The 55,543-nt window shown below is 61.1% G+C and carries 58 protein-coding genes and 1 pseudogene; 16 read left to right on the forward strand and 43 right to left on the reverse strand.

The features are described 5' to 3' along the window. Nucleotides 1-93: 93 nt before the first annotated feature. Nucleotides 94-231, forward strand: a pseudogene (locus tag G7044_RS16600) (transposase); the annotation flags it as partial. On the opposite strand, the gene G7044_RS16605 reads toward G7044_RS16600, so the two are convergent. From G7044_RS16605 to G7044_RS16610, 3 genes are all read right to left on the reverse strand, one after another. Further along, nucleotides 192-599 carry an ATP-dependent nuclease gene (locus G7044_RS16605; RefSeq protein ID WP_235931370.1) on the reverse strand — a complete coding sequence of 136 codons (408 nt, stop codon included), beginning with the start codon at nt 597-599 and terminating at the stop codon, nt 192-194. The pseudogene G7044_RS16600 and the gene G7044_RS16605 sit on opposite strands and share 40 nt — an antisense overlap. A 342-nt stretch (nt 600-941) precedes the next feature. Next, nucleotides 942-1,085 carry a tyrosine-type recombinase/integrase gene (locus tag G7044_RS18260; RefSeq protein ID WP_407947420.1) on the reverse strand — a complete coding sequence of 48 codons (144 nt, stop codon included), beginning with the start codon at nt 1,083-1,085 and terminating at the stop codon, nt 942-944. Then, entirely contained in the window at nt 1,028-1,528 is a 501-nt protein-coding gene (locus G7044_RS16610) for a tyrosine-type recombinase/integrase (protein ID WP_207630346.1), read from the reverse strand. Before G7044_RS16610 ends, G7044_RS18260 begins: the two co-directional genes overlap by 58 nt. A 523-nt stretch (nt 1,529-2,051) precedes the next feature. Here G7044_RS16610 and G7044_RS16615 point away from each other — a divergent pair. The 3 genes from G7044_RS16615 to G7044_RS16625 all read left to right on the forward strand — a co-directional run bounded on the left by G7044_RS16615 (nt 2,052) and on the right by G7044_RS16625 (nt 3,682). Continuing rightward, nucleotides 2,052-2,549 (forward strand): hypothetical protein, encoded by a 498-nt coding sequence (locus G7044_RS16615; protein WP_166330924.1) that lies wholly within the window; start codon nt 2,052-2,054, stop codon nt 2,547-2,549. Between the two features lies 1 nt (nt 2,550). After that, nucleotides 2,551-2,919 carry a hypothetical protein gene (locus G7044_RS16620; protein ID WP_166330926.1) on the forward strand — a complete coding sequence of 123 codons (369 nt, stop codon included), beginning with the start codon at nt 2,551-2,553 and terminating at the stop codon, nt 2,917-2,919. Between the two features lie 436 nt (nt 2,920-3,355). Continuing rightward, nucleotides 3,356-3,682, forward strand: coding sequence for a hypothetical protein (locus tag G7044_RS16625; protein ID WP_166330928.1), 327 nt, complete (start codon nt 3,356-3,358; stop codon nt 3,680-3,682). 656 nt (nt 3,683-4,338) lie between these two features. On the opposite strand, the gene G7044_RS16630 is transcribed toward G7044_RS16625, so the two are convergent. Next, nucleotides 4,339-4,533 (reverse strand): hypothetical protein, encoded by a 195-nt coding sequence (locus G7044_RS16630; RefSeq protein WP_166330930.1) that lies wholly within the window; start codon nt 4,531-4,533, stop codon nt 4,339-4,341. A 47-nt stretch (nt 4,534-4,580) separates the two neighbouring features. Beyond that, nucleotides 4,581-5,231: a hypothetical protein gene (locus G7044_RS16635; RefSeq protein WP_166330932.1), complete on the reverse strand. Its 651-nt coding sequence runs from the start codon at nt 5,229-5,231 to the stop codon at nt 4,581-4,583. A gap of 215 nt (nt 5,232-5,446) precedes the next feature. Between G7044_RS16635 and G7044_RS16640 the strand changes: the two genes are divergently transcribed. The 8 genes from G7044_RS16640 to G7044_RS16675 all read left to right on the forward strand — a co-directional run bounded on the left by G7044_RS16640 (nt 5,447) and on the right by G7044_RS16675 (nt 14,532). Next, a complete protein-coding gene (locus tag G7044_RS16640; RefSeq protein ID WP_166330934.1) occupies nt 5,447-5,701 on the forward strand; it encodes a helix-turn-helix domain-containing protein in 255 nt (84 codons plus the stop codon). A gap of 300 nt (nt 5,702-6,001) precedes the next feature. Further along, nucleotides 6,002-6,328: a hypothetical protein gene (locus G7044_RS16645; protein WP_166330936.1), complete on the forward strand. Its 327-nt coding sequence runs from the start codon at nt 6,002-6,004 to the stop codon at nt 6,326-6,328. Further along, complete coding sequence (locus G7044_RS16650; protein ID WP_166330938.1) at nt 6,325-8,469, forward strand: DDE-type integrase/transposase/recombinase; 2,145 nt, start codon at nt 6,325-6,327, stop codon at nt 8,467-8,469. The genes G7044_RS16645 and G7044_RS16650 overlap by 4 nt, the downstream gene beginning before the upstream one ends. Continuing rightward, entirely contained in the window at nt 8,456-9,412 is a 957-nt protein-coding gene (locus tag G7044_RS16655; RefSeq protein ID WP_166330939.1) for an ATP-binding protein, read from the forward strand. Before G7044_RS16650 ends, G7044_RS16655 begins: the two co-directional genes overlap by 14 nt. Further along, the gene (locus G7044_RS16660; protein ID WP_166330940.1) at nt 9,409-11,202 is read left to right on the forward strand and encodes a TniQ family protein; all 1,794 of its coding nucleotides are present in this window, start codon (nt 9,409-9,411) and stop codon (nt 11,200-11,202) included. Before G7044_RS16655 ends, G7044_RS16660 begins: the two co-directional genes overlap by 4 nt. A gap of 531 nt (nt 11,203-11,733) precedes the next feature. Further along, complete coding sequence (locus G7044_RS16665; RefSeq protein ID WP_166330941.1) at nt 11,734-12,012, forward strand: SH3 domain-containing protein; 279 nt, start codon at nt 11,734-11,736, stop codon at nt 12,010-12,012. A gap of 707 nt (nt 12,013-12,719) precedes the next feature. Further along, nucleotides 12,720-13,529 (forward strand): transporter, encoded by an 810-nt coding sequence (locus G7044_RS16670; RefSeq protein ID WP_235931371.1) that lies wholly within the window; start codon nt 12,720-12,722, stop codon nt 13,527-13,529. 10 nt (nt 13,530-13,539) lie between these two features. Beyond that, nucleotides 13,540-14,532, forward strand: a complete 993-nt coding sequence (locus tag G7044_RS16675; RefSeq protein ID WP_166330942.1) for a SphA family protein — start codon at nt 13,540-13,542, stop codon at nt 14,530-14,532. A gap of 31 nt (nt 14,533-14,563) precedes the next feature. Here G7044_RS16675 and G7044_RS16680 read toward each other — a convergent pair whose 3' ends face one another. Then, nucleotides 14,564-15,631 carry a helix-turn-helix transcriptional regulator gene (locus tag G7044_RS16680; RefSeq protein ID WP_166330943.1) on the reverse strand — a complete coding sequence of 356 codons (1,068 nt, stop codon included), beginning with the start codon at nt 15,629-15,631 and terminating at the stop codon, nt 14,564-14,566. Between the two features lie 135 nt (nt 15,632-15,766). Here G7044_RS16680 and G7044_RS16685 point away from each other — a divergent pair, with 135 nt between their 5' ends. Continuing rightward, a complete protein-coding gene (locus G7044_RS16685; RefSeq protein WP_166330944.1) occupies nt 15,767-16,513 on the forward strand; it encodes an outer membrane protein in 747 nt (248 codons plus the stop codon). A gap of 193 nt (nt 16,514-16,706) precedes the next feature. Here the strand turns inward: G7044_RS16685 and G7044_RS16690 are convergent, their stop codons facing one another. The 10 genes from G7044_RS16690 to G7044_RS16735 form a co-directional block, all read right to left on the reverse strand. Next, complete coding sequence (locus tag G7044_RS16690) at nt 16,707-18,392, reverse strand: DUF1254 domain-containing protein (RefSeq protein ID WP_235931372.1); 1,686 nt, start codon at nt 18,390-18,392, stop codon at nt 16,707-16,709. Between the two features lie 213 nt (nt 18,393-18,605). After that, complete coding sequence (pcaD, locus tag G7044_RS16695) at nt 18,606-19,385, reverse strand: 3-oxoadipate enol-lactonase (protein ID WP_166330945.1); 780 nt, start codon at nt 19,383-19,385, stop codon at nt 18,606-18,608. Between the two features lie 2 nt (nt 19,386-19,387). Continuing rightward, complete coding sequence (locus G7044_RS16700; protein ID WP_166330946.1) at nt 19,388-20,746, reverse strand: MFS transporter; 1,359 nt, start codon at nt 20,744-20,746, stop codon at nt 19,388-19,390. A 38-nt stretch (nt 20,747-20,784) separates the two neighbouring features. Continuing rightward, nucleotides 20,785-21,570, reverse strand: coding sequence for a benzoate diol dehydrogenase BenD (benD, locus tag G7044_RS16705; protein WP_166330947.1), 786 nt, complete (start codon nt 21,568-21,570; stop codon nt 20,785-20,787). Further along, entirely contained in the window at nt 21,567-22,595 is a 1,029-nt protein-coding gene (gene benC, locus G7044_RS16710) for a benzoate 1,2-dioxygenase electron transfer component BenC (protein ID WP_166330948.1), read from the reverse strand. Before benC ends, benD begins: the two co-directional genes overlap by 4 nt. A gap of 32 nt (nt 22,596-22,627) precedes the next feature. Beyond that, the gene (gene benB, locus G7044_RS16715; RefSeq protein ID WP_166330949.1) at nt 22,628-23,137 is read right to left on the reverse strand and encodes a benzoate 1,2-dioxygenase small subunit; all 510 of its coding nucleotides are present in this window, start codon (nt 23,135-23,137) and stop codon (nt 22,628-22,630) included. Nucleotides 23,138-23,190: 53 nt separating this feature from the next. Continuing rightward, a complete protein-coding gene (locus G7044_RS16720) occupies nt 23,191-24,486 on the reverse strand; it encodes a Rieske 2Fe-2S domain-containing protein (protein ID WP_166330950.1) in 1,296 nt (431 codons plus the stop codon). Nucleotides 24,487-24,604: 118 nt separating this feature from the next. Next, a complete protein-coding gene (gene catA, locus G7044_RS16725) occupies nt 24,605-25,543 on the reverse strand; it encodes a catechol 1,2-dioxygenase (protein ID WP_166330951.1) in 939 nt (312 codons plus the stop codon). Nucleotides 25,544-25,607: 64 nt separating this feature from the next. Further along, a complete protein-coding gene (gene catC / locus G7044_RS16730; protein ID WP_166330952.1) occupies nt 25,608-25,898 on the reverse strand; it encodes a muconolactone Delta-isomerase in 291 nt (96 codons plus the stop codon). Nucleotides 25,899-25,900: 2 nt separating this feature from the next. Beyond that, nucleotides 25,901-27,088, reverse strand: coding sequence for a muconate/chloromuconate family cycloisomerase (locus tag G7044_RS16735; RefSeq protein WP_166330953.1), 1,188 nt, complete (start codon nt 27,086-27,088; stop codon nt 25,901-25,903). A gap of 166 nt (nt 27,089-27,254) precedes the next feature. Between G7044_RS16735 and G7044_RS16740 the strand changes: the two genes are divergently transcribed. Beyond that, entirely contained in the window at nt 27,255-28,187 is a 933-nt protein-coding gene (locus G7044_RS16740; protein ID WP_166330954.1) for a LysR family transcriptional regulator, read from the forward strand. Nucleotides 28,188-28,196: 9 nt separating this feature from the next. Here G7044_RS16740 and pcaF read toward each other — a convergent pair whose 3' ends face one another. The 3 genes from pcaF to G7044_RS16755 are packed head-to-tail and all read right to left on the reverse strand — an operon-like array spanning nt 28,197 to nt 30,794. After that, nucleotides 28,197-29,390 (reverse strand): 3-oxoadipyl-CoA thiolase, encoded by a 1,194-nt coding sequence (gene pcaF / locus G7044_RS16745; protein WP_166330955.1) that lies wholly within the window; start codon nt 29,388-29,390, stop codon nt 28,197-28,199. Nucleotide 29,391: 1 nt separating this feature from the next. Further along, on the reverse strand, nt 29,392-30,063 hold the full coding sequence (locus G7044_RS16750; protein ID WP_166330956.1) for a CoA transferase subunit B: 672 nt from the start codon (nt 30,061-30,063) through the stop codon (nt 29,392-29,394). Next, nucleotides 30,060-30,794 (reverse strand): 3-oxoacid CoA-transferase subunit A, encoded by a 735-nt coding sequence (locus G7044_RS16755; RefSeq protein ID WP_166330957.1) that lies wholly within the window; start codon nt 30,792-30,794, stop codon nt 30,060-30,062. The genes G7044_RS16750 and G7044_RS16755 overlap by 4 nt, the downstream gene beginning before the upstream one ends. A 106-nt stretch (nt 30,795-30,900) precedes the next feature. Here G7044_RS16755 and G7044_RS16760 point away from each other — a divergent pair, with 106 nt between their 5' ends. Then, nucleotides 30,901-31,659 carry an IclR family transcriptional regulator domain-containing protein gene (locus G7044_RS16760; protein ID WP_166331061.1) on the forward strand — a complete coding sequence of 253 codons (759 nt, stop codon included), beginning with the start codon at nt 30,901-30,903 and terminating at the stop codon, nt 31,657-31,659. A gap of 353 nt (nt 31,660-32,012) precedes the next feature. Continuing rightward, nucleotides 32,013-32,525, forward strand: coding sequence for a MarR family winged helix-turn-helix transcriptional regulator (locus G7044_RS16765; protein ID WP_166330958.1), 513 nt, complete (start codon nt 32,013-32,015; stop codon nt 32,523-32,525). Nucleotides 32,526-32,531: 6 nt separating this feature from the next. Here the strand turns inward: G7044_RS16765 and pdeM are convergent, their stop codons facing one another. The 24 genes from pdeM to G7044_RS16885 all read right to left on the reverse strand — a co-directional run bounded on the left by pdeM (nt 32,532) and on the right by G7044_RS16885 (nt 55,457). Then, on the reverse strand, nt 32,532-33,167 hold the full coding sequence (gene pdeM / locus G7044_RS16770; protein ID WP_166330959.1) for a ligase-associated DNA damage response endonuclease PdeM: 636 nt from the start codon (nt 33,165-33,167) through the stop codon (nt 32,532-32,534). Continuing rightward, nucleotides 33,167-35,557, reverse strand: coding sequence for a ligase-associated DNA damage response DEXH box helicase (locus G7044_RS16775; RefSeq protein ID WP_166330960.1), 2,391 nt, complete (start codon nt 35,555-35,557; stop codon nt 33,167-33,169). Before G7044_RS16775 ends, pdeM begins: the two co-directional genes overlap by 1 nt. Next, on the reverse strand, nt 35,554-37,134 hold the full coding sequence (locus G7044_RS16780) for a cisplatin damage response ATP-dependent DNA ligase (RefSeq protein WP_166330961.1): 1,581 nt from the start codon (nt 37,132-37,134) through the stop codon (nt 35,554-35,556). The genes G7044_RS16775 and G7044_RS16780 overlap by 4 nt, the downstream gene beginning before the upstream one ends. After that, entirely contained in the window at nt 37,131-38,132 is a 1,002-nt protein-coding gene (locus G7044_RS16785) for a ligase-associated DNA damage response exonuclease (protein WP_166330962.1), read from the reverse strand. Before G7044_RS16785 ends, G7044_RS16780 begins: the two co-directional genes overlap by 4 nt. After that, nucleotides 38,133-38,606: a pyridoxamine 5'-phosphate oxidase family protein gene (locus G7044_RS16790; RefSeq protein ID WP_166330963.1), complete on the reverse strand. Its 474-nt coding sequence runs from the start codon at nt 38,604-38,606 to the stop codon at nt 38,133-38,135. 57 nt (nt 38,607-38,663) lie between these two features. Continuing rightward, on the reverse strand, nt 38,664-39,446 hold the full coding sequence (locus G7044_RS16795) for an amino acid ABC transporter ATP-binding protein (RefSeq protein WP_207630349.1): 783 nt from the start codon (nt 39,444-39,446) through the stop codon (nt 38,664-38,666). Nucleotides 39,447-39,452: 6 nt separating this feature from the next. Then, nucleotides 39,453-40,895 carry an amino acid ABC transporter permease gene (locus G7044_RS16800; RefSeq protein WP_166330965.1) on the reverse strand — a complete coding sequence of 481 codons (1,443 nt, stop codon included), beginning with the start codon at nt 40,893-40,895 and terminating at the stop codon, nt 39,453-39,455. Between the two features lies 1 nt (nt 40,896). Next, the gene (locus G7044_RS16805) at nt 40,897-42,150 is read right to left on the reverse strand and encodes an amino acid ABC transporter permease (protein ID WP_235931373.1); all 1,254 of its coding nucleotides are present in this window, start codon (nt 42,148-42,150) and stop codon (nt 40,897-40,899) included. Between the two features lie 97 nt (nt 42,151-42,247). Next, nucleotides 42,248-43,273 (reverse strand): amino acid ABC transporter substrate-binding protein, encoded by a 1,026-nt coding sequence (locus G7044_RS16810; RefSeq protein ID WP_166330992.1) that lies wholly within the window; start codon nt 43,271-43,273, stop codon nt 42,248-42,250. 121 nt (nt 43,274-43,394) lie between these two features. Further along, entirely contained in the window at nt 43,395-44,105 is a 711-nt protein-coding gene (locus tag G7044_RS16815; RefSeq protein WP_166330994.1) for an ATP12 family chaperone protein, read from the reverse strand. Then, nucleotides 44,102-44,755 carry an HAD-IA family hydrolase gene (locus G7044_RS16820; protein WP_166330996.1) on the reverse strand — a complete coding sequence of 218 codons (654 nt, stop codon included), beginning with the start codon at nt 44,753-44,755 and terminating at the stop codon, nt 44,102-44,104. Before G7044_RS16820 ends, G7044_RS16815 begins: the two co-directional genes overlap by 4 nt. Further along, nucleotides 44,752-45,798, reverse strand: coding sequence for an RluA family pseudouridine synthase (locus G7044_RS16825; RefSeq protein ID WP_166330998.1), 1,047 nt, complete (start codon nt 45,796-45,798; stop codon nt 44,752-44,754). The genes G7044_RS16820 and G7044_RS16825 overlap by 4 nt, the downstream gene beginning before the upstream one ends. Next, nucleotides 45,795-46,169 carry a fluoride efflux transporter CrcB gene (gene crcB, locus G7044_RS16830; RefSeq protein ID WP_166331000.1) on the reverse strand — a complete coding sequence of 125 codons (375 nt, stop codon included), beginning with the start codon at nt 46,167-46,169 and terminating at the stop codon, nt 45,795-45,797. Before crcB ends, G7044_RS16825 begins: the two co-directional genes overlap by 4 nt. 31 nt (nt 46,170-46,200) lie before the next feature. Beyond that, entirely contained in the window at nt 46,201-47,529 is a 1,329-nt protein-coding gene (locus G7044_RS16835) for a replication-associated recombination protein A (RefSeq protein ID WP_166331002.1), read from the reverse strand. Nucleotides 47,530-47,570: 41 nt separating this feature from the next. Then, entirely contained in the window at nt 47,571-48,161 is a 591-nt protein-coding gene (locus tag G7044_RS16840) for an acyl-homoserine-lactone synthase (RefSeq protein WP_166331004.1), read from the reverse strand. A gap of 63 nt (nt 48,162-48,224) precedes the next feature. Next, nucleotides 48,225-48,836: a helix-turn-helix transcriptional regulator gene (locus G7044_RS16845; protein ID WP_166331006.1), complete on the reverse strand. Its 612-nt coding sequence runs from the start codon at nt 48,834-48,836 to the stop codon at nt 48,225-48,227. A gap of 307 nt (nt 48,837-49,143) precedes the next feature. Continuing rightward, nucleotides 49,144-49,563, reverse strand: a complete 420-nt coding sequence (rplQ, locus tag G7044_RS16850) for a 50S ribosomal protein L17 (protein ID WP_166331008.1) — start codon at nt 49,561-49,563, stop codon at nt 49,144-49,146. A 151-nt stretch (nt 49,564-49,714) separates the two neighbouring features. Continuing rightward, nucleotides 49,715-50,731: a DNA-directed RNA polymerase subunit alpha gene (locus G7044_RS16855; protein ID WP_166331010.1), complete on the reverse strand. Its 1,017-nt coding sequence runs from the start codon at nt 50,729-50,731 to the stop codon at nt 49,715-49,717. Nucleotides 50,732-50,849: 118 nt separating this feature from the next. Beyond that, entirely contained in the window at nt 50,850-51,239 is a 390-nt protein-coding gene (gene rpsK / locus G7044_RS16860) for a 30S ribosomal protein S11 (RefSeq protein WP_166331012.1), read from the reverse strand. A 12-nt stretch (nt 51,240-51,251) separates the two neighbouring features. Then, nucleotides 51,252-51,620, reverse strand: coding sequence for a 30S ribosomal protein S13 (rpsM, locus tag G7044_RS16865; RefSeq protein ID WP_166331014.1), 369 nt, complete (start codon nt 51,618-51,620; stop codon nt 51,252-51,254). Between the two features lie 279 nt (nt 51,621-51,899). After that, nucleotides 51,900-52,553: an adenylate kinase gene (locus G7044_RS16870; RefSeq protein ID WP_166331016.1), complete on the reverse strand. Its 654-nt coding sequence runs from the start codon at nt 52,551-52,553 to the stop codon at nt 51,900-51,902. Between the two features lie 37 nt (nt 52,554-52,590). After that, nucleotides 52,591-53,961 (reverse strand): preprotein translocase subunit SecY, encoded by a 1,371-nt coding sequence (secY, locus tag G7044_RS16875; RefSeq protein WP_166331018.1) that lies wholly within the window; start codon nt 53,959-53,961, stop codon nt 52,591-52,593. Between the two features lie 120 nt (nt 53,962-54,081). Then, nucleotides 54,082-54,567: a 50S ribosomal protein L15 gene (gene rplO, locus G7044_RS16880; protein WP_166331020.1), complete on the reverse strand. Its 486-nt coding sequence runs from the start codon at nt 54,565-54,567 to the stop codon at nt 54,082-54,084. A gap of 149 nt (nt 54,568-54,716) precedes the next feature. After that, nucleotides 54,717-55,457, reverse strand: a complete 741-nt coding sequence (locus tag G7044_RS16885; RefSeq protein WP_328803871.1) for a hypothetical protein — start codon at nt 55,455-55,457, stop codon at nt 54,717-54,719. Nucleotides 55,458-55,543 lie beyond the last annotated feature (86 nt).

The raw sequence follows: 55,543 nt of genomic DNA on the forward strand, positions 1-55,543 counted from the left end.
TGATGCTCCTTCAGAATGCCAATGATCTGCTCTTCGCTGAAACGGCTTCTCTTCATCGTCTGTCTCCTCAATTGGAGAACAGGCTAACCGTAAATCGAGGACACTTCAGGGGAGCAGGTCAAGGTTCTGATGGGGCAAGGGATGTCCCGTCTGGACGCGATCAGGAAGATCGGGGTTGTTGAACAGACCTATTACCGCTGGCGCAAGCAGTATGGTGGCATGGGTGTAGATTCGGATCGGATTGCGACGAAGTCGGGGACTTGGGGGACTACACCATGATATCGCCCGCTTGCGGCGCTACCGTCAAAAATCCGGGTTACGACCAGCTTTCCGTCGCGAACACGGCCCTCAAACGAAGCGGCTTCCTGTTCGCTTAGCTGATGAAAGGCGAGTTGTATCTCGATCGGCTGCTCTTGATCGCGCCCGAAGAAGTCGTCGGCATCGCAGCTTTTTGACGTTGAGTAAAATTTCTCAATGGCTTTCAGGATAGAAGACTTGCCCGCGCCGTTGCCACCGATGAACGCTGTATGGGCGCCGAAGCTGACTTCGACATCTCGAAGCGACCTAAAGTTTTTTATGCGCGCGCGCTCTAGCTGCATCGCTCCTCCAAACCACCCGATCTTCGTTTTTTTTTCGAAACGAATGCATAGTAAATACAAGCATCTGGACCGCCACAACGCAAGGTGGCGTGGCCGCTAAAGATTAAGCAACCGAAGCTATTCCGGACTTGGCGGAACGCCCACTTCCGGGTTCGATGTATAATCACCTTGTCTAAACCAATCAGGCGGCGGCGTGCACAATACCTTCGATGCCATTGATGGTATCAGCGACAGTCACGGCAGCCGGACCAAGCTCCTCTGTACGCATCGCGGACGCTCGTGCATGATGCCGCACAACCGGCTATCCTGCACTTTTCCCTCTGCAACCGCTCCGGCACCCGGCTACCACAGATCGTCGAACCGGTGCGCCGCCGTCCGCGTGTAATGCGCTGTGTGCCGTGGGTCTCGATGGCCGAGGTAATCCTGAATCACCCGCAGATCGCGGCCCTTGTTTGCCAAGGCGAAACCGCAGGAGTGGCGAAGCATATGTGGATAAACACCTCGAGTCCGGCACGGGTGCCGGCGGTCCCGACAATGTAGTTCACGGCCTGCCGTGTGAGCGGCAGCTTACGTTCGGAGACGAAGAGCCAGGGCAGTGCATCGTCCCTGCGCGCGAGCCAGCGCTTGATAGCCCGCAGCTCGTCGCCAGCGACTGGCTGCTCGACACTGAGCCCGTTCTTCAGCCGTGTGATCCAGATCCGCGACTGCGCGAGATCCACATCTCGCCGTCGAAGTGCGATCACTTCGGAGACGCGCAGGCCGTGCCGGAACATAATCAGGATCAAGAGGTGATCACGAACCCCTTGGCGGCTCTTCTTGGCGGCAGCGAGAAGCCGGTCAATATCCGGCTGACCAAGGTAGTCCCGCCTCCGGATATGGGCATCGGTCGCGCGGTAATCGTCACTCTTGACACTTCGCCGGGTGGACATGGTTCTGATGCCTCTCACAAGTCTCCGCTTGGCAAGGCTTGGCCTTGACCAACTCTTAACAAAACACACGAAGTGTAAAGAGTCGCGCTTTAAAAAGCGTGGAGCATGTTCATCGTGACGCCGCAAACATTTCGAGGGTAGCAAAGGCTCGCCACCAGGACATAGCCGACCAGGCAAATCAAGCGCCGAATGCGACCCGTAGCGCATAGCCCAGCCCAAGCTGCAGCGCTAACCAGACCGAACTGAGCGGGGGCGGAATTTCATCACAGTGAGTGCTTATTTTCGGAAAATGGCCGCATACCACGTTTCGAGCTCCGACGCTGAGCTGGTTCGACTGCCCCTCAATAATGTCAGAAGCTCGGGGTAGAGCCGTCGATGCGGCGGTCAGGCCGCAGGGCTGGCTACTTCCGACATCGCCGCCTCTACGGCTCTGCACAAAAGCGAAATGAACATCTCTATCTAGCCCCTGCTTGCAATGTGGAGTAGTCACCTACCTGTAGCGCACCTTGAGGCACTGGATAGAATGAGCTTGGATTCGATTACCCATCCTATTTTGTATTCCACTCTTACAACTCTCGCATACAACGTGAACATGAAGTACTATGGTGGATTGCACTATATGTGGTGCACCCCCTATTTTGGATCGAATTTCCAATCACCACATTTTACTGTTCCACCGAGCTCTTCGCCGCTCGAGATTTACGATACACTTCGCAAAGAAATCGAAGGATCTGATCTGCACGGCACAAAGATCAAACTTAACCGCATGGGAGTTCGGCGTGGTGCAGACATCATGGCCAAGCGCGGCCGAATAACCGAAGAACAAAAGCGAGAGATACACGCAATTGGAAAGGGGGCGTTGCCACAACAGTTTCGTCCACTGCTGTGTGTCATCTCTCGAATTGAAGCGGTGCCCTATTATCAGAAAGTCGATGTAAAGGATCGCGCAAACCCCTTGTCGCACGAGTATATCGTCGCTGACCTACCCCAATCAGCCTTCGATGTAATTAGGATTGGATAACATGACTATCGCAAGAATACTTGTCAACTCATCGCCAGAAGATGCCAGGTCAAGCCTCTACTACGCTGCTCGCTACATCAAGCAGGCAGGCAGCTTCGATAGTTATGAGAAGGATATCTTTGAGGACGAGCAGCACAATGCTCCTTCCGATTTGGTACGAAAATTGACGCTTCGCCTCATTGAGGCGATTGAGCTGTCTGAAGGCAAAAGCGCGGGGCAATTTGATGACGAGACCGTCATTCGCCTCTTAGATGAAATTACATCTCTGGAAGCAAGCATCCCTTCAGACCTGTCTGACGCTGAACTCGAGCGCGGTGTGTCACTTGCCGCTGGTATGCTTCCGCCAACGAGTATGCTGCCTGACGACTGACCGCCCGCACGACAGATAAACGCGAACGGGCAACCGGAAAGTTAATAGGCTCGGAAGTTGTAACCTGATCAGCACAAATCGGCGATAACGACAGCTGAGATGAATACCTTTGAATACTTGTCATAGCGGGTCGCCGCAGCCCGCCAGCCTTTGGGGTCGGCGAAAGTCGATTTTTATGCGTTTGCGACGTTTGCAAGGGCAGCTTATATTATTTACTTGATGCAGACGCATGTCTTGCGATCAGGACCGCAGGCCCTGATCACACCTTCCCGTAGGCGTTTGCGAAGTCATCCTACATCATAGCCTTGGCCAGCGGTTGGTGACCGATGCTCGTAGAGCACATTGCATTAGCCCAGTGGTGGGTACTTAATACGGCGTGGACTTTCCGGTCGCGAAAACAGAATGTTGCACAGTAAACTGAGAGGAGCTTCTGACTATGATCAGCACAGTCTGGATTTCGTACGATCTTGGCGTTCGAGGTGACTATGAGGGCCTCTATGCCTGGCTTGATGATCATGGAGCGAAGGAATGTGGAGATTCCATCGCCCTACTGAAGTATCCCCATAGCGATGATCTAATCGAACGACTCAAATCTGATCTAAAGGCCGCGGTGGAGATTAACGCGAAGACCCGAATTTACGTGATCTACCGAGATCGTTCGACGAACAAAAATAAGGGAAAATTTCTCTTCGGCAATAGGAAGGCTGCAGCCTGGGTTGGGTTCGGTGCGTCCAATGGTGAAAATGTGGACGAAGAGGATTAGTCATTGCCGCGAGTTCTCATAGACACCGGCGTTTGGTACTCCCGCTACGATTCGCGAGATACAGCTGCATCTCAAGCCGAGGTGGAGACTGTTTTTGAGCTCATTCACCCCTTCGATATAATAGTTCCTTGGCTAGTCGCATATGAAACACTCAGGACAAGGTTTACCCGAAAAAGGATCGGTATGGTATTGTTCGAGGAGAAGCTAAAGTCATCAAGGATTCAGTTCTTAGATGACGCGCCGTACAGAGACGATGCTATTGATCTTGCATTCCGTTCGTCTCGCAACGGGCGCCCCTTATCAATGGTGGACTGCGTGCTCCGCCTCATTATGGATGACAGAAACATAAAGATCGATTATTTTGCGACTTGGAATACCATGGATTTTCTTGACATCTGTGAAAGAAGAAGAATCGAAATTTTGTCAGATTAGATCCTGCGATAGCAGGCATTTCACATCCTATATCTTGACATGACCAGCTGACAGCTTCCTTCTTCGTTCGCGCACTCGGAATTATGGTGACCCTAGTTGACCGCCGAAAATACTCACTTAAAAGTCTGCGATGGACAAAAAAATTCAGCGAACATTACAGGTATAATCTACCGTGATTAACGCTACTAAATGAAAAGCCCCACAAACCGAAAAATTGAGACACTTTAATCTCCGCTTACGTGCTCGGCTTCTCGGAGCTTGCCCTGCAAAGTCAACAGTATGACCTCCTCAATGTCACGAACGCGCATCCCATGATCGTAAGCAAGCCGCTCCACCATGTTTGCGATTTCCGGGTTCTTCGGGCCGTACATTGGCCAATCGTGCAACTCATGCTGATCCGGATGTGTCGGCTTGACCATGCTGCCCTCGTTGATGGTAGGTCCCTTTGGTGGTTGGTACGAAGCGGTTATTTTTCCCACATTCCCCGCTTCCGCAGGATGTTCCGCGCTTTTTCCCATGAAATTCCTGCCACCAAGGCGCATCGGTTTGCGGATCGTGTCTCTAAATACGTCTCGACGATCAGCGCTTCATCGCACTGACGGTTGGCGTTTCGCGGTTGGACTTCGCGGCCCGTGCTCTTGATCCACCTCGAAATCGTATCGCATCCTGGACCATGCCGCTTGCGCAGCTCACGCAGGAAACTGCCCGAGTCCCACTGTTTCGCAATATCTTCTTTTATGTCGATCCCTGCGGCGGCCAGAGCTTTGACCGCCGCACGGCGGTCTCGTCCCAAAGCCTGCGCCACTTGGTCCAGTGACGGCATTTCCTCATATATCCGCTTGACCTCAGCCGACTCCGGCAACCGAGGCTTTTCTCCGACCCGAAGCACCTTGCGCACAGGGTCATGTGGCTCTGCCCCAACATCGCTGACATCTACCGCCTGGGCTTGTGCACTCGCCGCTTCTGACTGTGTAGCTTTTTGGCGCGCAAGCTTTCTGCGGGACACGCGCAGCCGAAGGCGTGGGCCTTCCAGTTCAGCAATGACGCTCTTGGCAGCCTTGAGTTGTTCTCGAGCCTCCCGAAGTCGTCGCTCGTCTTCACTTTGTTGCGTTGTCACTGGAGCCGCTCCTTCAGTGACAACTTTGGCGCGGTAACCCGGCAGTGCAAAGTCATCAGGTCAGAAGCTTGCCGGTATTCTCGGTTTGATCGGCAAAACAGCCCAACAAAATCTGAGAAAACACCCCCACAGCCGAAGAAAACTTGCGCGACGAATCAATCTCCGAATCACTGTCGGTGTGGGTAAGAACGGAGTCTAAGGACTTGCATCAGGCCATGAAGGTAGATTTGCACAATCACGAGCAGCTGAAGTGCCGGCTTCGGCAAGCCGGGTCGAGCATGGCGGAAATCGCCCGCACGCTCGGCATCAAGCAGAGCAGCGTGACGGTAGTTAGCCAAGGCTATCGCCGTTCGCATCGTGTGCAGTCCGCCATCGCCAGCCAGCTTGGTACAACTCCTCAGGAGCTTTTCCCCGATCGTTACGCAGCAGAGGAGGGCAGCGCGGCAAACAAACCTGACATCGGGAAATAAAAAGACCCTCCTGCGCTAACAGGAAGGCCTTTTGAATAAGCGTCGTTTGGTTCCAACCCCTTATTCATCCCCTGAGTCTCACGAAAAGTCAACCTGCCGAGGCGTCTCTCGGCAGGGCAGTCAAACTCATCTCAAACATAGGGGGATGTCGCCCCGCGCCTGCTCCGATCCACATGGGTCGGCGCCCAGGTGAGGTGCGCTCCAATCATCATGTACAACACCTTGTTCCACCGCGGGCCGGAGCCGAGCCACGCGACCCGAGTTCCTGCGCGCCGTTCAAAAGGGAGCCTTCGTGGCTCGATGGTCGCATCGTTGCCCGGCTTCGAGCGCCCGCGCATCATACACTTCGAGAGTGCGCTCGAATACGCCTTCCTCTGCCTGATGTTGGTACGCCCCGACGTGCACAACATCCGCGAACAACCCCCGGCAATATCCTATAAACCTATGCAGCGTGTGCTGAAGCTGAACTTTGCATCCGAGCTCGAAGCTGTTGCAGCCGCAGTTTCCAAATCCTTTGCAGACCGCGTGCTGCTGGTCACCGACCAGCACATCGATCGGGCTGCCGCTGCCGAAGCGGCTCGGACACTCGCCTGGTCGCGCCGCTCTCTAACGGAGGTAGCGGCATGACCCTGCGTTTTCGCTTCTCGAACTCCGACATGATCACCACGGCAGGCGTCGCCATGCGCCCGCTAGAAATCGATGACAAAGGCGGCACCTTCGAGCGCGTCGGCCAGCCGGGAATTACTGAGGCGTTTTCCCACCAAGAGCTCGCCGAGATGATGCGTCGGCCGGACACGACCTACTTTGCCGGGTATTTTGATCGAGCCACCCAAGAGGCCCATCGCGATAAACCTGTGCAGGTCATCAGCGAACTGTCGGAAAAGACCGCACGGCTGGTGATCTGGCGGAAGGCCGCCTGTGACGCCTTCCTGGCTCTCGAAGCTGCGGGCCTCGTCAAACGCACTCAGCGGGCCTATGAGCAGGCCAAAGCGCAGCTCGCATCAGTGACGGCCAGGCTCGTTGGTGAAGGCGCAGCGGCCTTTGCTAAGATACGACCGGGTAAGGAAATAAAAACTCGCAAGCTGCCGGGAAGCCGGACAGTCTTGCAGTGGGTCCGCTCCTATCAGGCTGCAGGCTACTCTGCACTTTCGCTCACTCCGGCCACTCACCTATCCGGCAATCGGAGTCGGCGCTGGTGTCCAAAGGCGGAAGCCCTGATGAACCAGGTCATCGAGATTTACGCCGACACGCAGCAACCAACCAAAGTCCAGTCTATTCAGGAGACTCGGGCACTGTTCTCCGAAGAGAACGCGCGCAGAGCCAGCGCGGGGGCAACGCCGCTCACGATCCCCTCTGCCTCCAGCGTTAAACGCCGATTGGACTCGGCCGACCCATTCTACGTCTGCGCAAAACGACATGGCGCGTCTGCGGCCGCCAGGAAATTTGCCATGAGCAGCAACGGTCCCGATGTCGTGCGCCCCATGGAGCGGGTCGAGATGGATGAAAACAAGCTCGACGTCATATCGTTACTGACGCTGACAGGCATCTGGGAGCACCTGCCGCCGGATCGGCAGAAGAAATTCGAGACAGGGCGGCGCTGGATGTATCTTGCGATCGACTGCGCCACGAAATGTGTCGTCTCGATGCGACTGGCTGACAATCCGAACTCGGAAGATGCGATCCGTGCGCTGCGGCAGATTTTCGAGGACAAGACCCCACTGGCCCAGGCAGCCGAATGCGAAAGCACATGGCATCATCGTGGCGGGATCGGAACACTTGTGACCGACATGGGGCCTGCCTTCGTCTCGGATGCCTTCCAGGCCACGGTAGCGTCGCTTGGGGTCACGTCGCATTTGCCGCCAGCTGGAATTCCCTGGATGCGGGGGCACGTCGAGTCCTTCTTCCGCACTCTCGGGCATCAGCTCATGCCGCTGCTGGCAGGCCGGACTTTCTTCGACACTGTTGATCGCGGCGACTACCCTTCAGAAATGCTCGCCTGTCTTTGCGACGACGATCTGATCAAGGTCCTGCTGACCTATGTCGTTGATATCTATCACAACCAGCCACACGGCTCGCTGAAAGGGGAAACCCCGAATGCCGCTTGGAAGCGGCTGGTGGCTGAACACGGGACGCCCCCGGTGCCGGATGGTTTGACCCTCAGGAAGGCATTCGGCAGGCCGATGCCCCGGAAGCTCAACGACGAGGGCGTACTGTTCTCGGGGCTTAGCTATAGCTGCGAGGCGCTGCGGGAAGCCTATCTGCACTCCCCCATACGGGAGGTGGAAATCAGGGTCGATCTGCAGGACATCGGGTGGATCGCCGTCAAGGTCGGAGCCACTTGGTATCCTGCCCTCGCCAATCAACCCGGCTTTGAGGGCGTGAGCTTCGATGAGCTGCGCGAGGGCATCCGGGCCGTTCGTCACGCACATGCGCGTGCTGCGAAGTTGGACGCGCCCAAGGTCCAGCGGGCTATCGCGCGGATATCGGACGCGAACCGCCACGCATTCGCGCTGCGCGCCCTGACACCTTTCCATGTGACCGACGTGGACGTCGCCCGCGCAGATGCTGCACTGCACTATCCGCTCCGCTCTGATGAGCAGCGGTTGGGATACATGCCGCCGAGCAACGACCTGCTCAATGACGCAATCTCCATTACTCCGCCAACGGACACATCTCGGAAGCCGGACAGCGACGATAACGGGCCGATCTCCGAGCGTCGAACGAGACGCAAGAACCGCAGACGCTGGGGGTTCAATGATGGGAAATGATCTGATCACCCAAGCGGCACAACGGGTCGCTGAATTGAAGGCATATTTCGTCGATCACGAGCGCTTCGTTCCACTGGCAGAAGGGTTCTCCATCCTTGCGGAGAAAAGGCTCGTAGACATCCAGACCGACCGTATCAGCGAGGCGCAAGGGCTTGCCCTGTCCGGGCACTCCGGGGCCGGGAAAAGCGCGGCAATCACACATCTTCTTGCCCAAGAAAGGCAGAGGCTGGCCGATCAGGGATACGGAGATTCAACCATCATCAGCTTGCGGGGGCCATCACCCGCAACACTGAAATTCGTCGGGCAGATGCTGCTTCGGGCGCTCGGCTACCCCATCGGTGCCGATCGCCATGCCTGGTACATCTGGGACCTGGTCCAACATCACCTCAAGGAGCGGCGTGTCCTGTTCGTGCATCTCGACGAGGCGCAGGACCTAGCGTCGCGGGGGACCAAGCACGAGCTGGATTCAGTGACATCCATGCTGAAGACGCTGATGACGGACCCGGAATGGCCAGTCGGGATCATTCTGTTGGGCACAAACGAGTTGGAAGACATCCTCAACCACGACCACCAGCTCGCTCGACGCATGAGGACCGTTCGGTTCGAGAGCCTATCCCCTGCCGCATATGGTGATGATATTCTCGACCTGCTCGAGAACTACTGTGAACTGGCGCAGCTCGGACCAGAGGATGACGTTCTGGATTTATCCCACGGCGAACGCGTGGTCCATGCTGCCGCAAACCAGTTCGGCATCGCCATCGTCCTGATCCTCGACGCCATCGAGGATGCCTATCTGCATGGCCAGAAGACACTGAACCGGCACAATTTCATCAGGGCGTACCATCGGCGGACCTCCTGCGATGCCGAGTTCAACCCGTTTGTCGTTCCGGATTTCATGCGCATCAACGCCCGTCAGGTGTTTTCTCGGGAGAACCGCACATGATGTTTTCGACCGTCAAGCCGTTGCCCTTAAATGTAAAATACCAGAACGGAGAATCCGCAACCTCTCTCGCATCCCGCTTGGCACGTCGCAACGGCGTGTCAGGCATGGCCATGTTTCTGTCGGACTTCGGGATCGACTATTTGAAACTATCCAATGGCGATCAAGAGGATTGCGCCCGATTGGCTTCACTTGCCGGTGTCGATCAGGCGAAACTGCATCGCCACACGCCTGCGCTAGTCTCTCCTGGCTGGTTCCGGTTGGGCATGGAGGAGATCAAGTTCACGGCCTTCAGCCGAACCGCTCTCAAAGGCTGCCCGCAATGCCTGCAAGACGCCTCAAACCAAAACGATGCTGCGCATTTCGGCCTATGGCAGTTGACCTCAATCCGCACCTGCTGCTTGCACGGCTGCTACCTCACTCCGTTGCCCACGTCGTCTGGGACGCGAGAGCGGTTCGACGTCATCAAGCTGACCTCTGGCTTTTCACCACCAGAACCCCAAATCGCGAACGATCAGGACCTTTTGTTCGAGTGCTACCTAAGAAACAGGATCGAGAAAGGGCCTGCGAAGACGTGGCTCGACCGGTTGCCCTTCCATGTTGCGGCGCAGACGTGCGAGGGCTTCGGGCTCCTGCTGACCCTTGGCCCGAAAGCCCGGCGAGAAACAGTGACGCCGGCGGAATGGGCGGCTGCAGGCACTGCTGGTTATGATGTCCTGCGTCATGGGCCAGACGCGTTCCGGCAGAAGTTGAAGGATATCCAAAAGGCTCATCCGGTCGACAACACCCTCTACCGGACCCGCTATCGCGTCTTCTTCGAGTGGCTGCGCCACCGTGACGACGACCCTCAGTTCGATGTGATCCGTGATCTGGTGCGAGAATTCATCTTCCGCAACTTTCCGATCTCCGAAGGCTACATCGTTCTGGGCCAGCCTTGCCCGGAACAATACGTTCATTCGCTTTCGACGGCGCGCTCGCGCTATGGCATGTCCGGCTGGAAGTTGGCGCGTCGCCTAGCCTCGATGGGACTCGCAGAGAGAAAAACATCAGGGCAGGGTTTCGTGCTGACTGGCTATGTTCCCACGGAAATCATCAATGACATCGCGACCGATTTCGATGACCTCCTGAACGCCGCCGATGCAGGAAAACACCTTGGCGTCGAGCGTTTCATGATGACCAAGCTGACGAAGCCCGGGCTGGTTGAGAAGTACTTCGACGAAAAGAATGCCTCGCCGATGTATCATCCACGCGATCTCGATGGGTTCCTTGGGAAGCTGCGGGCGCGCGTCGAGCGCCCCAAATCGGAGGACCTACTCGACATTGCGACGGCATCGCATCGTGTCCGCATACCGACCGAGCGCGTGGTCGAAATCATTCTGAGAAACCGCCTTCCGCTGCATGCGGTCGACCCTGCCACCACGCGTTTCCCGGATTTCCGCGTGTCGCTCGCCGTGCTACGGGAGGTCATCGCTACCGATCACCATGGAGCCGTTCGGCCGACCCGGGCCGCGAAGATCCTCGGTATCAATATCCGGACGATCCGCAGTCTGATGGACACGGGCGTTCTGAAATCTTGCGACATAGAGGAGCTGAAGAGCGGCCGAATGCGACGGTACGTCTGCGCCAAGTCGATGGAGCGGTTTTCCAAGAGTCACATCTCGGTGGTCGAACTGGCGACGAAGAGCGGGCGGCTGCCAGGCGTAGAGGCCGTGATCCAACTTGATCGCGGGGCGAAGCCGCTACCGTTGGAGCCACGCGCCAACATGATTTTCAGGCGAAACGACGTTCTCTAAATCATTAGTCAAAGGAAGCCGGCCACTGCGCCGGCTTTTTTCATGTGCGGTCAGAGGCAACCTTATCTGACGAAAAAAGCAGGTTCAGTTCAGCATCGAGATTTTGGGGCGCTGAATTCAAAAGGAAATTTTGGCACGCAGAGGCAGAACTTTGTGACGCTTCCCATCTCCATGTGAAGATGAAAGTCCTTCCTCATCAAATGTTTAGGATGCTGCCCAGATCGAGCAGAGACCGTTTTGGCGACAGCATACCATAAATGCCGGCCAGCAACTGCCGAATGATCCACAGGTGCTGAAACAAGGCACTGTCTGCGTGAAAAGACCGTCACCGCGGCGTCGCGGCTGGATCGGAGATTGGCCAACCTTTCCCGGCCGGTGTCCTAGATCGACCTCAAATCAGATGCGATCTGCGATGGTGCGTCGTTGAGATCCGTCCTGCGTACCGTCACATGCACTTACCTGTCCGCGTTCTGCCCACTGTCATTCAGCGTGTCGGTGTCGTATCACTGACAAAACGATTCAGGACAAGTAATGCGACCTCATTTTGCTGCTCTCATCGCCCTCACGCTCGCGGCCGGATGCACGACCGGTGCCGGCACGGTCGTCAAGGGCGCCGGACCAGATGATCTGCTGAAGCTTCGCGAAGGTCCGAGCCTCGACCACAAGATCATCATCGGACTGCCGGACGGAACGCGCCTTACCCGTCAAGGCTGCGTGGAAAATAATGGCAAGGTCTGGTGCAGAGTCTTCCTGACCGACAAGCCCAGTGTCTCGGGCTTTGTTTCGGCGGAATATCTGGCGCATCGCTGACAGCGAAACCCGGCCTGACCTGCGACCGCCGTTTGGACCCCCCGTAGGAAATCCTATGGGGTGATTGTTCAGGAGGGCGGCGCGGGTCTGAACCGTTCGTCAGCGTGACAGCTGGGTTGCTTCCAATCGCGCCCCGAGCAAGGCCTCCGCTGGCCATGGTCATGGAAACGACATTGCTAAGCTGAACCAGTGCTTTTGGATGGTTCGTTTAATGCAATTATCATTGCGGCAGCATCTGCATAGGCCTAATCGGCCGCCTCGTCAGCATCGAGTGACTGAAGCGGCGAACCACATTCGCGGATTCGGAAAAGATCTCCGGGTTCGGCTCGTCATCATGCTGGACCATGACGACGTCGACATCGTGCAGTTCGGCATCCGGGCGAACCCTTGCGAGAATAGACGCTGGTGTTCCGTCTCGGCCATGAAACGGGCCGCCCAGAGCACTCGCTCGCCATCCCATGCGCGGCTATCGTCCATCCATTCATCAAACTGATCCTGAGCTCGATTCTGGTGGCGGCCTGCGAAGTCTTTAAAACATTTGACAAAAATGAGTTTCTGCTGGCACATATTTAACGTACACTTGCGACAGATAAGCTACGCCGGCCACACTGACCTCGAAAATTTGGCCGATTTTTGACCGGTCGCGAAATGCGATCACGATGCTTGCGTTATCCGATATATGTGCAAAACAACCGAAGGTGTTCGAATTGACCATTCTGCTCCGCCTGGCGCGATGCACGAGCATCTTTTTACTCGCAATCCCCAGCACTGTCGCAGCACAGGACAAAGAACTCGCCAAGCAGCTTACAAATCCCGTGGCCTCGCTGGTAAGTGTGCCATTTCAGCTGAACCATGACAGCGGTTACGGACCGAATGACGGAAGCCGGATCGTGCTGAATGTCCAGCCCGTCATTCCGTTCAAAATCAACGACGAATGGAACTTGATTTCGCGAACCATTATTACGATTGTCCGGCAGAATGATATCGTTGGATCCTCGGGAACGCAGTTTGGACTTGGCGACACCGTACAAAGCCTGTTCCTCTCTCCTTCGAAGCCCGGTTCGAACGGCGTTATCTGGGGCGCCGGGGTTGTCCTTCTGCTGCCGACGGCAACCGAACCCGAACTTGGCGGAGACAAATGGGGGGCCGGCCCGACTGGTGTCGTCCTAAGGCAGAGCGGCCCATGGACTTATGGCGTGCTGGCAAATCACATCTGGTCTTTTGCAGGCTCTGACGATGCAGCGGACGTGAATGCAACCTTTCTGCAGACCTTCCTGACCTATACCACTGAAGATTCATGGACTTTCGCCCTCAATACGGAATCGACCTATGACTGGGAGAGCGAACAATGGTCGGTACCGGTCAACTTCATGGTCAATAAGCTTGTCAACATGAACGGCCAGCCGGTCAGTTTTCAGGCGGGCATCAGATATTGGGCAGACGGACCCGAGGGCGGCCCCGAAGGTTTCGGGGCAAGGGCCGGGGCAACGCTGCTTTTCCCCAAATCACCCGGGTAGGAGCCAAAGCATGAACCAAGCAGCTTCGAAACATGTTCAGCCGCGCCCGCCGCTTTTCACCCGACAATTTCGTGCCGTAGCCTTTCTGACCGGCGCAGTCGTTGCGGCGGCCCCGACATTCGCCGCGGAAACAGGCGTTGGCTTCTACCTACTGGGCTCAAAGGGCCCCGGAGCGGGAATTGTCCCGCCGCCCGGCGTTTACGTTCAGAACGACCTGTATTTCTACTCCGGGTCAGCCGATGCAGACCGCCAATTTCCGGTTGGCGGAGAAATCATTGCCGGTATTGACGCAAACGCCCAGATCAACTTGACTTCGGCGCTTTGGTCCACGCCTTGGCAGGTATTGGGCGGCAATGTCGCCTTTACGGCCACCCTGCCCTTCGGCGCCCAAGATGTTTCTGCCTCTGCCTTCATTCCGGGCATCGGGCTTGGGCGTGCCGTCGACGACGACCTCTTCACGCTTGGCGATCCCGTTGCCGGCGCGATGATTGGCTGGCATTCGGGCAATCTGCATTGGAATGTGGGCACCCTGATCAATGTCCCGATCGGCAACTATCAGGAAGGCGAGATAGCCAACCTTTCGTTCAATCACTGGGGCGTTGACATTTCGGGCGCGGCGACCTGGCTTGATCCGACGACCGGACTGGACATCTCTGGGGCGGCAGGTTTTACCTTCAACGCAGAAAACCCAGAAACCGACTATCGCACCGGAACAGAATTTCATGCCGAATGGGCGATTTCCAAGGCTGTGTCACAAGACCTCTCGTTGGGAATTATAGGATACTATTACAAGCAAATCTCTGGCGACAGCGGCGACGGCGCGCGCCTTGGCGATTTCAAGGGCCAGGTCGCGGCAATCGGCGGGACTGTCGGGTATAATTTCATGGCTGGCAGCACGCCGGTTTCGCTGCGTGCCAAGATCTACCGCGAATTTTCGGCCCGAAACCGATTGGAAGGAACCGCAGGGTATCTGACTGTTTCGGTGCCGCTAAACATAAGATAGCACTTCTGCATACAGACCCCATCGTGCGGCGCTAAGTCAAAGAAATACTGTATTCGGCGGGTGTCATCCCGGAATGCTTGCGGAATGCCCGGGCGAAATGCGCTGACGAGGAGTACCCCAGCAACGAAGAGACTTGGCCGATCCTCATATTTCCATCACGCAAAAGCTCGCTCGCGCGTTGGCATTTCGTAAGTGTAACCAAATCGCGGAAAGAAAATCCTTCACGATTCAGCTCTCGCTGCAGTGTGCGCTTGCTGATATCCAGGGCGAATGCCGTGCGGTCCAGGTCTACACGCCCAGATAGAATTTGGGTTCGCAGATAGCATTTCACCGCGCCCATCAGGCTGTCACGCGTACAGGGTTCCAGCCTTTCGCGCGAAAGATCCTCAATCGTGACGGGCGGCAGGTTGGGCGTCCGTCTTTTAGCGGTAAGGTTGGCCGAAGGAAAAACAACACCAACTACCGGTCGATCAAACAGAACCGGACACCCGAAAATATCTTCGTATACAGGCGAATTTGCTGGCTTCGGAAAGTTCAGTTCGATCTGCGTCGGAACCCAGTCGTCTGAGATGTATTTTTTAACGATACTCAGAATGACGCCTGCCGTCCCAAACCCTTCGTGCTGATACCTGCTGTCCGTCGCATTGGTGCTGAAATAGCAGACTCTTGCAGATCCATTAGAAATCGAAAAATCCAACCTGTCACCGAAGCTATGATAACCGACGCTGCGTTTTGTACGTTCAAGCGCCTCGTGCAGCGTCTGCGCGCCCAGGACATAACCCGCCCATATGCGATAACGGTCGAAGCTTAGATACGGAACAAGGCGAAGTCCCAGATGATGTTCGCCGGCTTGTCGCGCGACGCTGTCGATGAATACGGTCAGCGTTCTGTGCGGAATAAAGCAATCATATCCTTCGATCCGATCTATTTCCAATCTTGCTGCCTGATTGGCGCGCTGCAGGACGCGGGATCCAAAATTTTCAGCGACGAATTGTGGAATACCTGACAGAACCTCGACGCAGATCAGCCCTGGACCAACGCGATTTTTACAGTTCGGCTGTTCGGCCACTGGCGCAAAATGGGTGTTCGCGGGTGGCATGAAGTCCTCTAACTTAGCCGGTGCAAATTAGTCTAGAATCGTTCTCATGCTGCAATCAACTGCGCATGCGAAGATGTAAATCTTCACCATGGAGTTGGCGACAGTTTTCCCTGCACTCGCGAAAGGAACCTCAATATGCGTGGCTTTGCTCGCATTACGACGACCAGCATTTTCTGTCTCTGCGCATCACAGGCATACGCACAGCAGACCGGCTGGGACTATCGGCTGACAATGTACGGCTGGCTGGCCGGGCTTGATCAGTCGATCGAAACCCCACGCGGCACAATTGACGGCAACCTTCACGTCAGCGACGTGCTAGAGGGGCTTGATATGGCGCTGATGGGAACGTTCGAGGCGCGGCGTGACCGCTGGGGCATCATTACCGATCTGGTCTATTCGGACCTGTCCCTGACCAAGGAAAACCCGCTCCGGGGGGCTTATTCCTCGGCCGAGATGTCCCCACGCATGACCGCGTTGACGATGATGGGCGCCTACCGCGTCAGCCAGAGCGATAACATGTCTGTCGATCTGGCGGCGGGGCTTCGCTATATGAATGTCGATATTGATACGACCCTGAAGCCCGGCAGCTTGGCCGGAAGAGAGTTCGATCTGGACGATAGCTGGGTCGATCCCGTCATCGGAATGCGCGTATCGGGCAAGTTCAATGAAAAATGGTATGGCAGCGTATATGCTGATATTGGCGGGCAGCTCGACGGCGACAACTCGGCCTGGCAGGCACTTGCCTATGTTGGCTATGCGTTCAACCCGACCTGGTCGGCAGAGTTCGGATACCGCCATATGCATGTCGAAAAGGAAATCCGGAACAGCGATGTTTCGCTGGAACTGTCAGGTCCGATGATCGGGGTTACCGCGCGCTTCTAGCGCCGCCCGCGAGAGGCCAATCTTCAAGACTCGACCGCGATGACGCATAAATGACTGGCGGCAGCCAAGGGGCTGCCGCCAGTCATTTGACGTTGAAGGGATTAGGGTGCCGGCCGGGGCGGCGCAGCGGAACAGGCATGACCGTCCAGGCCTTGGTCCGACCGGCCATGTGATGTCGCTGTTGCGGGCCGGCTCAACCGGCCGGGGTGACCTCTTCTATCTCGCTTGGTTGCCAGCTTTTGTCGAAGAAGGATGGCAGCGGACTGTAAAGGCGCAGAAGCGTAAACCATCCCTTTTCCGGGTCGGTCTGGATCCAGTTGCCGCGCGCCACGCCTTCGGGCTGGGTCGGGCCGAAATAGATCGTTGTCGTACCATCGCTTGCCGCTTCTGCCGCCGGCGAGGGATAGCCCTGGCTGCCGGCGCGCGGGTATTTCTGCGGCGTTTGCAGCATAGAGCGGGTCTGGTTGTCATAAAGCGTAAGGGACCAGAAAGCGGCGGCCGGGATATCCTTCGGCAGTTCCACCTTATAGGTCTTCGCGCCATCGAACGACTCGCCGTTCGCGTCGAGGAACCCCATCAGATATTGCGAGCCGACACCGGGTATCCGCATGATCATACCCGGAGAATCCAGCGTATAGCCGTAATAGAAGGCCGCGCGGGAATCGAGCGTACGGGCCCCGGTCGGCTCTAGCGGTTTGAATGCCCCATCTTCAAACAGCGGAGGTGGTGTTTCGAAGAATGCGCCCCCTTCCCACAACATGTTCCCCCAGTGCGAGCCATCGTAATAGGCCCATTCCGGATGCTTCATTGCATAGCGCCAGTTCAGCGCCCGCCCCGTCGCCTGCCCTACCGCGGCGGCATCGGTCAGGATCGCCTTCATCCGATCATCGGGCGCGAACGGCTTTCCATGCACGATTCCGATCGCGGCAAGCTGGCCCGCCAGCTCTGGATCATAACTGGTGGCCGGCTCGTTCTGGACGTTCTCGTTGATCAGTTCAAAGAAGCCATAGTCACTGGGCGGGATGGTGTTGAACGAACGGCCCGAGGCCTCAATGAATTTCGTTTCGGGAATTTTCGGCTCATCTGCAATGTGCACGGTGCCCTCAAGCGCCTGCGCAATACTGGTGCCGAATGCGCCGGGCTGGTAGGGGTATACCTTCATCGTCCGCTTGATGTTCTCGACAGCAGGCTTCGGGTCATTGTCGACCAGGTTGGCCCGCGATGCGTAAAGCGCAAAGTTCGTTTTCGAATGGGCAATGAAATATCCCCCTTCCGGCAGCGGGCCATCATAATCCGGGCCGACGATCAGGTATTTTCCACCCAGGCCGCGATCCGGTCCCGGACCGCCGATATCGACAACCCATGAAAACCACATATCATTGATCGTGCCAGTAGCCCCTGACGGCTGTTCGATCACCACCGGCCCGTTGCTGAGATCGAGACCGGTAAAATAATAGATCGTGTCGGCATTCGCGGTCAAAAACAGCGAATTGGAATCCATCAGCTCGGAAAAGATGACCACGTCACCCGGATTGGCGCCGACATCCTGCACGCCTTTGGCAATTGCAAGGGCCGACGCTCCCCTGAAGCTGTTGTTGTAAACGTTCAATGCCCGCGTGAAATCGATGATGTCATACACCTTTTCTGCCGCTTCCTGCGTCGGCACCCCGTCGCGAAATTCCAGCGTACCAGCACGCGTATCAACGGTGGCGGGGATCGAAAGCGCCTCAACGATTTCTTTCGTCACATCTGCGTGGCCCGTGCCTAATGCGAAAATAGTCGCGGCGCTGCTGATCAAGGTTCGGCGGATCATCGTTTTGTTCCTGTTCGGGTGTTGCGGCATTTGCAATGCATTCAACAACGGCTTCGGAGCAGGCATTACCCCGGTGGCGGATCTTCTTCGCCATCCAATTCCGAACCGCGTCGCCGAAATCCTAGCGCCGCCGGCCGTTCCAATCAGCAACCATTTTGCGCCAAGTGTTTGTAATCAGGCAATTGAACGCAGCCCCGGCATGCGACTCCATCCCGTATGCGCAGATCAAATCCTATGCTGCCGGGTGATGGCAGAAGATTTGCCTGCGTGGCCGGCAGCTCAGATCAGAAAACCCGTCAGGGCAGCATTGAACGCCGTGGCGGATTCCACGTTGACGATATGGCGGCCCGGCAGGCTCAGATGACGCCCGTCCCGCGCCCTTATCGCAATGGCCTCAAGCTCGTTCGGGGGGCAGACCGGATCGTCAATTCCGGAAATCGCCAAAAGCGGATTGGCGATCTGGTCAAGGCTGGCGCGCAGGTCTGCTTGGGCAAGTGCGGCGCAGCACCCGATATAGCCTTCGCTCGACGTTACCGCAAAGCTGTCCAGGATCGTGTCGACGGCTTCGGACTGTTGTTGGTGAAAGGTCGGCGTGAACCAGCGTTCCGCCGTCGCCGCCACAAGCCCACCCAGACCGCTGTCCCGGACATCAGCGATACGGGCAGACCAGCCCTCAGGCGTCCCGATACGCGCGGCAGTGGCGCAAAGGACGACGCGATCGAGCCGCGCGCCCTGATGGATCGCAAGCCACTGTCCGGTCAGCCCGCCAATGGACAGGCCGCAGAAATGCGTGCGCGGAATTGCCAGCGCATCCAGCAGGGCGATCACGTCGCCGCCCAGATCGGCAAGGCCGTAGGGCGGCGGCGGCGCGGATGATTTGCCGTGGCCGCGCCGGTCATAGCGCAGGATGCGGAAATCGCCCACCATGGCGTCGACCTGGGCATCCCACATATGCATGTCGGTGCCCAGCGAGTTGCAGAAGGTCAGCCACGGCCCATCCCCTGCCGGCCCATCTATGCGGTAATGAAGGCGATGGGTCGGCAGGTCCAGATAGGGCATGGTCAGGCTTTCACGGCAAGGTTGTCGTCTTGCGACGCTGAGGGTGCAGCCACATCGTCGCTGCGGGGGTTGCTTAGCGCATAGACCAGCATCGCCATGGCGGCGACTGCCGCAGGAATGGCAAAGATCAGGAAGTTCTGCCCCAGCGGCAATTCCCGCGCCAGCAGCACCCCGCCAATCGTCGGCCCGACGATTGCCCCGATCCGGCCCACGCCCGAGGCCCAGCCCAGACCCGTCGAGCGCACCGAAAGACCATAAAGTTGCGCCACACTGGCATAAAGCAGGATCTGCGTGCCGATGGTGGTGGCCCCGGCGATGAAGACCAGCAGGAACAGGACCACGGGCGCGGGGTTCATGCCGATCAGCGCGATGGACAGCGCGGCGGCCACGAAATAGCCGATGACCACCTTCGGCAGCCCCAGCCGGTCACCCAGCCAGCCGCCGGCTACCGCGCCGGCCATGCCGCCGAAATTCAGCGCAAACAGGCTCAGCAGACTGGCACGTTCGGCGTAACCGGCCTCTTGCAACACCTTGGGCAGCCACGACGACAGCAGATAGACCAGCAACAGGCAGCAGAAGAACGAAGCCCAGAGCATCAGCGTCGGCAGGCTGCGGCCATGGCGGAACAGTTCGACGACCGAGGCAGAGACGCCCTTCTTTTCGCTGAAGACTAGCCGGTCATCGGCGTTCAGCGGCGTGTCCGGGGCGACCTTGGCAAAGATGCGGCGCGCTTCGTCCTGCTTGCCTTGACGGATCAGGAAGCCCAGCGACTCCGGCAGCCTCCACAGGACCAGCGGGAACAGCAGCAATGGCACGGCGGCGATGAAGAACATCGGTTTCCAGCCGAAGCTGGGAATAAGCCCGATGCCCAGCCCAGCCGCGACCATGCCGCCGATCGAATAGCCCGAGAACATGATCGCCACCATGGTGCCGCGCAGGCGTTTGGGCGCATATTCGTTCATCAGCGCGACCGCATTCGGCATCAGCCCGCCGCAGCCCAGACCCGCGATGAAGCGGAAGATCTTGAACTGCTCGGGCGAGCTCGCGAAGCCGGTCATCACCGTGGCCGAGGTGAACAGCAGAAAGCTGATCGCCACGCCTTTCTTGCGGCCGATCCTGTCGGCCAGCGACCCGAGGCCGAGCGCCCCGAACATCATCCCGAACAGCGCCCATGCCTGCAAGGCACCCGCCTGCGGCTTGGTCAGCCCCCATTCGGCGATCAGTGTCGGCAGCACGGTGCCGGCGACGAAAACATCATATCCGTCCACCACCAGCAGCACGCCACAAAGCGCGACCACCATCCATTGGAACCGGCCGAACGGGCTTCGGTCTATCGCCTCATTCACGTCGATATTGCGCATTTCGTTTCCTCCCTGAAATACGGTTTGATTGACCGACCTCAGCCCGTGTCGCCGCCAGCGACGGGCAGGACAGAGCCGGTGATGTAGGATGCCTCGTCCGAGGCCAGGAACAGGATCGGTGCGGCCTGCTCCGCGATGGTGCCATAGCGGTGCATCAGCGCCGTCTGCTTCACCTGATCGACAACCTGCGACATCCATGCCTTTTCGGCCTCGCTGTCGCCTTCGGCGTTGCGGGGGATGCGGCGGGGCGGCGCTTCGGTGCCACCCGGCGCGGTGGCGACGACGCGGATATTATCGCCGGCCAGCTCCATCGCCAGCGACTGGGTGACGGCGTTGATGCCGCCTTTGGCCGCCGAATAAGGGACGCGATGAATGCCGCGCGTCGCGTTCGAGGACACGTTGACGATGGTGCCACCGCCGCGCGCCAGCAGATGCGGAATGACCGCGCGGCAGCAATAAAGCGTCGGCATCAGCGAGCGGCGGATTTCGGCGTCGATCTGATCGGGCTGAAATTCGGCATAAGGCCGCATGCGGATCGCGCCGCCGACATTGTTGATCAGGATGTCGATGCCGCCGAAAGTTTCGACGGCATGGCGCATCGCGGCCTCGGCACCGCCCCACGTCTCCAGATCGGCATTGAAACCGACTGCGCCATTGCCTGCCTCGGCCGCCACGTCGCCTACGAAGTCGGCGCGGTCGACCAGCAGGACGCGCCCGCCCTCGGCTGCCGCACGCAGGGCGACGGCGCGACCGATCCCCTGCGCGGCGCCTGTCACGACCAGCACCTTACCCGCGAAGCGGTCGGGAAAGACGGCGCCGTTCATGCGACCGCCTTCTGGGGCTCGTTGGGGGTGAACTTCTCGTAATGGAAGCTGGCGGTATTGACGTTGTTTTCGTCCAGATAGTGGCGGACGGCATCGACCATCGGCGGCGGTCCGCACAGATAGACATCGACGCCCCCCCCAGCCAGCATCTCTTCGGGCATGTGCTGCGTCACCCAACCCTTGCGCGGGTGGTCCGAGGCCCCTTCCGCAACCACGGTGGCAAAGGTGAAGTTCGGCAGCCGCTCGGCATAGGCGGCCAGTTCGTCCACCAGAACCAGATCCAGATCGCGGGTCACGCCATAGATCAGGTGGATCTGGCGCTGCGATCCGGCGCGGGCCATGACCTCCAGCATCGACAGGAAGGGCGCAAGGCCGGTGCCGCCGGCAAGAAACAGCAGCGGGCCTTCGCCGTCGCGCAGATAGAAGCTGCCCATCGGGCCGGTCAGGGTCAGTGCGTCACCCGCTTTCGCGCCGGCCAGCCAACCGCTCATCACCCCGTCGGGTATCTTCTTGATGAGAAAACCGATCTGCGCCTCACCCGGCGCGGTGCTGAAGGAATAGGAGCGATGCGCCCCGCTGCCCGGCACGTCGATATTCACATACTGCCCCGGCAGGAAAACCGGCGCGGTGGCCGCGTCATCAACGGCCAGTTCCAGCACCACGGCAGCGTCGTGATGCGGCGCGATCCGAGTCACGGTGGCGGCAAAGCTTTGCTGGCCGGTCTTGCAGGCCTGCGAACTCATCGGCACTGACAGCACGCAATCCGAGGTCGCGACCATCTGACATGTCAGGACAAGGCCCTCCTCGGCCTCGTCCTCGGTCAGGGCGTCTTCGATATAGTCGTCGCCCATATCATAGCTGCCGCTTTCGGCCTTGCATTTGCAGGTGCCGCAGACGCCGTCCGAACAGTCCATCGGCAGGTTGATCTTGTTGCGATAGGCGGCGTCCAGAACCTTTTCGCCTTCCTTGCAGTCAACGAAACGGGTGATGCCGTCTTCAAAATTCAGTGCGATCCTGTAGCACATGGCTTCCTCCTCGCGTTTGGGCTGGGTGGCGGTCAGACGTGGTAGACGTCGATGACCTGGCGGATGTAGTCGTTCTTCAACACGATCTTCTTGGCGGCGATCAGCAGCCCGCCGTCGGCCCGGCGCAGGGTCACGAACATGGTCCCGAAAAACTGATCCGTGGTCTTGTAGCGGTGGTTGAGGGTGTGGAAGTTGTAGCGGACATCCATCTCATCCCCGCGATCCTCGATCACCTCGACATTCTGGACGGCGTGGCTGGTGCGCGGCTCAGGCGTGGAGGCACCCGAACGTTCGGTCTTGATGCGGAAGACGCGGTCTTCCAGCCCGCTGCGGTCGGGGTAATAGATCAGCGAGATTTCCGATTGCGGGTCCTCGGTCGGCTGGTCGTTGTCGTCCCATGCGGGCATCCAATAGGTCGCATCGGGCGCATAGCATTCCAGCCATTCGTCCCATTCGCGATCATCCAGCAGGCGCGCCTCACGGTACAGGAAGGCGCAGACGGCGTTGTAATCCGTGGTGGCTGTGATGTTATCGAGGCTCATGCCGCTTCTCCCTTCTTCTCGGACGCCAGCGCATCGCGCATGACCTGCGCCCACTATTCGTGCTGCACGACGAACAGCCCCTCATCCTCGCTGCGCTCGCCCGACACGACCGGGTTGATGCCAATGCGTTTGGCGTTGTCGTCCGGGCCGTGGATCCAAAGCGGCGCACCGCGCGACATGTCGTTCCACAGCGGCGCGGCATAGGCGGTCTGGCAGGCACGGAATTCCTCCAGATCGTCCGATGTCCCCATGCCCGAGACGTTGAAGAAATCTTCGTATTGGCGGATGCGGTTGGCGCGGTCCTCGGCGCTTTCGCCCTTGGGGCCGAAGCAGAAGATGGTGACTTCGGTCTTGTCGACGCCAAGCGGGCGGACGACGCGGATCTGGGTGCTGAACTGGTCCATCAGGAACACGTTCGGATAAAGGCACAGGTTGCGGGTCTGGTTGACGATGAAGCCGGCCTTGTCCTCGCCCAGACGGGCGGCGATTTCCTCGCGGCGGTTATAGACCGGGCGCACCTCTGGGTTCTTGGTGTTGGTCCACAGCAGGATATGGCCGTTGTCGAAACCGTAAACGCCAGCGACCGATTTGCTCCAGCTATTCGCGTCCACGGCCTTGGTGCCGGTTTCGGCGCGGCGGTCCATGGTGGTGGCATAGTTCCAATGGACCGAGCTGACGTGATAGCCGTCACAGCCGTTTTCCATCTGAAGCTTCCAGTTGCCGTCATAGATGTAGGAGGAATTGCCGCGCAGCACCTCCAGCCCTTCGGGGGCCTGATCGACGATCTGGTCGATGATGGTGGTGGTTTCGCCCAGATATTCCTGCAAGGGCGCGACGTCGGGGTTCAGGCTGCCGAACAGGAATCCGCGATAGCTTTCGAAACGTGCAACCTTGGTCAGATCATGCGAGCCATGGGTGTTGAACTGCTCGGGATATTGGGTGGTCTTGGCGTCCTTGACCTTCAGCAACTTACCGGTGTTCGAGAAGGTCCAGCCGTGGAAGGGACAGGTAAAGCTGCCCTTGTTGCCCTGCTTGCGGCGGCACAGCATGGCACCTTTGTGCGCGCAGGCATTGATGACGGCGTTCAGCTCGCCCGTTTTGTCGCGGGTGATGACGACGGGCTGCCGACCGATCCAGGTGGTGTAATAGTCGTTGATTTCCGGGATCTGGCTTTCATGGGCCAGGTAGACCCAGTTGCCTTCGAAGATGTGCTTCATCTCCAGTTCGTAGAGGTCTTCGTTGGTGAAGATATCGCGGCGGCAGCGGTACAGGCCGGCTTCGTGATCGTCTTGCACGGCCACCTTCAGCAGGTGGTCCAGTTCGCGGGCTTTTTCGATGATCGCGGACATGAGTTCTCCTTCCCCAGGGGATGCGCTGTTCGCGGGCAAGCCCCTGCCAATGTCGGTGATGAATTGTCGGGTTCAGGGTCCGGGCGGCGCTTGTGTCAGGCCGCCCGGTGATGCGGCCTCAGGCTGCGGCGCGGCGGCGCTGTTCGTTGATCTGGTTGTCGACACCGTCGACAAGCGCGGTCAGATGCATGTCGAAGCTGATTTCGGCGAAGGGGCCGTTCAGGTTGTTGGCGCGGATGCTTTCTTCGTCGCTGCGTTCGACCACATGCGGGACCAGGCCTTCGCGGGTGGCATAGGCGAAATCATCATCGATCAGCGGGTCGCCCTCGATATTGATCTGGGTGGTCAGCTTGCGATGATCGGGCGCGCTGACGAACAGATGGATATGGGCGGGACGCTGGCCGTGGCGGCCGAGCGCCGTCAGCAGCTTTTCGGTCGGGCTGCCGGGGGGCACACCGTAACCGCTGGGCAGGATGCTCTGGAATTTATAGCGGCCCTGATCGTCGGCGATGATGGTGCGGCGCATGTTGAAATCGGATTGCAGCCCGGTCGGGTCAAAATGCGAATAGAAGCCGCGGGTGTCGCAATGCCAGACCTCCACCTGCGCGCCGGGCAGCGGTTTGCCGTCAGCGCCGTGGACGGTGCCATGCATGATCAGCGTCTGGCCGTCGGTGTCGCGGCCATCGTCCAGACGGGCAAAGCCCTGTTCGACCGGCGCACCCGCCACATAAAGCGGGCCTTCGATGGTGCGCGGCGTCGGGTTTTCGATGCCCAGCTCCGCGTCGATGGCGTCCAGCCGTTCGTCGATGAAGTGATCGAGCCCGAGGCCGGGCGAGATGAGACCCGCCTGACCGGCGGCGCCCAGATCGTTCAGCCAGGCGACGCCCTGCCAGTATTCGTCGGGGGTGATGTTCAGGTCGTCGATGGCGCGGAACAGGTCCGACATCAGCCGGTGGGTGATTTCCTTCATGCGCGGATTGCCATCGGCGCTGTTCAGCCCGCTAAGCTCGTTCAGGAATTCCTGAATGTCGGGACGGTCGAATATCTTGACGGTCATTTGGGTTCTCCTCCTGGATTCATATTGAAACTGGGCGGGACGGCGTTTTGCGGTCCCGTTGGGATCAGCTGTCGTCCTCTCGAATTGCAGACGGGTGGCGCAGCAGCGGCGTGACCGTGATTTCCATGAACGGAAACAGGGGCAGGCCGGACAGGATTTCGTGCAGTTCCGCATTGTCCCGCACATCGAGAATGCTGACATTCGCGTATTGGCCGGCGACCCGCCAGATATGGCGCCACTTGCCCTGACGCTGAAGTTCCTGCGAATAGGCCTTTTCGCGGGAAAGGATCTCGGCCCGTTCATCGGCGGGCAGATCGCGCGGGATCTTCACGTCCATCGTCACATGATACAGCATTGTCACACCTTCCTTCCGGCCAGGCTGATCGTCTTGCGAATGCCGTCGCGGGAAAAGAAGGCCACGCGGTCATCATCCAGCGTCACGCCAAGGCCGGGGCCTGTCGGCACGGTCAGCTCGAAATCGCTGTAATCCAGCGGCTCTGTCAGGATTTCCTCGGTCAGCAGCAGGGGGCCGAACAGTTCGGTGCCCCATTGCAGATTGGCGAAAGTGGCGAAGGCATGGGCAGAAATCACGGTGCCAACCGCGCCCTCCAGCATGGTGCCTCCGTACAGCCCGATCCCCGCAGCATCGGCGATGGCGGCGACGCGCAGCGCGTTGAAGGCACCGCCGCTTTGTTCCAGCTTGACCGCGAAAACATCGGCGCCGTGGGTCCGGGCCAGTTCAAACGCGCTTTCCGGGCCGGTCAGCGATTCATCGGCCATCAGCGCGACCGGGAAGCGGCGCACCAGCCGGGTCAGCGCGGCGGTATGGGCGACGGGCTGTTCCACCAACTCGCATCCCGCATCTGCCAGCGCGGCCATGCCAAAGGCGGCATCGCTTTCGCTCCATGCCATATTCACATCGACGCGCACCGCCGCCCGGTCGCCAAGCGCCGACTTGATCGCCGCCACATGGGCAATGTCGTCGCGGATCGCGCGGGCACCGATCTTCAGCTTGAAGACATTGTGGCGGCGCAGGTCCAGCATCCGCTCGGCCTCGGCAATATCGCGGGCGGTATCACCCGAGGCCAGCGTCCATGCCACTGGCAGCCGGTCACGCCTCCGCCCGCCCAGCAACTCGCTGACCGGCAGGCCAAGCCGTTTGCCCTGCGCATCCAGCAACGCAGTCTCAATAGCGGATTTGGCAAAGCGGTTTTCGCGGACCATCTTGCCGATGCGGGCCATCAGCGCCTGCACACGGGTCGCATCCTGACCAACCATCACCGGCGCGACCCAGCAGTCGATATTGGTCTTCATGCTTTCCGGGCTTTCGCCGCCATAGGCCAACCCGCCGATGGTGGTGCCTTCGCCCACACCGACGATCCCGTCGCTGCAATGCACGCGGACAAGCATCAGCACCTGTCCGTTCATGGTGGCAACCGACAGCTTATGTGGCCGTATCGTCGGCAGATCGATGATCACCGTTTCCACCCGCGTGATGACCGGGGCGGCGGTGCCTGTGGCGAAAGGGGCGTGTGACTGTTCCATGTCGCAAAAATGCGCCCGGCCGGACCTATCCGTCCAACACCATTTGCATTTGAAACGATACCTTCAGGGTATTATTATCGAAAACACTCGGCCATTCAGCGGTTTGCCGGGTGGCAGAATACCCGAAATAAAGGCAGCAACAGAGCGCGAGAGCGGGAGAATCGAGATGGAGCTTCGGCAATTGCGCTATTTCACCGCCGTCGCGCGCGAGCGGAACTTTACCCGCGCCGCCGCGGCATTGCATATCGCGCAGCCGCCGCTAAGCCGGCAGATCCAGCTGCTGGAGGAGGAATTGGGCATCACCCTGATCCTGCGCGACAGCCGCCCGATCAAGCTGACCGATGCCGGGCGGCTGTTCTATGAACAGGCGCTGCAAATCCTTGGCCGGGTTGAACAGATGAAGGACGCCACCCGACGCGTCGGGCTGAACCGCAATCAGGTGCTGTCGATCGGCTTCGTCGCCTCGACCCTTTACGGCGGCTTGCCGACACTGATCCGCAAGCTGCGCCAGAACACGCCGGAACTGGATATTCAATTGCTGGAGATGCTGTCGATCCAGCAGGTCCCGGCCCTGAAGGAAGGCCGCATCGACCTGGGCATCGGCCGCCTGAAGCATCACGATCCGAACATCGCCAGCACCGTCTTGCGTCAAGAGCGGCTGGTGGTTGCGCTGCCCGAGGATTCGGCGCTGGCGCAGCAGGATGGGCCGCTTCCGCTGTCGATGCTGGCGGGACAACGGCTGATCGTTTATCCGAACGCGCCGCGCCCAAGCTATGCCGACCAGATCCTGACCTTGTTGCAGGATCACGACATCCGCCCCGGCGAGGTGCTGGAAATGCGCGAGATCCAGAGCGCGCTTGGTCTGGTCGCGGCGGATTCGGGGATCTGCATCATTCCGTCCTCCGCGCGGCAGATGCGGTCCGATCTGCGGTATCGGGTGATAGACAACCCCGGTGCGACCTCGCCCGTTATACTTTATCATCGGGCGGGCGACAGATCGCGCCATCTCGATCTGGTCAAGCGGCTGATCAGCGACATGTATGCCGAAAACCCGGTCTGGCTTGCGGATAACAACCTGCCTGACAGCGCCGGAGATTAGGCCCGGCGGTCACACTCGCTCCAGCGCCAGCGCTATGCCCTGACCGACGCCGATGCACATGGCGGATAGCGAGCGCTTGCCGCCCCCTCGTGCCAGTTCCAGCGCCGCCGTGCCGGTGATGCGCGCCCCCGACATGCCAAGCGGATGGCCAAGCGCAATCGCCCCGCCATTGGGATTCACGCGCGGGTCGTCGTCGGCGATGCCAAGGTCGCGAAGCGTCGCCAAACCCTGACTTGCAAAGGCCTCGTTCAGTTCTATCACGTCGAAATCTGCTTGAGACAGCCCCAGCCGCGCCATCAGCTTGCGGGACGCGGGCGCGGGGCCAAAACCCATGATGCGCGGCGCGACACCGGCCGTGGCGCCGCCCAAGACGCGGGCGATCGGGGTCAGCCCGTAGCGTTTAGCCGCCGCCTCAGACGCCACGATCAGCGCCGCGGCCCCGTCATTCACGCCCGAGGCATTGCCCGCCGTGACCGAACCATTGGCAAACAGCGGCTTCAGCTTGGCCAATGCCTCGGCGGTGGTGTCGCGGGGGTGTTCATCCTGCGTCACCAGCACCGGATCGCCCTTGCGCTGCGGGACGCTGACCGGTGTGATCTCGACCGAGAGGCGCTCTCGCGCGGCGGCGGCCTTTGTCTGGCTGGCAAGCGCCATGGCGTCCTGTGCCTTGCGGCTGATGCCGAACTCATCGGCCACGTTCTGTCCGGTCTGCGGCATGCTGTCGGTGCCGTATTGCGCATCCATCGCCGGATTGACGAAACGCCAGCCGATGGTGGTGTCGTAAACCGCATTGCTGCGGCTGAAGGCGCTTTCGGCCTTGGGCATCACGAAGGGCGCGCGCGACATGCTTTCGACGCCGCCCGCGATCATCAGCTCTGCCTCGCCTGCCTTGATGGCGCGGGCGGCGGCGATCACCGCGTCCATGCCCGACCCGCAAAGCCGGTTGATGGTGGTGCCCGGCACCTCGATCGGCAGGCCGGCCAGCAGCAGCGACATGCGCGCGACATTGCGGTTATCCTCGCCCGCCTGATTGGCGCAGCCCATGATGACGTCATCGACGGCCTGCCAGTCGACGCCGGCATTCCGCGCCATCAGCGCACGCAAGGGGATCGCCCCCAGATCGTCGGTGCGGACGGATGAAAGCGCGCCGCCAAAGCGGCCGATGGGGGTGCGGATATAGTCGCAGATATAGGCTTCAGCCATCTTACACCTCCGGCACGGTCAGATCGGCCACGCTACCGTCGATATGCAGCGGCGCGCCGGTCAGGGATTGCAATTCGTCCAGCGACACCGCCGCCAGCTTTTCGCGCAGCACGAAGCGGCCATCCTCGACATCCACCACGGCAAGCGAGGTATAGATGCGCGTGACACAGCCCACGCCGGTCAGCGGCAGGGTGCATTGCTGAACCAGCTTCGGCTTGCCGTCCTTGGTGGTGTGATCGGTCAGCACCGCGACGCGCTTGGCACCGTGGACCAGATCCATCGCGCCGCCCACCGCGGGCACGCCCTTCGGCCCGGTCGACCAATTCGCCAGATCACCGTTCTGCGCAACCTGATAGGCGCCGAGGATTGCCACATCCAGATGACCGCCCCGCACCATGGCGAAGCTGTCGGCGTGGTGGAAAAAGGCCGTACCGGGTTTGATCGTCACCGCCTTCTTGCCGGCATTGATCAGATCCCAGTCTTCTTCACCGGGCTGCGGCGCCTCGCCAAAGCCCAGAATGCCGTTTTCGGTGTGAAACACCGCCTGCCGGCCCTCGGGCTGGAAGCGGGCGACCATTTCAGGGAAACCGATGCCAAGGTTGACATAGGCGCCATCCGCGATGTCCTGCGCCGCGCGCCAGGCGATTTGTGCGTTGGAAAGTCTGGTTGTCATGCTGCCACCTCGGGATGGGTTACCTTTGCGCGGTTGAGGTCTTCTTCCTGCGCCGGGTGCGGGACCGACACGACCGCATCGACGAAGATGCCGGGGGTGACGACCGCTTCGGGATCGATACCGCCCGGTTCGACCACTTGGCTGACCTGCGCGATGGTCCGGGTTGCCGCCGTCGCCATCAGCGGCGCGAAGTTCCGCGCGGCCATGCGGTAGGTCAGGTTGCCCAGATGGTCGCCGATCTCTGCTTTGATCAGCGCGAAATCCGCCCGAAGCCAGCGTTCCTGCACATAGGAACGCCCGTCGAATTCGGCCACCGGCTTGCCCTTGGCCAGATCGGTGCCGAAGCCGGTCGGCGTGTAGAAGGCGGGGATCCCCGCACCTCCGGCGCGGATGCGTTCGGCCAGCGTGCCCTGCGGGACCAACTCCAGCGCAATCTCTCCGGCCAGGTATTTCTCGGTAAAGACGCGCGGATCGGCCGAACGCGGGAACGAGCAGACCATCTTCGCGACCATGCCCTGCTCGATCATCGCGGCGATGCCGACATGGCCATTGCCGGCATTGTTGTTGATGACCGTCAGGTTCTTCGGGCTGCCGGTCGCGAGGTATCGGTCGATCAGCGCGTGGATCAACTCGATCGGCGCGCCAGAGCCGCCGAACCCCCCGATCATCACCGTGGCATTGTCGGGAATTCCTGCGACGGCCTCGGCCAGGTCTGCGATACGTTTGTCCATGAACCCTCCTGCATTTCACCGGCAAACTAGGCGCCGCCGAAGCCGAGCGGCAAGCCATTCCGTGCGCATATTGACATTAGTTCGCATGGCGATGTTTTCTGTGCGCATGGCGAACAAATCGGATATCGTCGGCTCGCTGGCCAAAGGACTGCAGGTGATCGAGGCGTTTCGCGCCGAACAGCCGCGCATGTCCATTTCCGACGTGGCGACGGTCACCGGGCTAGATCGCGCCACCGCGCGGCGCTGCCTGCTGACGCTGCATGAACTGGGCTATGCCGATTATGACGGCAAGTTCTTCACCCTGACCGCGCGCGTCCTTCGGCTTGGCATGGGCGCGCTTGCGGCGATGCCGCTGGCACAGGTGGTGCAGCCCTGGCTGGATCAGCTGTCAGAGCGGATAGGGCAATCGACCTCGGTCTCGATCCTTGACGGGACCGAGATCGTCTATCTGGCCCGCGCGGCGCAGCGGCGGGTGATGTCGATCGGCCTGATGCCCGGTTCGCGGCTTGCCGCGCATCGCACCTCTATGGGGCGGGTGCTGCTGGCGGCGCTGCCAGAGGCCGATGCCCGCGCCATTATCGAGGCCTCCGACCTGACGCCCCGCACCCCCTATAGCCTGACCGATCCGGCCGACATCATGTCCCGCATCGCCGCCGCCCGCCGCGATGGCTATTGCGTGATCGATCAAGAGGTCGAGCAGGGGCTGCGATCCATCGCGGTGCCGATCTATTCGGTGCATGACCGCGTTGTGGCCGCGCTGAATACGGGCGTCGCGGCGGTGCAGGCAGATGCTGGCGATCTGGTCGGCCTGTATCTGGAACCGCTGCTGAAAGTGCAGGACGGCTTGCGCAGGGTATTGCGATAAATGTTAGGCTGAAAGTCGACGATCAGGCGCAGATAGTCAGCGCATGCACCGAGGCGCTTCATTTTTCTGCTCTCAGATCAACGGGATCTGGGCGCTTTTGGCCTGCTTGAACGGCTCACCATCGCAAGCGATTGAACCGCGTGCGACCGCCGACACCACGTCTGACGCACGATCCTTGCCACTTTCCGTAGCGGAAAGTGCAAGATTCGCGCATCCGGCAAAACAAGCTGTTGACGTAGGGAAATTAACATTCGTCTATAGGCAGGCTTGAAATAGAAGCCGCGACTTCCCGGCATGCCGTTCCAACAGTTCGGTATGAAATCGGGCCACGGCAGAGAAAGTGAGCATTTTAAATGAAGGATTTCGATTACGAACCTGTTGCTTCCAGCAAGATCGAACTTGGCTACTTGGCGGGTGATATTTCATTCATGGCCCGCGTCCTGTTCGCCCATGTGCGGTTGGCCAATGCCGAGTTTCATCGTGAATGGGATACCGTCAGCGGCACGTTGTCGCTGATCAGCCTGATCGCGCTGAATCCGGGGATATCGCAGAACGACCTGGCCAATGCAGTGGTGATGAAGAAGTCCGCCGTCACCAAGCTGATCGGGGAATTGGAAGCCAAGGGCCTGGTCCAGCGTGACAAGCCGAAATCGGATCGCCGCTTCAACGCACTGAGCCTTACGCTCGACGGCGAGGCCTATTGGCTGGAGCTGCGTGACAGGGTGCTGGAACGTCAGGAGTTTCTTCTGCAGCCGTTGAACTGCCGTGACCGGGACAAGTTGTTTGCGCTTATGGGAAGGCTGGTGGCCTATTATGCCGACAATCCTGTCCCGGCCGAACGTCCCGCAGCGAAGACCGGACATTAGGCCCGGTCAGCCGGTGTAGCGCAGCGGAATAGCCAGCGCCCGCTGTCCGGTCAAAATCGCGATCCCGTTGGGAACCAGTGCCTGAAGGCTGGGGTGGTCATGGCGCAGGCCGCCGGTGTAGTGCCCGAAGGCAGGCAGGATCAAATGATCACGGCCGACCAGGAAAGCTGCCCGGCTGCGCCCGGCGATACGCGCCTTGGGGTGATAGTGCCCCGAGATGTCCGGCCCCTGCCCCGGCGCCGCGATATGGCGCAATTGCAGCCCGGAATGCCGCAGCAGCGGGGCGCCGGATCCCCCATCGTGATTTCCCGCGACCAGAAAGCTCTGCTGCGTCGAGAGCAGGCTGTCAAACTGCGCCCGTTCTGGCGCAGGCAGCGCCTGCCCCGCTGCATCATCGTCGAAGATGTCGCCCAGCAAGGCCAGCAGCGCGGGGCGGATGGCCTGAATCTCGGCTGCCAGCCGATCCAGCGTTTCGCGCGTCTCGAACGGCGGCAGCAGCGTGCCCCCCCGTCTGGCCATACGCTGGGACTTGCCCAGATGCAGGTCCGACAGGATCAGCATCCCCTCGGCGGGCCAATACAGCGCGCCAGAGGGGCGGGCGACGAAATCGCGGCCGGCAAAGCAGAAGGGATGATCCGCCATCACGCCGCCAGCCCGGCCTCGGCCATCATGCGCGCCGCCTCCTCGGCCATCAGGCGATCCTCGCCAAGGCCGGCGATTGGCACCTTTCCGACCTCCAGCAACAGGGGCGCGGCCAGCGGGGTCACATGGGGCGGCGTCGCGTGGACGATCAGCGGGCGGGCGGCCAGCATTTCCTCGATCCGGCCGAAATCGACAAGACCGCGCATCGCCTCGACTCGGGTCAGGCGCAGCAGCAGGTGCTCTGGGTCGTGGCGGCGCAGCGTGTCATAGATGATGTCGCTGGAAAAGGTCGCCTGCCGCCCGGATTTGCGCTGCCCGGGAAGATTGCGATGCAGCAGCCCCGCCACGGTAGCGACATTGCGAAAGCTGCGTTTCATGACCGCATTCTCAGCCAGCCAGTCCTCCAACCCGGCGTGCAGGCTTTCGGATGTCAGGAAGGGCGCAGGGTCGGTGACCGGATCCATCGACCAGATCAGCAGCGCGTAATCAGTGGCGACAAAACCCAAGGGGCCAAGGCCCGCCTCCTCCATCCGCCGGGTCAGCAGCAGGCCCAGCGTCTGGTTCGCATTGCGTCCCGCGAAGCTGTAGGCGCAGAAATAGTGCATCCCGGCGCGTTGAAAGCTTTCGCAGGTCAGCGTTCCGGGCTGTGGCAGAACCGAAATCTCGCGTTGCAATGCCAGCCAGTCGCGGGTCTCGCCCGGCAGCGACGCCCATTTGGCGGGATCGCCGATCAGATCCAGCACACGCGCCGAAAGCTGGGTCGAGGTCGCCAGCTTGGTGCCGCTGAACACAGCGATCTTGGGGCTACGGCTGGGTTTCGGCGTAACTTCGACCACCATGTCGCGCAGCCGGTCATAGCGCACGGTCTGGCCGCCAATCAGGAAGGTATCACCAGCGGTCAGGGTGGCGGCGAAGCTTTCCTCGATTTCGCCCAAGGGGGCGCCGCCATGCCGGCGGCGGACCTTCAGCGTCTCGGTATCGGTAATGGTGCCGATATTCATGCGGATCATCCGCGCCGCGCGAGGATCGCGCAATTGCCACAAGCCGCCGCGTTCAACCAACCGCTGCCAGCGATCATAGGCGCGCAGCGCATAGCCACCGGTGGCGACGAAATCCAGACAGTCGTCAAACTGCGCCCGGCTGAGCGCCCCGTAAGGGCCGGCGCTGCGAAATTCGGCGAACAGGGCGGCCGGATCGAATGGACCGGCGCAGGCAGTCAGCAGTATCTGCTGGCACAGCACGTCCAGCCCGCCCCACTTTGCCACCGGGCCGCGCCCCTCGCCGTCCAGATCGCCCGCCGCCACGGCCTGCAGGGCGGCGGTGCATTCGATCACCTCGAAGCGGTTGGCCGGCACGATCCGGGCGCGCGATGGGGCGTTATAGCGGTGATTGGCCCGCCCGATCCGCTGCACCAGCCGCTTGACGTTCTTGGGTGCGCCGACCTGGATGACCAGATCCACATCGCCCCAGTCGATCCCCAGATCAAGGCTGCCGGTGGCCACCACCGCGCGCAATTCGCCCGCCGCCATCGCGGCCTCGACCCGTGTGCGGACCTCGCGCGACAGGCTGCCATGATGCAATCCGATGGGCAGGTTCCTGTCGTTCACGTCCCAGAGCGCCTGAAAGAACAATTCGGCCTGCGCGCGGGTGTTGATGAAGACCAGCGTCAGCCGGGCGACTTCGATTGCGGCCATCACGTCGCGGGCGGCATAGCGCCCGCCGCCCCCGGCCCAGGGCGGCGGCTGGGCGGTGTCCAGCATGGCGATGTCGGGCGCGGGACCGGGATCGGCCAGCACGATCCGCGCCCCGCCCAGATATTCGGCCAAAGCGCCCGGGTCCTCGACCGTGGCCGACAGCGCCGCGACCTGCAGCCCCGGCGCCAGATTGCGCAGCCGCGCCAGCCCCAGCATCAGCTGATCGCCGCGCTTGCTTTCGGCAAGAGCGTGGATCTCGTCGATGACCACCCGTTTCAGGTTGGCGAAGATGCGCGGCGCTTCCGGGTAGGAGAGCATCAGCGCCAGACTTTCCGGTGTGGTCAGCAGGATCTGCGGCGGATCGACCCGCTGGCGGGCACGGCGCGCGGCCCCGGTATCGCCAGTGCGGTCCTCGATCCGGATATCCAGCCCCAGATCCGCGACCGGCCGCGACAGGTTTCGGGCTATGTCATGGGTCAGCGCCTTGAGGGGCGAGACATAAACCGTGTGCATCCCCTGATGCGGACCTTCCATCAGATCGGCCAGCGTTGGCAGAAACCCCGCCAGAGTCTTGCCGCCGCCCGTCGGCGCGATCAGCAGCGTATCATCTTGCGCCTTGAACAGTTCAAGCTGATGAGGATGGGGTTCCCATCCCTGTCTGCCGAACCAGTCGATGATCCTTTCGGGAAGGCTCATGTCACCTCGGGCGGCAGCATGGCACGCAGGGTTTCGATCCGGTCGGCCTCGGCGGCAGGCTTGTCGTCGCGGATGCGACTGATGCGGGGAAAGCGCATGGCGACGCCCGATTTATGCCGCGCGGATCGGTTCAGCCCTTCGAAGGCGACCTCGACCACCTTGGTGGGTTTAACCGCGCGAACGGGGCCATAGCGGTCCACAGTGTTGTTGCGCACGAAGCGGTCGAGCGCCTTCAGTTCATCATCCGTGAAGCCGAAATAGGCCTTTCCGACCGGCACCAGTTCTTCCCCGTCCCAGACCCCGAAGGTGAAATCCGAATAATAGCCAGAGCGTTTTCCGTGGCCACGTTGGGCATATAGCAACACCGCGTCGATCACCAAGGGATCTCGCTTCCATTTGAACCACGGGCCTTTCATTCGACCCGCCAGATAGGGGCTGTCGCGGCGCTTTATCATGACGCCTTCGATCACCGCATCTGGCGGATCGGCGCGAAGTGCGGCCAGATCGTCCCATGTACTGAATTCCAGAAGCGCCGAGGCGTCGATCTGCGGATCGCCCAGCCCAGCGATCGCCAGTTCCAGCCGCGCCCGGCGACTGTCGAAGGGCAGCGCGCGCAGATCCTCGCCACCCCAAAGCAGCAGGTCATAGGCACGCAGTCCTGCCGGATGGCTTTCGAGCAGCTTCTTGGACACGGTCTTGCGGTTCAGGCGCTGCTGAAGCTCGCCAAACGTGCCGACCTGATCGCCGCGCCTGACCAGCAATTCGCCGTCGATCACCCCGTCGAAATCAAGCCGATCCAGCAAGTCGGGGAATGCGCCGCCAATATCCTCGCCCGTGCGGGAATACAGCCGTCGCGTTCCCTGATCGGAGACCGCCTGAACACGGATACCGTCCCATTTCCATTCTGCGGCATAATCCGCGGGATTAAGCGCGCTCAGCGCATCCAGATCCGTCGCCGTCGACAACATGACGGGCCGGAAGGGCGCAAGTGCGGCCGATTCCGGTTTGTCACCCCCTTCGGCCCAGGCGAACAGTTCCAAATAGGGCGGCTTCAGCCCGTGCCAGATCTCCTCAATCTCGGTTAAAGGCAGCTTGCCGTATTCCGCAAAGGCCGCCCGTGCCAACCGGGCCGAAACGCCAACCCGCATCCCCCCGGTCGCGAGCTTCAGATAGGCATAGCGTTCCGAGGCGTTCAGCGCGTCCAGCCGCGATGCGATCAGTGCGGGAAGGCCCGCCTTGCCGGTCTGTTGAAGCTCTTCCACCAGCTGCGGCAGGGGCAGATCCGTGTCGTTGGGCGGTGCGTCAGGCTCGGGCCAGATCAGCGCGATGGTTTCAGCCAGATCCCCCACGAAATCATAGCTGATCGCGAACAGTTCCGGGTCCACCCGTTCCGCCACCAACCCCCGCAGCAACGAGGCCGTGACGGCGCGCAGCTTCAGATCGCCGGTCAGCGCGGCAAGCGCCAGCCCGCGTTCAGGGTCCGGGACGGCAGTGAAATACTGCGCCAACAGCCGCAGCTTGCCATTGCGCTGCGGCGTGAAGGCCAGACGTTCCAGAAGGGCCGCGAAATCCTTCATTCGGCCTCATCCTCGTATCCGGCCAGATGCAGCGGGCGGGCTGCGCGGCCCTGCAATTCGCACCAGCGGATCACCGCGTCTTCGCGGCCATGCGTCACCCATGTCTCGGCCGGGTTCAGTTCTTCGATGGTGCGCGTCAAATCGGCCCAGTCGACATGGTCCGAGATGATCAGCGGGAGCTCTACCCCGCGCTGTCGCGCGCGGGCGCGCACCGACATCCAGCCGCTTGCGAATGCCAGCACCGGGTCGGGGAAGCGCTGCGCCCAGGTCGCCTCGAACGCCGACGGTGGCGCAATGATGATATGGCCTGCGAAATCGGCCTTTTTCATGCAGTCATCGGTCGCGGGCCGCAAATCGCCAAGCGGTATGCCTTGGGCAATGTGATAGTCGCAGATGCGTTGCAGCGCGCCGTGAATATAGATCGGCGCGTCCCAGCCAGCCTGCCGCAGCAGCATGATGACGCGCTGCGCCTTCCCCAGCGAATAGGCCCCGACGATATGCGCGCGCTCCGGGAATGCCGCGACGGATGCCAGCAGCTTCTGCGCCTCGGTCGCGGGGTCGGGATGATGAAAGACCGGCAAACCGAATGTCGCCTCGGTCACGAAGATGTCGCAGGGAACCGGTTCCCATGGCGCGCAGGATGGGTTGGCCACGCGGGCATAATCGCCGGACACAGTGACGCGCTGACCGTCAGCCGCAACCGAAATCTGCGCCGATCCCAACACATGCCCTGCGGGGTGAAAGCTGACCGTCGCGTCACCGACCTGCATCACCCCGTCGGCAACCTGCCGCGCCCCTGCAAAGTCATCTCCATAGCGGATCGCCATCAGGTCAAGTGTCTGCCGGGTGGCCAGCACCGCCTTGTGACCCGCGCGGGCGTGGTCTGCATGGGCATGGGTAATAAGCGCGCGATCCACCGGCCGCATGGGATCGATGAAAAAACCGCCCGAGGGGCAGTAAAGTCCCTCGGGTCGGGTGACCAGCGGCAAGCGCGCCATTCAGGCCAGCGTGATGGTGCCATGCTGACCAAGATCGGGCTTTTCGTCCGTGATCTTGGCCTTGGCGATCTGATAGAGGAAGCCGATCGCGCCACCTTCGGTCACCCAGACCTCGGCGCTTTTGGGCGCATAGCGCACCAGTTGCAGGTCGGGATCGGCCTTGCCGTCCTCGAACCAGCTGGAGGCGATGACGCCCCACACCTCGTCCAGTTTCGCGGCATCGTCGGACAGGGTCAGAGTGCCGGTGATGTCCGCATAAAGCCCCTTGCCGTCGCTGCAGACCAGATAAGTCGCATCGGCACCCTGCGCCGCAGCATCAGCCATGGGCGTGCCTTTGGCCGTGATGAACCAAAGGTTCGGGTCACCCTCGATTATGCTGTGCGACATGGGCAGGAAACGGTCGCCCGCCTGCAGCATGCCGGTATTGATTTTCTTCAGTCGGTCCTGGAATTCGGTCTTGAGGTCGTCAGCCATGGTTGCTCTCCTCGGTTGCTGAGGGAACAACAATGTGTCGCACGACCCGGTTCCCGGTCAGTGTCCAAGGATCTGGCTGAGGAACAGCTTTGTACGATCCGATTGCGGATTGTTGAAGAATTCGGTCGGCGTGTTCTGTTCGACGATCTGGCCCTGATCCATGAAGATGACCCGGTCGGCCACGGCCTGCGCAAAGCCCATCTCATGGGTGACGACCAGCATGGTCATGCCGGTATCCGCCAGCTCGATCATGGTATCCAGCACTTCCTTGATCATCTCGGGGTCAAGCGCCGAGGTGGGCTCGTCGAACAGCATGATCCGGGGCTCCATGCACAGCGACCGGGCGATGGCCACGCGCTGCTGCTGGCCGCCTGACAGCTGGCCCGGATATTTCTGCGCCTGTTCGGGGATGCGCACCTTTTCCAGAAAGCGCATGGCGGTTTCCTCGGCCTGCGCTTTCGGCATCTTGCGCACCCAGATCGGCGCCAGCGTGCAGTTTTCCAACACGGTCAGATGCGGGAACAGGTTGAAATGCTGGAAGACCATGCCGACTTCCGAACGCACCTTGTCGATATCCTTGATATCGTTGGTCAGTTCGATGTCATCGACGATGATCTGGCCGGACTGGTGTTCCTCCAGCCGGTTGATGCAGCGGATCAGCGTCGATTTTCCCGACCCTGACGGGCCGGCAATGACGATGCGTTCGCCGACTGCCACATTCAGGTCGATGTCACGCAGGACGTGGAAATTTCCATACCACTTGTTCATCTTGCGGATCTGGATGGCGGTGTCTGCGCCGAGGCGCGGCATTTCGGTCGGGGTTTGGGTCTGACTGGACATGATCCCTCAGCGGTGTTCGCGGCTCAGCCGGCGTTCGAGATACATCGAATAGCGCGACATCGAGAAGCAGATGACGAAGAAGATGGTGCCGGTGAAGATGAACGGCTCCCAATAGATGCCTTTCCAGGCGAATTCCGAACGCACCACGTCGGAAATCCCTTTCAGCGGGTCATAAAGGTTGATCAGCCCGACAAGCGTGGTGTCCTTGAAGACCCCGATGAAGGTGCCGACGATGCCCGGGATCGAGATCTTCAGCGCCTGCGGCAGGATAATCAGCCGCTGCGCCTGCCAGTAATTGAGGCCCAGCGAATCGGCGGCCTCGTACTGGCCCCTTGGCAGCGCGGCCAGACCGCCCCGGATTACCTCGGCCATATAGGCGGCGGCGAACAGGGTGACCATGATGATGACGCGCAGGATCAGGTCGAAATTCGTGCCCGGCGGCAGGAAGTATTTCAGCAGCACCAGCGCCACGAACAGCAGCGTGATCAGCGGCACGCCGCGGATGAACTCGATAAAGACCACGGCAAGGCTGTAGATGATGAACATGTTCGACTGCCGCGCCAGTGCCAGAAGGATCCCCAGCGGCAACGACAACGCGATGGCGGATACACCGATCACCACGGACAAAAGGAACCCCCCGAAGACCGAGGACTGGATCGCGGGCAGGCTCAGCGGCAGGATCTGCGTGACAAGACCGGCGACCGGTGCGGCACGGAAGACCCACCACAGCACTGTCACCACGATCCCCGTCGCGGCAGACATCCCGCGCGGCACCAGCGCCGAGACGCCATAGCCGACCGCAAAGCCCATCAGCAGCATGAACGGATACCACGGGCTGCCGCCCCACAGCAGCCAGACCGCCAGCACGGGATAAAACACCGTCACGATCAGCAGCCGCCCCGGCGCATATTCGGCCAGCAGCAAGGCCGCCGCGAACAGCAGCCAGACCAGAACAACGCTCCAGTCAGGCGATGCAGTCACCGCCAGCAACACCATGCACAACAGCCCCGCCCCGGCCAGCACCCAGCGGCGGATGCTGGCATTGACCGAAAACAGCACTGGCGCGATTGCCACGAACAGCAGGCCCATGGTCAGGATCGGCCGCCAATATTCAGCGCGCGGATAGAAGCCGAAGATATACTGGTGCCAGCGCACCCGGATGACCGCAAAGCAGGCTCCGTTTGCGCCGTCGCCCCATTTCTCGGCGATGATCTGGCGGCATTCGGCAAGGCTGTTCGCATTCCAGACCGAATGGGCGAACCACGGCCAGAAATGGCTGACCAGCGACCAGATGATCGCCAGCCCCAGCAGCGTCAGCAAGCTGTTGAACCAGCCCGAGAACAGGTTGTCGCGCAGCCAGCTGATCGCGCCTTCCTGTCGGTGCGGCGGCGCGGCGGCAGGCAGCATGTCGCTGCGGACATAAGCGGGCGAGAGGGTTTGCGTGCTCATCCTACCGCTCCTTCAGCTTGACGCGGTTGTTGTAGATGTTCATCACCGCCGACACGCTGAGGCTGATGGACAGATAGATCGCCATCATCAGCAGGATGCCCTCCATCTCTCGTCCGGTCTGGTTGACCGTGGTGCCCCCCAGCGTGCCGCGCAGGTCCATGTACCCCACCGCCACCGCCAGCGAGCTGTTCTTGATGAGGTTCAGGTATTGCGAGATCAGCGGGGGGATGATGACCCGCAGCGCCTGCGGCAGGATTACCAGGTTCATCGTCCAGCCGGGGGAAAGGCCAAGCGCATAGGCGGCCTCGGTCTGGCCCTTGCTGATGGCAAGAATGCCGGCGCGGACGATCTCGGCGATGAATGCCCCGGTATACAGCGACAGCGCCAACCATAGCGCCACCAGCGAGTTGTCGACATTGATCCCGCCCTTGAAGTTGAACCCGGCAAGTTCGGGCACTTCCAGATGCAGTCCGAAGATCAGCCAGATCGCGATGGGCGGCACCGCGAACAGCGCCAGGTTGATCCACCAGGTCGTGGGCCTGCGGCCGGTGCTGTTCTGGATGCGTTGCGCACGCGCATTGACCCAGCGCCGCAGGACAATGGCCGCGATAAAGAAGACGATGCCCATGATTGCAAGCCACGGGATCTCGATCCGGCCGATGGCCAGCACGCCGGGCGAATGTTCCGCGATGACCGAGGGGATGGCGGTATAGCGATTGGTCGGGGCGAACAGCCCAAGGAACATTTCGCGCGCATTCTCGCCGCGATATTCGCGCGGGCCGGGGGTGATTTCGGTGAAGGCGGCATAGATGATCAGGATCCACAGCAGCAGCGGGATATTGCGGAAGATCTCGACATAGACGGTCATGATCCGGGCGATCAGCCAGTTGTTCGACAGCCGCAGCACCCCCGCGACAACCCCCAGAACGGTCGCGGCGATGCAGCCCAGAAGCGAGACGTAAAGCGTGTTCAGCAGCCCCACCATGGCGGCGCGCAGATGGGTGTCGTCGCTGTCATAGGGGATCAGCTGCTGCGGGATGTCATAGCCCGCGCGGTTGAACAGAAAGCTGAAATTGATGTCCTTGCCCAGCCGCGCAAGGTTCAGGACCGTGTTATGCACGATCCACGACACCAGCAGCATCAGCAGGATGAACACCACCACCTGAATGGTAAGCGAGCGGTACTGCCGATCATAAATCAGCATGCTCAGCCGGAAGGGCGGCGCGGGCGGGCCGGCCGGGGCGCTTTCGGTCATTCAAATCTCCCTGTAATCCGGCGCAGGATTGGTCCCGTCTTGTCCCGGAATGCGAAACGCGCGGAACGGGTCCGCGCGTCGCTTGTCATGTGGCCGATCAGCGGAACGGCATGGCGTACATCAGTCCGCCCTGGGTCCATTGCGCGTTCAGCCCGCGCGCCAGCCCGATCGGGGTCTGTTCGCCGATGGTGGCGGCGAAGATCTCGCCATAGTTGCCGCTGGCCATGATGGCGCGCTTGGCCCAGTCGGCGTCCAGCCCCATCATCTGGCCCAGATTGTCGGTGCTGCCCAACAGACGCTGCACTTCCGGGTTCTGCGACGACTTCGACAGTTCCTCCAGATTGGCCGAGGTGACGCCGTACTCCTCGGCCGCGATCAGCGCGTAAAGCGTCCAGCGGACGATATCGGCCCAGTTGTTGTCGCCATGGCGTACCGCCGGCCCCAGCGGTTCTTTCGAGATGATCTCGGGCAGGATCACGTGATCGGCCGGGTTGGCAAAGGCCGCGCGTGTCGCCGCCAGACCCGAGGCGTCGGTCGTATAGGCATCACAGGCGCCGGCCAGGTATTGCTGCTCACCCTCGGCATTGCTGTCGATATTGACTGGCTGATAGGCCATGTTGTTGGCCTTGAAATAATCGGCCAGGTTCAACTCGGTCGTGGTGCCGGTCTGGATGCAGATCGTGGCCCCGTCCAGTTCCTTGGCCGAACTGACGCCCAGCGATTTCGGCACCAGGAAGCCCTGACCGTCGTAATAGTTCACACCGATGAAATCGAGCTTGAGGTCGGTATCGCGCGAGAAGGTCCAGGTCGAGTTGCGCGGCAGCACGTCCACCTCGCCCGAGGCGAGACCGGTAAAGCGGGTCTGCCCGGTCAGCGGAATGTATTTGACCTTGCTGGCATCGCCCAGCACCGCGGCGGCAACGGCCTTGCAGACGGCGACGTCAAAGCCGCTCCAATTGCCATTCGCATCGGGCGAGGCGAATCCCACCAGACCCGGATTGACGCCACACAGCAATTCGCCGCGCGCCTTGACCTGCGCCAGCGTATCGCCTTCGGCAGCAAATCCAGCACCGGCCATCAGCGCAGTAGCTGCAGCCGCGCCGAGAAACACGGTAGTTTTCATGAGCTTCCCTTCCCGTTGGGGCGGCCGCGCCGCCTGTCGTTTTAGCCGGGCATGGAGAACCCGATAGGCGGTATTGTGCCGATCAGTCGCGAGGCGTCAAGCGCGGCGTCGCCCCAACCGTTCACGACTTGAGAAGTGACAGCAACCTTTCGGCATTGCGCATGGCCGTCAGCCGGCCCTCGGCGGCTGTATCTGCCTCTGCGTCGCGGCCCCAGCGTTCGGCCTGAAACTCCTCATCGATACGGGCGGCGGCATGGGCCTCGTCCGCCGTCAGTCGGCCATCCAGCACCGCCAACCCGAGGATGAGCGAGCCGGGCAATGTCACCAGATCGTGCAGCGCGGTCAATTCATAGGCATCCAGTTCACCGATCCGCGCCCGCAGCCGCGCCAGCGCGTCCGCGTCCTGCGCCACCGGCATAAGCCCTTCCGTGACCGCAAGCGGCGCGCCGTAATGGTCGCCCGCCCAGTCCAGCAGTGGATTCCAACCTTCGGCCTGACGCCTGGTCAGATCCGCAGGTTCGGTGGCGCGATAGCTCAGCAGATCGGTGCCGCCGTAAGCGCCCAGCATGTCGGCCACGGCATCGAATTGCGGCGCCACCTTCTCGATCGCCGAATTGGCGGCGCGGGTCAGCGGCATCGCGAGGGGGGCAATCACCTCGGGCTGGGCATCCCATTCCGCCGCAACCGCATCCGCCAATGCGCGCGTGGGCAGGATCAGCGGATGCTTGCCCGGTGTCATCACCGGCTTGCCGTCCAGGGTGACGCGAAAACCGCCCTCGGCCGGTTCGACCTCGGCGCTTTTCCAAAACCGGCGTGCTTTCCATTCGCTCATTCCGACCATTCCCCGATCATCTGTTGAAGCTGGTCGAAATCACCAGCAACCGACACCCCAAGGCCAGACAGCGCGTCGGCATCGTGATAACCCCAGCCTACGCCAAAGGCGGCGGTACGCGCCGCCTGTCCCATCTGCATGTCAAAGACTGTATCACCGATCATCACCGCAGCCGAGGGTGCCACGCCGCCTTCGTCGCAGGCGGCCAGCAGCATCGCCGGATGCGGCTTCGACGGGTGGTTATCGGCGGTTTGCAGCGTCACGAAACGCCCACGCAGCCCGTGATGGTCCAGCATCGCATCCAGCCCTCGGCGCGACTTGCCGGTGGCGATGCCCAGCAGCAGATCGTCGCGATCCGCAAGCGCATCAAGGCATTCGCGCGCGCCCGGGTAAAGCGGGGCCTCGGAACTGATACGGCGCGACATGAAGGCCTGCCGATAGCCCTCGACCACTGCATCGCGGCGCGCGGGCGTCTCATCAGGCAGCAGCACCTCGACCGCGATGGGCAGGGACAAGCCGACGATGGACAGAACCTGATTGCGGTCCAGCGGCGTGATGCCCACGCCCTCCATCGCTTGCGCCATGGCGCCCACGATCAGCGCCTGACTGTCGATCAGCGTGCCATCGACATCGAAGACCACCAGCTTCATTGCAGATCCTCGAACGGGTCTGCAGGCACGTCGTTTTCATGCCAGCCGAGCGTCTTCCAGGTCCGTTTCATATGATCGGGCAAGGGGGCGGTGAAGGTCATCTTCTGCTTGGTGATCGGGTGGGTGAAGGTCAGGCTGCGGGCATGCAGATGCAGCTTGCGGCTGATCTCGCCACCCAGTTGCGCACCCCAGCCATCACCAAGGTTTTCCTGCCCCGAGCCGCCATATTTGCCGTCGCCGACGATGGGGTGGCCAAGCTCGGCCATATGGGCGCGCAGCTGGTGGGTGCGCCCGGTGATCGGCACCAGCGCGCACCAGCTGGTCCGCTGCGCCAGATTGTCCAGCACCGCGTAATCGGTCGTGGCGCGCTTGGCGCCCTCGGTCTTGTCGATGTCGCGCGGGTGGACGGCGATCATTTTTTCGCCTTCGCCGCCGCGACCATGGCCGGGTGCCTTGACCAGACCGTAACGGATCGTCCCCATCTTCGGGCTGGGCACACCCGCCACCGCTGCCCAATAGATCTTGCGGGTGTCGCGATGGCGGAACGCCTCGCTCAGCGCGCGGGCGACGCGGTCGGTCCGCGCCAGCACCAACACGCCAGAGGTATCCTTGTCCAGCCGATGCACCAGCTTCGGTCGTTCCTTATAACCGAATTTCAGCGCCTCGCTGAGGCCGTCCACATGCCGGTTCCCCTGCCCCGAACCGCCTTGCGAGGGCAACCCCGGCGGCTTGTTCAGCACGATCAGATGCTGATCCTTCCAGATCACCGCATTCTGGATCATCTCGGCATCGGCATCACTGATGCGCGGCCCTTCCTCGGCTGGGCGCGGCGCGGCATCGGGCAAGGGCGGCACGCGTACCTCCTGCCCCGTCTCGATCCGGCTGTTGGCCTTGACCCGGCCGCCATCGACGCGGATCTGGCCGGTTCGGCACATCTTTTCTACCGCTCCCTGCGTCAGCTGGGGAAAGCGCTTCTTCAGCCAACGGTCAAGGCGCTGATCGCCCTCATCGCCGCTGATGCGAATGGTTTGCACGCCGCTCATGCAAGAATACTCCGTCCAATGGCCAGCCCGGCGATGACCGCCAGCAGCGAGGCCGCAACCGAAAGAATGACATAGCCAGCCGCAAGTCCGCCCTGCCCGCGTTCCCACAGCGCCAGCGTATCCAGCGAAAAGGCCGAAAACGTGGTGAAGCCGCCCAGCACGCCGGTCAACAAAAAGGGGGCCAGATGGCTGGCACGGTCCAGCAGCACCACCGCCAGCACGCCCATCAGGAACGAGCCGACAACGTTCACCGCCAGCGTCGCCACCGGGAAACCCGCCCCCAGCAGCCGCGCCGCCGTCAGGTTGACGCCATAGCGCGCCGAGGCGCCAATCGCGCCCCCCGCCGCCACCAAGAGGAAATTCGTCATCATCCCGCGTCCCTGCCCTGCCGGGGCCTCGCCGTCAACTGCCCCGCTTGGCGCGCTGCCCGACGAACCAGTCGAGCCGCTTTTTCAACTCGCGCTCAAAGCCGCGCTCGACCGGCGCATAAAGGACTGGCCGCTTCATCCCCTCGGGGAAATAGTTCTGGCCGCTGAAGGCGTCTTCGGCGTCGTGATCATAGGCATAGCCCGCACCGTAACCCTGTTCCTTCATCAGCTTGGTCGGCGCGTTCAGGATATGGGCGGGCGGCATCAGGCTGCCGGTCCGCTTTGCCTCGGCGCGGGCGGCCTTGTAGGCGGCATAGCCGGCATTCGATTTCGGCGCCAGCGCCAGATAGATGGTCGCCTGTGCCAGCGCCAGCTCGCCCTCGGGACTGCCCAGCCGTTCATACAGCGCCCAGGCGTCCAGACAGTGCCGCTGCGCCGCAGGGTCAGCCAGGCCGATATCCTCAATTGCCATCCGGGTCAGGCGGCGGGCCAGATAGCGCGGGTCTTCGCCCCCTTCCAGCATCCGCGCCAGCCAGTAAAGCGCCGCATCCGGGTCGCTGCCGCGCACCGATTTGTGCAGCGCAGAGATCAGGTTGTAATGCTCATCCCCCGACTTGTCGTAAAGCGTCGCGCGCCGCATCAAGCGTTGCGAAAGCTGGTCAGTGGTCAGTTTGCCGTCAACCTTCCAAGCCATCACCTGCTCGATCAGGTTCAGAGCAGCGCGCCCGTCGCCATCGGCCATTTCCAGCAAGGCCTCACGGGCGGGGCCGTCCAGTGGCAAGGGGCGGCTCAGCTCACGCTCGGCCCGCTGCGCCATCAGTTCCAGATCGGCAAGGTCGAGACGCTTCAGCGTGACCACCTGCGCCCGCGACAAAAGCGCGGCGTTCAACTCAAAACTCGGGTTCTCGGTGGTGGCACCGACCAGCAGGATCGTGCCATCTTCCATATGCGGCAGGAAACTGTCCTGCTGGGCGCGGTTGAAGCGATGGATCTCATCAACGAACAGCAGCGTGCCGCCGCCCTGGCTTCGACGCAGCTTGGCGGCCTCGAACACCTTGCGCAGTTCGGGCACGCCGGAAAAGATCGCGCTGATCTGGACGAAATGCAGGTCGGTCTCGGCGGCCAGCAGGCGCGCGATGGTGGTCTTGCCGACACCGGGCGGTCCCCACAGGATCAGCGATGACAGGCTGCCCGCCGCCAGCATCGCGCCAAGCGGGCCGTCGCGATCAAGCACCTTACCCTGCCCGATGACATCGGACAGGGTTTTGGGGCGGATGCGGTCGGCCAGCGGTGCCGCGCGGGTGTTGCGCGGGGCGTCCGGGTCCGAACCAGAGCCCGGAAAGGTATCAAACAAATCAGCCATGACGGGGTGAAGATAGTCCTCCCGTCAGCCGCACAAAAGGGTCAGTGCAGCTTCTGGACCAGATTCGTCGCCACGCACTGGAAGGCACCGTCATCGAAGTTCATGACCGGGCCCATGGCCTCGCCCTCCATCCCGCAGCGGCGATACCAGCGCGGCCAGTTTGCGTCGATCAGCCCAAGATGCCGGGTCGCGCCCAGTTCGCGCGCCGCCTGGTTCAGCCCTGCGATCAGTTCGGCATGGACCTTGCGGCGCTGCCCCATCGGGACGGCGTGGCTGACAAAGACACGGCTGGATTCCCAGATGTGTTCGTCAACCGGCGCTTCTTCATACAGCAGGTTCTGCGGGATAGAGCCGCCAAGAATGCCCTTCTGGGCGTCGCGGATCATGTAGGAATAGATCCCACAGCGCGCGGTGGTCGGGGTCAGGCGGATCCCGGCCAGTACCTCGCCACGTTCATGCACGGCCACCCAACGCGATGCAGGCGTGTCGTACTGGTCAAACTCCATGCCTTCGGCCTGCGGCAGATCCCAGTTATTCTGGACAATAAAGCTCTGCCGACGAGCGCGAAGAACATTGGCGAACAATTCGCCATGAAAGTGCATGTTTGCAAAAGAGATTGTGGTCGTCTGCATATTCGTTAACTCCTGGGGTTGAGGGCAGCCCCCCAGGTGGCGCGGTTTTCTTTGGGCGATGCCCTACAGCAGACGGTATTCCTTGGCCCTTTGAAGCGCTTCGGCGGTAGTCCGGGCCATCAAACGTTCCCGAGCAGAGATGAGCCGGGCCTTGAACGCGCTTTCGGTGATGCCAAGTTTGGCAGCCGCTGCTGCATGGCGATCGCCCTCCGCAATACACCGAAGGGCCTCGATTTGAGCCTTTGTGAGGCTCTCCGGCGGCTCCGTAAGTTCGTGAAGCTGTCGGATCAGTTTCGAGATCTGTTCGATCTCGGAATCGGTGTACTCACGGTCTTCGCGGGTCATCCCGCAGATCGAGCGCGAGCTGATCGGACCATGTGAAATGGCTACGCCGTACTTCATCCCGAACGCGGCGGCGTCACCCAGAATATTGAACGGATCCGGGACAGGAATGGCCGACCAGCGGACGGCGCCGTTGGTCGAGAAGCCCCAGGCGATCATCGGATCGCGCAGGGCATAGGCCTTGGTCGAATAATGTTCCGACCATTCCCTGCCGTAGGTTTGAAATTGCATGATGGGCGCTGCAAAACGGATATGCAGGCCGATGAAATATCCTTTCGGAGCAAGCGGGTTAAGCTTGTTCAGGATAGCGGTGATTTCTGCGCGTGCGGACATATGTGCTTTTAGTCAAATTGTCTCAATTGCGTTCGTTGTTACCTTGGCTCGTTTCGCGCACCAAGTGAAGCGGAATCATTCAACCCAATCACAAGATGTAGTTAACCAACTTTGCCAAGGCACACATCTTGCATGTTTTTCGTCGGATTCCTTGGGGAAAACGCAATATACGGGGCGCCAGCACAGTTTACCACCGAAGCTCAAGTTGCCTTTTTCGTGAAACGTACTGTCGTTTCAGACAGGAAAAGACCCCGCAGCGGCGACGCTGCGGGGTCCGAATTTCGATCCGAAAGACCGAATCGCCGAATCAGTCTTCGGCGGCTTCCTCGGCTTCCAGACGCGCACGGTCGGCGGCGCCCTTGGCGGAAGTGTCGCGGTCGACCAGTTCGATGATGGCCATCGGGGCCATGTCACCGTAACGGAAGCCGGCCTTCAGGATGCGGACATAACCGCCCTGACGGTCCTTGTAACGCTCGCCCAGAACTTCGAACAGCTTGGCGACGTACTGGTCCTGCTTCAGCTGCGAAGCGGCCTGACGGCGGGCGTGCAGATCGCCGCGTTTTGCCAGGGTGATCAGCTTTTCGACGATCGGACGCAGTTCCTTGGCTTTCGGCAGGGTCGTCTTGATCTGCTCGTGCTCGATCAGAGAGCCGGCCATGTTGGCGAACAGCGCCTTGCGGTGTTCGTGGGTGCGGTTAAGGCGGCGATAGCCACGTGCGTGACGCATGATGTTTCTCCTTTAACGTCTTTTGCTTTGTCTGGCGGCCCTTGCGTGAAAGCCGCTCTCCTTGGGGCAGGATGCCCGGGTGTTGCAAGGTGCGTGCGAGCACGCACCCTACGGTCTTGCGGTAGGGTGCGTGTTCACACGCACCTTCCCATTAAAACTGATCGTCGAAGCGCTTGGCCAGATCTTCGATGTTTTCCGGCGGCCAGTCCACGACGTCCATCCCAAGATGCAAGCCCATGCCCGAGAGCACTTCCTTGATCTCGTTCAGCGACTTGCGGCCGAAGTTCGGGGTGCGCAGCATCTCGGCTTCGGTTTTCTGGATCAGGTCGCCGATATAGACGATGTTGTCGTTCTTCAGGCAGTTTGCCGAGCGGACCGACAGCTCCAGCTCGTCCACTTTCTTCAGCAGGCGCGGATCGAATTCCAGACCGTCATCGCTGTCCTGCGCACGAGCCGCTTCCGGCTCGTCGAAGTTCACGAAGACCGACAGCTGGTCCTGAAGGATGCGCGCGGCGTAAGCCACAGCGTCGTCCGGAGTCAGCGAACCGTCGGTTTCGACCTTCATGGTCAGCTTGTCATAGTCGAGCACCTGACCTTCGCGGGTCGGGGTGACTTCATAGCTGACGCGCTTGACCGGCGAGAAGATGGCGTCGATCGGGATCAGACCGATGGGCGCGTCTTCGGGACGGTTCTTGTCGGCGGCGACATAACCCTTGCCCGGGGCAACGGTCAGTTCCATGTTCAGATCAGCGCCGTCATCCAGATGGCAGATGACATGGTCGCGGTTCAGGATGGTGATGCCAGCGGTTTCCTGGATGTCACCGGCCTTGACCTCGCCCGGGCCCTTGGCCGACAGCGTCAGGCGCTTGGTCCCTTCCACGTCCATCTTCAGGGTCACGCCCTTCAGGTTCAGGACGATGTCGGTCACGTCCTCGCGCACACCGGCGACGGACGAGAATTCATGCAGCACGTTGTCGATCTGCACGCTGGTGATCGCCGCGCCCTGCAGCGAGGACAGCAGCACCCGACGCAATGCGTTGCCGAGCGTCAGGCCAAAGCCCCGCTCCAGCGGTTCGGCCGTGACGGTCGCGACGCGGGTCGCGTCGGCGCCGGTCTTGACGTCCAGCTGCGCAGGCTTGATCAGTTCAGCCCAGTTCTTGTGGATCATGCGATTGCCTCCATACCTGTTCCGATCCCATGACCAGCAATCGGAACGCCCGAGGTGAAATGCGAAAATTCCCGTCCGCGCCGCAGCGATGCGGCGCGGACGGGTTAATCAGGTCCGATCAGACGCGGCGACGCTTGGGCGCGCGGCAGCCGTTATGGGCGATCGGGGTAACGTCACGGATCGCGGTGATGTTGAAGCCGACAGCCGCCAGCGCGCGCAGCGCCGATTCGCGGCCAGAGCCGGGGCCCTGAACTTCAACTTCCAGCGTGCGGACGCCGTGTTCCTGCGCCTTCTTGCCGGCGTCTTCCGCGGCCATCTGGGCAGCGTAAGGGGTCGATTTGCGCGAGCCCTTGAAACCCATGGTGCCAGCCGAGGACCACGAGATCGCGTTGCCCTGAACGTCGGAGATCAGGATCTTGGTGTTGTTGAACGAGCTGTTCACATGCGCCACACCGGTGGCGATGTTCTTGCGTTCCTTGCGCTTGGTGCGCGTCTTGTCACGTGCCATCTGCCTGCCTCCTTACTTCTTCTTGCCGGCGATCGGTTTCGCCGGGCCCTTGCGGGTGCGGGCATTGGTGTGGGTGCGCTGACCGCGGACCGGCAGGCCACGACGGTGACGCAGGCCACGGTAAGAACCCAGGTCCATCAGGCGCTTGATGTTCATCTGCGTCTCGCGGCGCAGGTCGCCTTCGACGGTCAGATTGGCGTCGATGTATTCGCGGATCTGCAGCACTTCGGCATCAGACAGATCGTTGACGCGGCGGGTCGGATCGATCCCGACGGCTTCGACGATCTGACCGGCGAAATGGGGGCCGATCCCGTGGATATAGGTCAGTGCGATGGGGACGCGTTTCCCCGTCGGAATGTTGACGCCAGCAATACGAGCCACGCGTTTTCCTTTTCATGTTGCGGTTCCGTAGCACCGGAACCTTTTTTCACAACCGAAGGCCCGAAAGACGGCTTTCGGGCCTTAACGATTTCACCGGAATGGTGATTCCCCTTGCAGGGATGCTGTGACCTAGTGGCGATTCGCCCGATTGTCAACTGTCAGTGAGGTTTCAGGCCAGCGGCGAAGAGATGGGGGGCGCTGCCCCCACGGCCTGCGGCCTTCCCCCGGGATATTTGCGCCAGAATGAAAGCGCCCGGAGCCCCCTCCGGGCGGGATCGGTTACAGGCTTTTCAGCACAGTTTCCATCTGGGCCTCGACGTCGTCCACCTCGGCCATGCCATCGACGGGATGCAGATCGCCCTTGGCATAGTAGTAACCGATCAGCGGCGAGGTCTTCTTGTAATATTCCAGCAGCCGGGTTTTCAGACTGTCAGCATTGTCATCAGGGCGGCGGCGCAGATCGGTCGAGCCGCAGACGTCACAGACGCCCTCGACCTTGGTGGGCTTGGTGGTGTCGTGGTAGACCTCACCACAATTGCCGCAGGTGTAACGGCCCGAAATGCGTTCGACCAGAGCGGCGTCATCGACCTGCATCTCGATCACACCGTCGACCTTCTGACCCATGCCGTCCAGCAGGCTGCCAAGCGCGTCGGCCTGAGCCAGGGTGCGCGGGAAGCCGTCAAAGATGAAGCCCGGCGCGTCGGTGTTTTCCAGCTTTTCACGGATCAGGCCGATGACGATTTCATCGGTGACCAGTTTGCCATCCTTCATCACCTGAGCGACCAGCTTGCCCATTTCCGTGCCCGAGGCCTGCGCCTCGCGCAGCATGTCGCCAGTGGAAAGCTGGACGAGGCCCCGACCTTCGACCATGCGACGGGCCTGTGTGCCTTTGCCCGCGCCCGGAGGCCCCAGAAGGATGATGTTCACGGTCATGGGGTCCCTCTTCCCTTTTTGCTTGAGTTCCGGCGCGTCAGCGGCGCGCCGGGGCCTTGCGTGGTTTTGTAGCGCCCGGCTTGCGCTTGCCGCGCAGCTGGGACTTCTCGATCAGACCTTCATATTGGTGCGCAAGCAAGTGGCTTTGCACCTGGTTGATCGTATCCATCACGACCGAGACCACGATCAGCACCGAAGTACCACCGAAATAGAAGGGCACGGCCAGCTGGCTGCGGATCACCTCGGGCAGCAGGCAGACTGCGGCAAGATAGGCCGAGCCGATCACCAGCACGCGGTTGACGACGTAGTCGAGGTATTCCTCGGTCCGTTTGCCGGGGCGAATGCCCGGAATGAAGCCGCCCTGATTCTTCAGGTTTTCAGCCACGTCGTCGGATTTGAAGGCGACGTTCTGAGTATAGAAATAGGCGAAGAAGATGATCATCGCGGCGAAGAAGATCAGGTAAAGCGGCTGGCCCGGGCCGAAATAGGCCAGCACGCGCGACATGATCGGCCCGGTCTGGTTGCCCGAGAAGGTCGAGATGGTAATCGGCAACAGCAGCAGCGAACTGGCGAAAATCGCCGGGATCACGCCGGCCGGGTTGACCTTGATCGGCAGGTGCGAGGATTGCCCGTCATAGATCTTCATGCCGACCTGACGGCGCGGGTACTGAATGTGGATCTTGCGCAGGGCGCGCTCCATGAACACCACGAAGGCCACCACGGCCACCACCATCAGCAGGATACCGATGATAACCGGCGTCGAGACGGCGCCCGAACGGCCCTGACTGAAGAACTGCGCCAATGCCGCCGGGATCTCGGCGACGATGCCCACGAAGATGATCAACGAAATACCGTTGCCGATGCCGCGCGCGGTGATCTGCTCACCCAGCCACATCAGGAACATGGTGCCGCCGACCAGGGTGATCACAACGCTCGCCTGGAAGAAAAGGCCCGGATCATGGGCCAGACCGCCAGCCTCCAGCGATTTCGCAAGCCCGTAGGCCTGGAACAGCGCCAGCGCCACTGTCGCGTATCGCGTGTACTGGTTGATCTTCTTGCGGCCCTGCTCGCCCTCTTTTTTCAGCTGTTCCAGCGCCGGCACCATCGAGGCCAGCAGCTGCACGATGATCGAGGCCGAGATATAGGGCATGATGCCCAGGGCGAAGACGCCCATCCGGCCAAGCGCACCGCCGGTGAACATCGACAGGATCCCGCCAAGGCCGGATTGCGCCTGCTCCATGAAGTTGCGCAGCGCGGCGCCGTCAATGCCGGGGACCGGAATATAGGTGCCAAGGCGGTAGATGATCAGCAGTCCAAGCGTGAACCAGATTCGCTGACGAAGTTCCGTGGCCTTGCCAAACGCCCCCCAGGAGAGGTTTGCGGCCATCTGTTCTGCGGCTGACGCCATATTCGCCCCCAGTTTGCGGGTCTTGATCGTGAAAGCGCCGCCGGACCTGTGGAGATCCCGCGGCGCTTAAGGAAACTCGGTGCTGTATGTAAGGGGACGGGCGTCCCCTCACAAGCACAATCACTCGGCCGCGGCGACTTCGCGGGCGGGGATGGTGACGGTGATCTTGCCGCCGGCCTTCTCGATCGCCTCGATCGCGGATTTCGAGGCACCTGCCACGGTGATGTCCAGCTTGGCTTTCAGCTCGCCCTTCGCCAGGACGCGCACGCCGTCCAGCTTGCGACGGACAACACCGGCATCGACCAGTGCGTCTTCGGTCACGGCTTTCTTCGCGTCCAGCTTGCCCGCGTCGATGAAGGACTGGATCTGGCCCAGGTTCACGACGGCAAAGGTCTTGGCGTTCGGCGCGGTGAAGCCGCGCTTCGGCAGGCGGCGGTACAGCGGCATCTGGCCGCCTTCGTAACCGTTCAGTGCGACACCCGAACGCGAGGTTTGGCCCTTGATACCGCGGCCAGCGGTTTTACCCTTGCCCGAGCCCGGACCGCGCGCCACGCGCTTTTTCTTGCGGTTCGCGCCTTCGTTGTCGCGGATTTCATGCAGTTTCATATCGCTTCTCCTGAAGCCGGAAGCGCCCCATGAAGCGAAGGGGGCGGACACGGCGTTTCTTGATTTTTGAATCAGTGCCGATGGGCACCGGCGGCGTATAGCGCGCGCGGCCGCGGCATTCAAGCCCCCCGCGCGATGCCCGCGGGATCTTAGAAGGCGAGCCAGACGCCCAGCTTGACGGCCGGGTCGCCTTCGCCCCAGATCGGCAGAACCACACCAAGCTCGCCCTTGGCCGGACCGCCCAAATCGCGCACCAGGGTCGTTGCCAGCTTGCCAGAGAAGCCGATATCGTCGCGGTCCTCCAGCCGCAACTGATTGATGAGCATCATCGACCCCGTCGCATGCCAACCAAGTGTCGCGTCGATTTTGGCCGTCATCTCGGGCGTCAGATAGCTGAGCAGACTGCCGCCCTGCCCCGCCATTGTCGCAAGCTCGTCCTCGTCCTTCATCGGTGCGGCGATTTTCAGCCGCGCATCGACCGCCAGCCAACCGCCGCCCCGAACCGTCCGCAGTAGTGGCAGGCTGTCCCAGCCCCGCCCCCAGGACCCGCCGATCTGCGCCAGCGGCACCAACGCGCCGTCGCGTCGCAGCGCGCCTATCCCGGTCGAGACGGTGATCCGGTCCGCTCCCGTGCCCTTGTCCAACGCCCGTTGCCACCAGACCATCGCGCTGGTTTCACCGGCACTGCTGTGGCCAAGCTCGAAACCCAGCGTGTCACGGGCATTCATCCCGTATTCGCCGTAAAGGCCGGTATAGCTGTTGCCTTCACGGTCGAGTTCCCCGGAAAAGGACAGAAAGACCGCCCCCTTCTCTCGCGGCCAGGGGCCGGCCTTGGCCGCGCCGGCGCAGGTCAACAACATTAGCAGGCAGAAGCGAATCGTCAGCCGCACGTCCAGGTCCTCGTTCGCGGGGATCAACGAGGTCAGGGTAGACGGGGCTGGTTAGCGAAAGGTTAATTCGGCCCACTTGCCAACGA

This window comes from Paracoccus xiamenensis, assembly GCF_011308835.1.
Lineage (GTDB): Bacteria > Pseudomonadota > Alphaproteobacteria > Rhodobacterales > Rhodobacteraceae > Paracoccus > Paracoccus xiamenensis.

Bases quoted from the DNA above. Each gene is read 5' to 3' on its own strand.
- G7044_RS16605 (WP_235931370.1), bottom strand. From the start codon at position 599: ATGCAGCTAGAGCGCGCGCGCATAAAAAACTTTAGGTCGCTTCGAGAT.
- G7044_RS18260 (WP_407947420.1), bottom strand. From the start codon at position 1,085: ATGCTTCGCCACTCCTGCGGTTTCGCCTTGGCAAACAAGGGCCGCGAT.
- G7044_RS16610 (WP_207630346.1), bottom strand. From the start codon at position 1,528: ATGTCCACCCGGCGAAGTGTCAAGAGTGACGATTACCGCGCGACCGAT.
- G7044_RS16615 (WP_166330924.1), top strand. From the start codon at position 2,052: ATGAGCTTGGATTCGATTACCCATCCTATTTTGTATTCCACTCTTACA.
- G7044_RS16620 (WP_166330926.1), top strand. From the start codon at position 2,551: ATGACTATCGCAAGAATACTTGTCAACTCATCGCCAGAAGATGCCAGG.
- G7044_RS16625 (WP_166330928.1), top strand. From the start codon at position 3,356: ATGATCAGCACAGTCTGGATTTCGTACGATCTTGGCGTTCGAGGTGAC.
- G7044_RS16630 (WP_166330930.1), bottom strand. From the start codon at position 4,533: ATGGTCAAGCCGACACATCCGGATCAGCATGAGTTGCACGATTGGCCA.
- G7044_RS16640 (WP_166330934.1), top strand. From the start codon at position 5,447: ATGAAGGTAGATTTGCACAATCACGAGCAGCTGAAGTGCCGGCTTCGG.
- G7044_RS16645 (WP_166330936.1), top strand. From the start codon at position 6,002: ATGGTCGCATCGTTGCCCGGCTTCGAGCGCCCGCGCATCATACACTTC.
- G7044_RS16650 (WP_166330938.1), top strand. From the start codon at position 6,325: ATGACCCTGCGTTTTCGCTTCTCGAACTCCGACATGATCACCACGGCA.
- G7044_RS16655 (WP_166330939.1), top strand. From the start codon at position 8,456: ATGATGGGAAATGATCTGATCACCCAAGCGGCACAACGGGTCGCTGAA.
- G7044_RS16660 (WP_166330940.1), top strand. From the start codon at position 9,409: ATGATGTTTTCGACCGTCAAGCCGTTGCCCTTAAATGTAAAATACCAG.
- G7044_RS16665 (WP_166330941.1), top strand. From the start codon at position 11,734: ATGCGACCTCATTTTGCTGCTCTCATCGCCCTCACGCTCGCGGCCGGA.
- G7044_RS16675 (WP_166330942.1), top strand. From the start codon at position 13,540: ATGAACCAAGCAGCTTCGAAACATGTTCAGCCGCGCCCGCCGCTTTTC.
- G7044_RS16680 (WP_166330943.1), bottom strand. From the start codon at position 15,631: ATGCCACCCGCGAACACCCATTTTGCGCCAGTGGCCGAACAGCCGAAC.
- G7044_RS16685 (WP_166330944.1), top strand. From the start codon at position 15,767: ATGCGTGGCTTTGCTCGCATTACGACGACCAGCATTTTCTGTCTCTGC.
- G7044_RS16690 (WP_235931372.1), bottom strand. From the start codon at position 18,392: ATGCCTGCTCCGAAGCCGTTGTTGAATGCATTGCAAATGCCGCAACAC.
- pcaD (WP_166330945.1), bottom strand. From the start codon at position 19,385: ATGCCCTATCTGGACCTGCCGACCCATCGCCTTCATTACCGCATAGAT.
- G7044_RS16700 (WP_166330946.1), bottom strand. From the start codon at position 20,746: ATGCGCAATATCGACGTGAATGAGGCGATAGACCGAAGCCCGTTCGGC.
- benD (WP_166330947.1), bottom strand. From the start codon at position 21,570: ATGAACGGCGCCGTCTTTCCCGACCGCTTCGCGGGTAAGGTGCTGGTC.
- benC (WP_166330948.1), bottom strand. From the start codon at position 22,595: ATGTGCTACAGGATCGCACTGAATTTTGAAGACGGCATCACCCGTTTC.
- benB (WP_166330949.1), bottom strand. From the start codon at position 23,137: ATGAGCCTCGATAACATCACAGCCACCACGGATTACAACGCCGTCTGC.
- G7044_RS16720 (WP_166330950.1), bottom strand. From the start codon at position 24,486: ATGTCCGCGATCATCGAAAAAGCCCGCGAACTGGACCACCTGCTGAAG.
- catA (WP_166330951.1), bottom strand. From the start codon at position 25,543: ATGACCGTCAAGATATTCGACCGTCCCGACATTCAGGAATTCCTGAAC.
- catC (WP_166330952.1), bottom strand. From the start codon at position 25,898: ATGCTGTATCATGTGACGATGGACGTGAAGATCCCGCGCGATCTGCCC.
- G7044_RS16735 (WP_166330953.1), bottom strand. From the start codon at position 27,088: ATGGAACAGTCACACGCCCCTTTCGCCACAGGCACCGCCGCCCCGGTC.
- G7044_RS16740 (WP_166330954.1), top strand. From the start codon at position 27,255: ATGGAGCTTCGGCAATTGCGCTATTTCACCGCCGTCGCGCGCGAGCGG.
- pcaF (WP_166330955.1), bottom strand. From the start codon at position 29,390: ATGGCTGAAGCCTATATCTGCGACTATATCCGCACCCCCATCGGCCGC.
- G7044_RS16750 (WP_166330956.1), bottom strand. From the start codon at position 30,063: ATGACAACCAGACTTTCCAACGCACAAATCGCCTGGCGCGCGGCGCAG.
- G7044_RS16755 (WP_166330957.1), bottom strand. From the start codon at position 30,794: ATGGACAAACGTATCGCAGACCTGGCCGAGGCCGTCGCAGGAATTCCC.
- G7044_RS16760 (WP_166331061.1), top strand. From the start codon at position 30,901: ATGGCGAACAAATCGGATATCGTCGGCTCGCTGGCCAAAGGACTGCAG.
- G7044_RS16765 (WP_166330958.1), top strand. From the start codon at position 32,013: ATGAAGGATTTCGATTACGAACCTGTTGCTTCCAGCAAGATCGAACTT.
- pdeM (WP_166330959.1), bottom strand. From the start codon at position 33,167: ATGGCGGATCATCCCTTCTGCTTTGCCGGCCGCGATTTCGTCGCCCGC.
- G7044_RS16775 (WP_166330960.1), bottom strand. From the start codon at position 35,557: ATGAGCCTTCCCGAAAGGATCATCGACTGGTTCGGCAGACAGGGATGG.
- G7044_RS16780 (WP_166330961.1), bottom strand. From the start codon at position 37,134: ATGAAGGATTTCGCGGCCCTTCTGGAACGTCTGGCCTTCACGCCGCAG.
- G7044_RS16785 (WP_166330962.1), bottom strand. From the start codon at position 38,132: ATGGCGCGCTTGCCGCTGGTCACCCGACCCGAGGGACTTTACTGCCCC.
- G7044_RS16790 (WP_166330963.1), bottom strand. From the start codon at position 38,606: ATGGCTGACGACCTCAAGACCGAATTCCAGGACCGACTGAAGAAAATC.
- G7044_RS16795 (WP_207630349.1), bottom strand. From the start codon at position 39,446: ATGTCCAGTCAGACCCAAACCCCGACCGAAATGCCGCGCCTCGGCGCA.
- G7044_RS16800 (WP_166330965.1), bottom strand. From the start codon at position 40,895: ATGAGCACGCAAACCCTCTCGCCCGCTTATGTCCGCAGCGACATGCTG.
- G7044_RS16805 (WP_235931373.1), bottom strand. From the start codon at position 42,150: ATGACCGAAAGCGCCCCGGCCGGCCCGCCCGCGCCGCCCTTCCGGCTG.
- G7044_RS16810 (WP_166330992.1), bottom strand. From the start codon at position 43,273: ATGAAAACTACCGTGTTTCTCGGCGCGGCTGCAGCTACTGCGCTGATG.
- G7044_RS16815 (WP_166330994.1), bottom strand. From the start codon at position 44,105: ATGAGCGAATGGAAAGCACGCCGGTTTTGGAAAAGCGCCGAGGTCGAA.
- G7044_RS16820 (WP_166330996.1), bottom strand. From the start codon at position 44,755: ATGAAGCTGGTGGTCTTCGATGTCGATGGCACGCTGATCGACAGTCAG.
- G7044_RS16825 (WP_166330998.1), bottom strand. From the start codon at position 45,798: ATGAGCGGCGTGCAAACCATTCGCATCAGCGGCGATGAGGGCGATCAG.
- crcB (WP_166331000.1), bottom strand. From the start codon at position 46,169: ATGATGACGAATTTCCTCTTGGTGGCGGCGGGGGGCGCGATTGGCGCC.
- G7044_RS16835 (WP_166331002.1), bottom strand. From the start codon at position 47,529: ATGGCTGATTTGTTTGATACCTTTCCGGGCTCTGGTTCGGACCCGGAC.
- G7044_RS16840 (WP_166331004.1), bottom strand. From the start codon at position 48,161: ATGCAGACGACCACAATCTCTTTTGCAAACATGCACTTTCATGGCGAA.
- G7044_RS16845 (WP_166331006.1), bottom strand. From the start codon at position 48,836: ATGTCCGCACGCGCAGAAATCACCGCTATCCTGAACAAGCTTAACCCG.
- rplQ (WP_166331008.1), bottom strand. From the start codon at position 49,563: ATGCGTCACGCACGTGGCTATCGCCGCCTTAACCGCACCCACGAACAC.
- G7044_RS16855 (WP_166331010.1), bottom strand. From the start codon at position 50,731: ATGATCCACAAGAACTGGGCTGAACTGATCAAGCCTGCGCAGCTGGAC.
- rpsK (WP_166331012.1), bottom strand. From the start codon at position 51,239: ATGGCACGTGACAAGACGCGCACCAAGCGCAAGGAACGCAAGAACATC.
- G7044_RS16870 (WP_166331016.1), bottom strand. From the start codon at position 52,553: ATGACCGTGAACATCATCCTTCTGGGGCCTCCGGGCGCGGGCAAAGGC.
- secY (WP_166331018.1), bottom strand. From the start codon at position 53,961: ATGGCGTCAGCCGCAGAACAGATGGCCGCAAACCTCTCCTGGGGGGCG.
- rplO (WP_166331020.1), bottom strand. From the start codon at position 54,567: ATGAAACTGCATGAAATCCGCGACAACGAAGGCGCGAACCGCAAGAAA.